A 57,671-nucleotide genomic window follows, 5' to 3' on the forward strand; every position below is an offset into this window, starting at 1 on the left:
TGGCTGCACAGTTGACCGCCGAAGGCGCGGGCTGCCCGCCCGAGAGGGGTGGGGGGAGCGGGGATGGCAGCGGCGAGTGCGCCCCCCAGGCGCTTTCGCCGCTGGCCCGGCAGGTGGTGGTGAACGCGGTGAAGCTGTTCGGCCATCCCGCCCTGACCTGGCTGTGCCTGTGGGCGTTCGGGGTGCGTGGGCACTGGCTGGGCATGGGCGTGCTGTTCGCGGCCATGCCCACGGCGGCGGTGGCCTACGTGGTGGCGGAAAGCTACGGCGCGGGCGCGCGCGACACCTCCCGGGCCATCGTGGTGAGCACCATGCTTTCCGCGCTGACCCTGTTCGGCACGGTGGTGCTGTTGCGGCATCTGGAAATTCTGTAGCGGCGGCCCGCAAGGCACGGCGCAAAAAGAAGCGCGCCGCGCACCCCGATCGGGTGCGCGGCGCGCATGTTGCCTTGGCTCTGCCCGGCGCGGGCGCCGGTGGATTGCGGGGCGATGCCCCTCGGTTGCGGTGGTCTCCTGCCTTTCCTCTTTTCCTTCCTTTGCATGTAAGCACGGTCCGCCTGTCGGGCAAGGGGGCCGGAAGCTAGACGAAGCGGTCGACGAGTATCCCCGTCATCTCGTCCCGGGCGCGCACCACGGCGGCGTTGGCCTCGAAGGCGCGCTGGTCGGTGATCATGTTCACCGTCTCGCGGGCAAGGTCCGTGTTGCTGCCCTCGATGAGACCCGGCTCCACGGACACGGAACCGTCCTCGTTCTCGATGCGGCGCAGGTCCTGCCGCAGGGGGCCCGGCGTGCTGCTTTCGCGGATTTCCGCCACCTGCACGCCCTGATCCTGCGGGCCGGACTGCAGGCGCACGTCCGACGCGCGGAATTCGTCCGTGTTCATGTTCGCCACGTTGTTGGCCGTGACGGCCATGGACGTTCCGAAGGCGTCGAGCGCGCTCAGCGAGGTTCCGAATCCGTCGATCATGGCGTGTCTCCCGCATGGGCGCGCGACGGCATGGGCGCGCGACGGCATGGGCGCGCGACGGCATGGGCGCGCGGTCGCGGTCTGCCCCACATTCCCCCTGAAAAAGATGATAAGGCCTATGGCGTCGCCTGTCACGGGGGGAGGGAGGGCAGGGGAGGGGAAGGCGTTGCGCGGCCGCCTAGCCCTTGCGCACCTCGCGCTCGATGCTGGCGAAGGCGTTGTGGCAGTGGATGGACTCGAAGCTTTCCACCTCCACCCGGAACCAGGCCACGTGCGGATGGCCTTCCAGGCGCTGGGCCGCCGCGCGCACCACGTCTTCCACAAACGTCGGATGGGCGAAGGCGTCCTCGGTGACGAACTTTTCGTCCTCGCGCTTGAGCAGGGTATACACCGGCGACGAGCCCGCCGCCTCGGCCAGGTCGATGAACTCTTCCATCCAGCTGAACCCGGTCATGCGGATGGCCATGCGCACCACGGCGCGCTGGCTGTGCGCCCCTTCGTCGCTGATGGCCTTGGAACAGGGGCACACGGTCATCACCGGCACTTCCAGTTCCAGCAGGAACGAGGGCTTGCCGTCGCCCAGCTCGCCCGTCAGGCGGCATTCGTACCACACCAGGCCCGAACTGCCCGTGGAGGGCGCGCCCTTGCGCACGAAGTAGGGAAAGCGGAACAGCGCATACGCCTTGCGGGCTTGCAGCCGCGCCTTCACGTCTTCGAGCAGGCGTTTCATGGAGTTGTAGTCCAGGTCCTCGGACCAGTTCTCCAGCGCTTCGACGAAGCGACTCATGTGGGTGCCCTTGAATTCGGCGGGCAGATCCACGCCGATATCCACGGTGGCCACGGTATGCTGGCTGCCCTGGGCGCGGTCGCGGACCACCAGGGGCAGCTTCAGGTTCTTCACGCCCACGCGGTCGATGGGCATGGCCACCTGCGCCGGGCTGTTCTGTACGTCTTCCATGTGATGCCTGAAAAATCCTTAGGTGAGGTCTTGTCCGGTCGTGGTAAGCGAAAGCTTGCCGTGCTTCACGCCCTTGGTGGAGATGAGCCGCTGCGACAGCGCGCGCACGTCCGCGCCGGGGCCCTTCAGCACCAGCACTTCAAGGCAGTTGTGGTGGTCCAGGTGCACGTGCAGCGAGGTGATGATGATGCCGTGGTGGTCGTGCTGGATTTCGGTCAGCCGCTGGGCCAGATCGCTCTTGTGATGGTCGTACACGAGGGTCAGGGTGCCCGCGATTTCTCGGTCCGTGTCTTCCCATTCCTGCTGGACCAGGGTGTTGCGGATCAGGTCGCGGATGGCTTCCGACCGGGTCTGGTAGCAGCGGTCGTCGCACAGGGCATCGAACTTTTCGAGCAGGTCGGAATCGAGGGAGACGCCGAAGCGGATGGTGCGGCCCATAACGGCTCCTGTGGTTGCGGTGGCGGTGTCCTGCGGTGAACGGGCGCTCTGGAGGCGGGGATATCCGAAAAATGTCTTTCAGAGGGCACCCTCTAGGTGTGCGGGGGGCGCATCTCCCAGAGATATACGGTGACACGTTCGGCCTGGCGGTACAGCGCGTCCACCTGCATGGTGCGGGCGCAGCGCGTGGTCCAGCCACGGGCCTCCAGGGTTTCCCGGAAGGTAGCGTACACGTTTCTGCCCGGTTCCGCCACCCAGACCACCCCGCCGCGTGCCACGGAATAGTCCAGAAAATCGCTGACGGGTGTCACGAATCGCCGCTCGTACATGATGTCGCCCGCCCAGACCATGTCCAGCGAACGGGCGGCCACGGCGGGCACGCGCCAGTCCATCACCGTCCACAGGGGCTGCGCCACGCCGTTGCGCGCGGCGTTCAGCCGGGCGAAGCGCAGGGCCGCTTCCTCGTAGTCCATGCCGATGACCCGCGCTCCCAGCCACTGCCCGATGATGGCCGTAAGCCCCAGCCCGCAGCCCAGGTCCAGGCAGCGGCGGCCTTGCAGCGCGGCGCGGTTTTCGGCCAGCCATTCCGCCAGGCCAAGGCTTGCGGGCCACAGCTCGGTCCAGTAGGGCAGCCGCTCGTCGTCCACGAAGGCGGCGCGGGCGGCGTCCGCCGTGCCCCCGCTGCCCGCCACGGGGTTGGGGGCGTCGCAGGCGGCCAGTTCCTCCCACAGCGATTCAAGGTCCGCGTGGCGCTCCAACGTCCAGGCGCGGCCGCAGGCATGCACTTCGACCACGGGCGCGTAGGCGTCGGGGCGGCAGGGGGCGGCGGATGCCGCGTCGGACGGAGGAGATGGCGGGGCTGACATGGCTGTTCCTGAAGGGATGGTTGGCTGGCCGGGTGCATAGCAGGGACGCACATCTCCGTCCAGCGTCGGTATGGAGCGCGGAGGGGCGTGATGCCGCGTCAGGCTGCGCCGTCCCCTTCCGTCGTGTGCCAAAGAGTACATTCCGGTCGCGGTCGGTATGGAGCGCGGAAGGGCGTGATGCCGCGTCAGGCTGCGCCGTCCCCTTCCGTCGTGTACCAAAGAGTACACTCCGGTCGCGGCCAGCGTGCCTTCCTTGCCTGACGCCCCTCCGCGCTCCATACCGTCAGTGCGCGGGCGTGGGGTGGGCGGGAGCCGGTCAGATGAGAACGCAAGGGCATTGTCGCGTCTCTTCCGAGCCGCTCGTTGACCGGCGCGGGCCGTGGCCCTATGTTGCGGACGCACACCACAACCCCGCGCGGACGCGCGGACGGGAGCCACATGCACGATGCCCCGCTGGCGGGCCTGCACCGCCTTGTCTGGACGGCCCTGATGGCCGCGCTCATCGCCGTGGGGGCCATGGTCATGCTGCCCGTGGGGCCGGTGCCGGTGACCTTGCAGACCCTGTTCGTGGCCCTGGCCGGGCTGGTGCTTGGCCCTGCGCGTGGGGCCGGGGCCATGCTGCTGTACGTACTGGCCGGGGTGATGGGGTTGCCGGTGTTTTCCGGCGGCAAGGCCGGGTTCGCCCACTTGCTGGGACCCACCGGGGGCTATCTGTTCGGGTTCGCCTGCATGGCCTGCATCGCCGGGTTCGGCGGATTGCACGGGCGGGACGCGCGTCCCGGCCTGCCGCATGTCGCGCTGGCCCTGTGCTGCTGCCTTGCCGGTCTGGCCGTGGCCTATCTGGCGGGCGCGGCCCGGCTGATGCAAGTGCTGGACATCGACGTGGCGCGCGCCGTGGCCGTGGGCGTCCTGCCCTTTCTGCCTGGCGACGTTGTGAAGGTCGTGCTGGCCGTGGCCGCCTGGCGGTTCCTGGCCGCGCGGAGGCTGCTGCCCCGATGATCGTCGCCAGAGGATTGCGCTACACCCATCCCGGCACCCCGGCCGGGGCAAAGCCCGCGCTGGCCGGGGCGGAATTTTCCGTGCCTCCCGGCGCGTTGCTGTGCCTGTGTGGGGTCAACGGCAGCGGCAAGTCCACCCTGTTGCAACTGCTGGCCGGACTGCTGCGGGCGGAAGGCGGCACGCTGGACGTGGCCGGGCGCCATTGCCCCGGCGCGGAGGCCGCCCTGCGCCGCCATGCCGCGCTGGTGTTGCAGGATGCCGACATGCAGATGCTGGGGGCCACGGTGGCGGAAGATTTGCTGCTTACCGCGCCGCCCGCGCACACCGCCGAAGGCGCGGCCGCCCTTGCCGCCGCGCGCGATGCGGCGGGCAGGTTCGGGCTGCTCGCGCACTGGGACAGTCCGGTGCATACCCTGTCCTACGGCCAGAAGCGCAAGCTGTGCCTTGCCGCCGCGCTGCTTGCCGCGCCGGGTCTGCTCTTGCTGGACGAGCCGTTCAGCGGGCTGGACCACCCGGCCGCGCTGGAACTGCGCGACATCCTGGCCCGCAACCGGGCCGCAGGGCTGACCCAGGTGGTCTCGGTGCACGAGCTTGAGCCGGTGGTGGACATGGCCGACCTGATGCTGGTGCTGGACGGGGGACGGCAGGCGCTGTTCGGCCCGCCTGCCGACGTGCTGGACCGGGTGCGCGCCCATGGCATCCGCCCGCCCTGCTCGTGGGCGGCGCGGCGCGAGATCGTTCCCTACGAATGAAGGTGCGGTCCCGCTTGCCGGGGCCTGGGCGCTGCATCAGACCCGCGCGGGCGTTTCCCGCGCGGTGTTGCGACATGCGTGGATATCTGCCCCGAACTCGCGGCCTTGCCGTCGTCGCCGGGAGGAGGCACTGCCCGGCGGCTAGCCGTGCTCGTGCTCGTGGGCGTCGCCGCCGTCGTGGGCATGCCCCAGGTCGTGGCTGTGCGCCTCGTGGGTGTGGACGTGCTCGTGTTCGTGCCCGTCGTGCCCGTGATCATGCCCTGCGGCACCGTGCCCGTGCTCGTGTCCGTGGGCATGGGTATGGACGTGGCGGTGCTCGTGGGCGTGGGTAGTGCCGTCGGCATGGGTGTGCTCGTGCACGTGGGCATGCTCGTGGACGTGCTCATGGTCGTGGCGATGTTCGCCGCCCTTGCCGTGGGCATGCGCGTGGCGGTGTTCGCGCGGTTCGCTGCCGGTGCCGCAATTGCAGGTCTTGCACATGGTGCGCCTCCTCTGAACGGGGTTGGGCTGGCTGTGGATGTGCCCGACGCGCTGGGGGCGGGCTGGGCCAGGCCGGGAAAGGACCTGGGCATGCATCCGGCGGAGCGGGATTGATCCCTTTCTGGCGGATGTTGCTGTGTGTACTGTCATGCCTGTTTGCCGTCGCGTCAAGATGCCGCCCTGCGGGCGCGGCAACGGCGGGGCGGCGGCTGCGGGGTATGCCGGGCCGCACCGCGCCGGGCACGGTAGTTCCACTCCTACCGGCGGCGGCCGGTGCCCAGCGCCACGCCCACCATGACCACGGCGGCGGCCAGCATCTGGGTGGCGTTCAGGGTTTCGCCCAGCCACAGCCAGCCGAACCCCACGGCGGCCACGGGCACCAGGTTGATGAACGCGCCCACGCTGCTGGCGGGCAAATGGCTGGTGGCCCAGTTGAACAGGCCGAACGCGCCCAGCGACGAACCCGCACCCAGATAGAGCACGGCCAGCACGACGTCGGCGGGCCACTGGCCCATGCCGGTGAGCGTGGCGTACGCGCCCGGCGCGAAGAACAGCGCCCCGGCCACGGTCTGCAACGCCGTGAGAGTCCACGGGTTCCAGCGGAAGGAACCGTGCCCACCGTGTGCGGACAGCCTGCGCACCAGCACCATGTTGCCCGCCGCGCAGGCCATGGCCAGCAGTTCCAGCAGGTTGCCCAGAAGCGGATCGGGCGCGGATTCGGTGCCCGCGCCGCCCGACAGGGTGAGCCAGGCCACCCCCGCGCACGAGAAGACCACGCCCACCCACAGCCGGGGCGAGGGCCGCTCGCCCAGGAAAAGCCACGCGCCCGCGCCCACCAGCAGCGGCACCGAGGCGGAAATGACCCCGGCCTGCGACGCCGTGGTAAGCTGCATGGCGTTGGATTCGCACAGGAAGTACAGGCAGGGCTGCAACAGCACCGTGGGCAGGAGCAGCAACCTGTGCCGCCGGGGCACGCCGCTCCAGAAGCCGCGCCGCTCCATCGCGCCGGACGGGGCCACGGCCACGGTGCGGGACGGGAACAGCCGGGCGGTGAACGGCGCCAGCAGCGCCATGGCCACCATCATGCGCGCCCACATCAGCGGCATGGGGCCAAGGGCCTGCACGGCCACCTTCATGGCCGGAAAGGACAGGCCCCACAGGATTACCGCGCCCAGGGCCGCCAGCGCGGGCAGCAGCAGGGACGTGCGGGCTGGGGCATTGCAGGAACGGTTCGCGGTGTCGACGTGGGTGATGTCGTCGTCGGTGATGTCGGCGGCATCGGGCACACAGGGGGCGGAATCGGACATGAAAGGCGTCTCCATGGTTATGGTGTGCGCCGGGTGTACCGTGTTGCGGCGCGGCCCGTCTTGCACGGAGTTTTTGCAGGAAATTGCGGTGGGGTACGGGAAGGCGAATGGGATGGGGGGGGCGCGCGCGGCGGTGCGGAGTCTGGCCTTCCGTCCGCGTGGGCGGCGGCGCGGCGCGCGTCAGCGCGACAGGTACTGCCCCGGCGTGGCCCCCACGTAGCGGCGGAAGGTGTTGGCGAAGTGGCTCTGGTCCACGAAGCCGGTTTCCTGCGCGGCGTCGGCCATGGTCCAGCCCCGGCGCAGCAGCAGCTTGGCGCGGTCCACGCGCAACTGGGTGTGGTAGGCGTGCGGGGTCATGCCCGTGGCGTCGCGGAACACCCGCAGCATGTGGAACCGGCTGAGGCCCGTGGCCTCGGCCAGGTCTTCCAGCGAGACCTTGTGCGCCAGCCGTTCGGCAAGGTAGCCGCGCACCCGGCGCACGGCGGCGTTGCCGTCGCGGGTGGTGACGGTTTCCGGCCGCACCCCGCCGTGGCGGGCCAGCACCAGCGAGTAGGCCCCCACCATGGCCGACTGGCGGGCCAGCAGTTCCGCGCCGTCGGCCACCAGGTCGCTGAGGCGCAGAAAGGCGCGCAGCACGTCGGCGTCGGGCACGATGAGCCTGCGGAAGTCGGGCGGGCCCGCGTCGCGTCCGCCCAGTTCCACGGCCACGCGGTGCAGCCAGTGCGGGGCTGCGTAGAACATGCGGTAGGTGGCGGGCACGCCGCGTTCCGGTTCGCCGCTGTGCACCTCGCCGGGGTTGAACAGGCATATCTGCCCGCCCACCACCACCGAACTGCGCCGGGAGCGGCCATGGCAGTAGCTGGCCCCATCCTCCATCAGGCCCACGGCGTACTGGTCGTGGGTGTGCTTGGGGAAGGTGTGCGCGCTGTGGAGCACCCGGTTGGTTTCCAGGCCGTCCAGGTCGTCGCTACGCCAGTAGCGCACGTTTTCGAGGGGTTGTCGCATGCCGAGGTCCGTGGTCGTGCGGGGTTGTCGTGGGGCCGGTGGGCGTTTCGGGCTGCCCTTGGCAACCGGGAAAGGTGAAAGTCGTGCCTGTAGGTGGAATCTGCCCGGTTTCGCCAGTGGGGTATTGCAGGAAATTGCGGTTGGGGTGGCGTGGGGTGGGGGTGGCTTGTTTAGCGCGGACACGCTGCGGGCGGAATCCGCCTTTTGGGGTCGGGCTGCGTTGGCGCGCGATTTTCGCTGCTCACGTACGCCAGTACGCTCCGCGCGAAAATCGCGCGCCGCCTTGCCCGGCCACCAAAAATCGTAATTCCTTGCATCGCGTCCGCACCAGCCCCCCGCGCCGGAAAGACCGGCGCGGGATAGAAGGAAGAAAGGCAACCATGCGGAAGCTTCGGAAACAGAGGGTGAGTTGCGCTAGGGAACGGGAACTTCCCAACAGTGTACCCGCGCTCACGCAAGCCTGTTCTGGAGGGTCGCGCCGCATTTCTTTTAGGGGCCATTTTCTAAGTTAGGGTTTTCGTTCGTTGGCGAAGTTTGACCGCGTTGCGCACGATGCCCGTAAAGCTCGCAAGCTCGCTTAACGGGCACGCTTCGCGCCCTCCGGGTCGGACGCCAACGGGCGAAAGGACAATTTAGAAATGGCCCCTTACCGGTACGCCTTCTCGAAGATCGCAATCACCGCATCCTCGCGCAGGTCCACCGGGGTAACGGCGAACAGGCCGCCCATGGTTTCGCGGGCGTTGCGGGCAAGGGCGGGTATCTCCTCGCGCGTCACCCCGTAGTCGGACATCTTCAGGCCATCCAGCCCCACGGCGGCGATGAGCTTGCGCAGCGCCGTGACAAAGGCCAACCCCTGTTCGCGCAGTTCCATGCCCTCGATGTCCTCGCCCATGGTCACGGCCAGGTCGGCGCAGCGCTTGGGCTGGAAACGGGCCATCACCTCGAAGTAGGGCAGGGACAGCATCACCAGCCCCGCCCCGTGCGGCAGGGCCGGGTGGTGGGCCGACAGGGCGTGTTCCAGCGAGTGGTGCGAGATGCACGACGACAGGGACTCGCACAGCCCCGCCGCCGTGGACGCCCACGCCAGCATGGTGCGCACCTGCACCGAACTGCCGTCTTGCACGGCCTGCGGCAGGAACTGGGAAATCAGGCTGACCGCCTCCAGCGCCAGCAGGTCGCTGGAGGGCTGGCGCGCCGTGGAAAGATACGCCTCCGCCGCGTGGAAGAAGGCGTCCATGCCGGTCATGGCCGTCACCGCCGGGGGCACGCTGACCATCAGCATGGGGTCCACGATGGACAGCGCGGGGTAGGTGGAATCGTCGCCCCAGCCAATCTTTTCGTTGGTCTCCTCGCGGGTGATCACCGTCCACGGGTCGGCCTCGGTGCCGGTGCCCGCCGTGGTGGGAATGGCCACCACCGGCAGGGCCGGGCGTTCCGGCCGCTTGCGCCCGCCGGTGCCGCTCTGGATGTAGTCCCAGTATGAACCGGGGTTGGCGGCGGCCAGGGCGATGGACTTGGCGGAATCTATGGTGCTGCCCCCGCCAAGGCCCAGCACGAAGTCGCAGCCCTCGGCACGGACCAGGGCCGCACCCTCGTCCACATGGGCCAGCACGGGGTTGGGCTGGATTTTTTCAAAGACCACCGTGGCGCAGCCGTTCTGCGCAAGCAGGGCCAGCACCTTGTCCAGATGCCCGGTGCGGCGCATGGAGCCGCCCGCGCTGACGACGACCAGCGCCTTGCGGCCCGGCAGGCGGGTGCGCCCAAGCTCGGCCAGCCTGCCCGCGCCGAAAATGATGCGGGTGGGCATGTGGAAGGTGAAGTCGAGCATGGCGGTCTCCTTGGGCTGTGCGCGGTGGGCGCGGTGGTGGGACGTCCTGACGTTGGTCTGATATCAGCCAGATGCCTATCGGACACCGGGCGGCCTGCGGCCAGGGCGCTGGCACGGCAAGGCGAGGGGCCGAAAAACGCCCGCGCGCCGGTTCCTTGTCGGTCCCGCAGGTATCCTTTCGGAGACGGGGACGACCGGCGCGCGGGATGGATGCGTCGTCGCGGCGCAGGCTACTTTTCCAGAAACGCCGTGTACGCAAGGCGCGTGGCGTACAGGTCGGCCACGCTGGACAGCTCGAACGGGCTGTGCATGGACAGCACGGCCGGGCCGAAGTCGATGATGTCCATGCCGTAGGCGGCCAGGTACATGGCCACGGTGCCGCCGCCCCCGCCGTCCACGCGGCCCAGTTCCGCCATCTGCCACGGAATCTTGCGGCCGTTCAGCACGCCGCGCAGCCAGCCCACGTATTCCGGGTGGGCGTCGTTGGCCTCGTACTTGCCCCGGTGCCCGGTGAACTTGCAGAAGCACGGGCCGTGGCCGATGATGGCGGCGTTGAGCTTTTCGTGCAGTTCCTGCCAGTCGGGGTCGATGGCGGCGTGCACGTCGGCGGACAGGGCGCGGGTGGCCAGCATCACGTCGCTGAAGCGGGCGGCGGGCTGCCACGCGGCGATGAGGTCTTCGATGCAGTATTCGAAGAAGCGCGACTTGGCCCCGGTGGAGCCTTCCGAGCCGATCTCCTCCTTGTCCCAGAACAGCACGCACTGCGGCTGCTGCGGGTTTTCCGCCGCCAGCAGGGCCTCCAGCGCGGCGAATACGCAGATGCGGTCGTCCTGCCCGTAGCCGCCCACCAGCGAGCCGTCCAGGCCCACGTAGCGGGCGGGACCGGCGGGCACGGCCTGCAGTTCGGCGGAGTACAGGTCTTCCTCGCGGATGCCGTACTTTTCGTGCAGCAGGGCCAGCATGCGCGCCTTGATCGGGTCCTTGGGGGCGTCCTTCTTGGCGGAGGCGTCGTTGCCGTTGGCGGCTTCGGGCGCGGAGGCTGCTGCATCGGCAGCGGCAGCATCGGCGGCTTCTTCGGTCGCGGGCTTCGGCATGGGCCGGTGCCCCAGCACGATGTTCAGCTTCTCGCCCTCGAAGGCATCGGCGATGGTCTGCCCGGCCTGCTTCTGGGCCAGATGGGGCAGCAGGTCGGCGATGGTGAACACCGGTTCCGCCGGGTCCTCGCCCAGGGTGATGCGCACCGATTCGCCGTTCTCCTTCACCACCACGCCATGCAGGGCCAGCGGGCGGGCCAGCCACTGGTACTTGCGGATGCCGCCGTAATAGTGGGTCTTGGCCTGGCCGATGCCCGCCTGCTCTTGCAACGGGCGCTGCTTCAGGTCCAGGCGGGGGGTGTCCGCATGCGCTCCGATGAGCCGCATGCCCTGCGACAGCGGGGCGCGACCCTTGCGGGCGATGAACACGGTCTTGCCCTTGAACACCCGGTAGACCTTGTCGTGGGCGAAGTTTTCGGTGTAGCCCGCCGCGCGCAACCGCGCGACCACGTAGTCCACGGTTTCGCGCTCGGTCTTGCAGCGGGACAGGAAGTCCACGTAGCGGTCGGCCAGTTCGCGCATGGCGGCCTGGTGTTCGTCGCTGGCGTATGCTTCCCAGCAACTGGTGGTTTCGAAGTCCAGTTTGTCCATTGGGGGTCCTTTCGGGGAAATGCCCGTATGCGGTGCGGCGCGGGGCCGCGAAGGTTTGCGGGTGGAGCGTTGTGTTGCGCAACGCGGCGAAGGACTAGGTAATATCTCTTGCGGCGGGGGGCAACAGTGGGGTGGCCTGTCGGCGGGGGTGAATGGGGTATGGGAGCGGGAGCAGAGGGGGAAGGAAGGGATATGTCGTACGCGGTTGCACCCGGCTTCTACGGAGACAGTCGCGCTCTGTTGACCACGCCTGATTTCGTTATGCCTCCGGCGGGCAGGGGGTGTTGTAACGAACACCCCCTGCCCCCCCGCGTTCCAGGGGGGCTTCGCCTCAGCTCTGCTATCTTCATCCGTAAGACTCGCGCTTTGCGCTCGCCTAACGGCTGAAGTCCTGGACCCCCAACGTATCCCGCACCGCATTCTTCGCCGGTCAGCTTCCCTTCGGCGCAAGCGCCTTCGGGTGATCTGCCCGGCGGAACGCGCATGTGCATGGGACTCTCGGCGGCATGGCTAAGGTCGGGTGCCTTTACCCATGCCCTCGTTGCGACGCATGTGCCGCCGTTAAAGCCCGGCGTCACACGCTTCTACGCACGCCACTTTTCCTTTGGACCCAGCCCCACGATTAAAACATCTCCCATCCACGATGGCGGAAGTCACAACTTCACGGGGTGCGCCGCAGATGCCGTGCAGGCTTTTGCGTTCCCACCATCCTTAACCCCATATCCGCGCACGTCCCTCGCGCGTCAAGCAACCGCCACTATGGCGGAGGCAACCTGCATGCGGCGATACGCGTCCGCAGCCGAAAATCGCCGCCGGAGGCTTTGCGACGGCGGAAGCTCCGGCGTTGCGGATGCGCGCCGCCGTGCCCGTGGGGCCGGGGCACCCATGTGGGGGGGCAATGGAAACGTAATGTGCGTAGAAGCGTGTGACGCCGGGCTTTGACGGCGGCACATGCGTCGCGGCGAGCGCCGGGGGACCAGGGGGCGGAGCCCCCGGAGCGCGGGGATGCAAGGGGCCATCGCTTAATGGCCCCTTGCCCGCCGGAGGCATAACGAAATCGGGCGTGGTCAACAGGGCTGACGTGCCTTCGTAGAAGCCGTGTCCCACAGGACTATCCGCTATTCGGCCCCGTCGGAGGCATAACGAAATCGAGCGTGTTCAAAAGGGCTGTCGTGCCTTCGTAGAAGCCGTGCCCACTAGGGCTGGACTCTCTTAGCCCAGCGCAGCCCCCCTTACACCTCCGCCCCTTCCTCCCGCCTCGACCTCAGCAACCCCTCGAAATACTCCACCGTCTTTCGTAACCCCTCTTCCATGCTCACCCTGGGCTCCCAGCCCAGCTTTTCCTTTGCCTGCGTGATGTCCGGGCGGCGGCGGCGCGGGTCGTCCTGGGGCAGCGGGCGAAAGTCGATGGTGGAGCGCGAGTTGACGAACTCGATGATGATCTCGGCCAGGTTCAGGATGGTGCGTTCCTCGGGGTTGCCGAGGTTCACCGGCAGATGGATCTCGTCCGGGGCGTGCATCAGCGCGGTCAGGCCGTCCACCATGTCGTCCACGTAGCAGAACGAGCGGGTCTGGCTGCCGTCGCCGTAGATGGTGATGGGCTTGTCCTGCAGGGCCTGCAGGATGAAGTTGCTGACCACCCGGCCGTCGTTGGGGTGCATGCGCGGGCCGAAGGTGTTGAAGATGCGCGCGATGCGGATGGGCACCCCGTGCTGGCGGTGGTAGTCGCTGAACAGGGTTTCGGCGCAGCGCTTGCCTTCGTCGTAGCATGAGCGCGGGCCGATGGGGTTCACCCGGCCCCAGTAGTCTTCGGTCTGGGGGTGGGTTTCCGGGTCGCCGTAGACCTCGCTGGTGGACGCCTGCAGGATGCGCGCCTTCACCCGCTTGGCCAGCCCCAGCATGTTGATGGAGCCGTGCACGCAGGTCTTGGTCGTCTGCACCGGGTCGAACTGGTAGTGGATGGGCGACGCCGGGCAGGCCAGGTTGTAGATTTCGTCCACTTCCACGTAGAGCGGAAAGGTGATGTCGTGGCGCAGCAGCTCGAAGCGCGGGTGGTCCTGCATTTCCTGCACGTGGTCGCGCGAGCCGGTGAAGAAGTTGTCCACGCACAGCACTTCCGCGCCACGGTCCAGCAGGCGGCGGCACAGGTGCGAGCCGATGAACCCCGCGCCCCCGGTGACTAGGATGCGCTTGCGGGCCAGTTCCTTGAATTCTCCGTTTTGCATGGCGACTCCTGTGTCGGCGGGATGGGCGCAGGTTGTCGTGGGTTGGGCCGCGCTAGCCGCGCCTGGTGCGCGACGCGCGTTTGCCGGGCCGCGCCGCATCCGATGCGCCCGGCAAGCCAAGGGCCTGCGCCAGCGCGGCGGCCACGAGGGGGAATTCCGTATCGTCCAGGGTGCGCGGGTCCAGCCGGAAGGTGTCGTCCTCCAGTCGGCCGACCAGTGGCGGATTGGTGTCCAGCAGCCGTTCCTTCAGCGTGGTGGCGGAACAGCCCGCCGGGGCAACGCTGACCAGCGTGGTGGGCAGGTCGCGCTCCGGAAAGGAGCCGCCCCCCACCCGCGACACGCCGGGGGCAAGGCCGATGGCGGCCGCATCGCCCAGCGCGGCACGCAGCCGCGCTGCCAGCTTGCGCGCCCGCCGGGCCAGTTCATCGGCCGGGGCGGTCATCATGCGCAGGGTGGGCACCTTGCGGCGGGCCAGTTCCGGGTCCAGGTACAGGCGCAGGGTGGCTTCCAGCGCGGCCAGGGTCATCTTGTCGATGCGCAGGGCGCGGTTGAGCGGGTTGCGCTTGATGCGCGCGATGATCTCGCGCCGCCCCACGATAAGCCCGGCCTGCGGGCCGCCCAGCACCTTGTCGCCCGAAAAGCTGACCACGTCGGCCCCGTCGGCCACTACCTCGCGCACCGTGGGTTCGCCGGGCAGGCCCCAGGGGGTGAAATCCAGAAAGCTGCCGCTGCCAAGGTCTTCGATCACCGGCAGGTTGCGCGCCCGGCCCAGCGCCACCAGTTCCGCCAGCGGGACTTCCTTGTGGAAGCCGGTGATGCGGTAGTTGGAGGTATGCACCTTCAGCAGGGCCACGGTGTGCTCGTTGATGGCGTTCTCGTAGTCGCGCAGGTGGGTGCGGTTCGTGGCGCCCACTTCGCGCAGCACAGCGCCGCTTTTCTCCATGACCTCGGGGATGCGGAAGCTGCCGCCGATCTCCACCAGTTGCCCGCGCGAAACCACCACCTCGCCGCCCTTGCACAGGGTGTCCAGCACCAGCAGCACGGCGGCGGCGTTGTTGTTGACCACAAGGCCCGCCTCTGCCCCGGTGACCTTGCACAGCAGTTCTTCCACGTGGGAATAGCGGCTGCCGCGTTCGCCGGTGGCCAGGTCGAATTCCAGGTTGGAGTAGTGGGCGCAGGCCTCCGCCACGGCGGCGGTGGCTTCTTCCGCCAGCAGGGAGCGGCCGAGGTTGGTGTGGATGACCACGCCCGTGGCGTTGAGCACGCGGCGGAAATGGGGGCGCGCGGCGCGGAGGATGTGGGCGGTAAGGGCGGGCAGCAACGCCTGCGTGGAAAGGGCGTTGGCGTCGGTGATGTCTCCGGCCCGGATGGCCTCGCGGCAGCGGTCGAGAAAGGCGTTGATCAGGTCGCGCAACAGCGGGCGCGGCAGCGCGGCCAGGTCGGCCTGGTAGGGCCGTGCGGTCTGTTCGGATGCGGCGGGCGTTCCTGGCCCGGCCTGTTCCGGGTGTGCCAGGGCGGTGAGCAGGACGTCCATGGAGGGCAGGGACCGGAACAGGTTCGACACGAGGGGCTCCTTGCTGGCGGTACGGCGGATGCGGGCCGGTCAGATGCCGGAAGGCGGCGGGGTGGACACTGTTTCCGGTGGGGCATCCCCGTCTGCCGGTGATGCCCCGGACGCATCGCACGCGCCGCCAGCACCCCGCGATTCCAGGCAATCGGGCCGGAGTGTAAAAAACTCGCCGAGCAAATACAAGGAGCCGCACAGCAGCGCTGGGCCTTGCGGAGCAAGGGCGGCTGCCTCGTGAAGGGCGGCGGGCAGATCGCGCACGGCGCGGGCCGTGGGGCCGATCAGGGCGGCCAGGTCCTCGCCGCGCGCGGCCCGGGCGTTGTTCTGGATGGTGGGCGCCAGCACCGGCGCATCCCCGGCCAGGCGGCGCACCTCGTCGGCCACGGCGGCCAGATCCTTGTCCGCCAGGCACGAGAAGATCACCACGGCGGGGCGCACGCACTGGTCGGCCAGGGCCGCGCGCAGGGCGGCCAGCCCGTGGGCGTTGTGCGCGCCGTCTATGACGAGACGGGCGGGCAGGGGGGGCAGATCGGCAGGGGCTGCCGGGGAAGGGGCATGCGCCGCCGAAACTTCAGGCGCGGCTGTCGCGTTGGTGTCCGTGGCGTGCGTTTCCACCCATTGCAGGCGGCCGGGAATCCATGCCTCGGCCAGTCCGCGGCGCACGGCGTCCTCGCGTGTTTGCCACGCGTTGGCCTCGGCCAGGGTGGTCCATGCGGCAAGCGCCAGCATGGCGTTACCCCGCTGGTGCGGCCCGGCCAGCCCCAGTTCCGCTGCGGCGGGCAGTTTCACCACGTCCTCCGCCGCGCGCAGGGGTGCGCCGCAAGCGTCGGCGGCCGCGCGCAATTCGTCCATGGCGTCCGCAGGCTGCTGCGCGGCGACGGCGGGCACACCGGGCCGCAGCGCCCCGGCCTTGTCGGCGGCGATGGCGGCGATGGTGGGGCCGAGTATGTTTTGATGATCCAGTCCGATGGGCGTCACGCATACCACGTCTGCGGCCACGGCGGTGGTGGCGTCGTGCGCGCCGCCAAGGCCAGCCTCCATCACGGCAAGCTGCACGTCGGCCTCGCGGAAGGCCAGCAGGGCAAGTACCGTAAGGAGCTCGAAATAGGTCAGCCCCTCGCCGCCCGCCGCCATGACCCGGTTGGTGAGGTCGGGCCACAGTTTGGGGGGCAGCATGGCCCCGTTGATGCGGATGCGTTCGCGCGGGGTGACGAAGTGCGGCGAGGTGTACAGCCCCGTGCGCAGCCCGTGCGCCGTGCCGATGGCCGCGAGGAACGTGGACGTGGAACCCTTGCCGTTGGTGCCCACCACTTGGGCCACGGTGAACGGCGGCGCGGTGAGGGACAGCGCGTCGAGCACTCGCTCCATGCGGCCAAGCCCAAGGTCCATGTGGAACATGCCCAGCTTGTCCAGGTGGGCTTGTACGTCGTCGTAGGTGGCGAAAGGAGATGCAGAAGAAGCGTGTGTCATGGTGAGCGAACCTGTATAAGGGGCGGAGCCGCGCCCGGCATCCGGGCATGCGGAAGGGGCGCATCCCTTTGGGTAGGACGCACGGCGGGGCGCGTCAAGCGGGGGCGCGGATTGCACGCGCAAGACACGGGGCGCAGAAGTGGGCTCCCCCCCCCCCCGGCGGGAAGTGCGGATTCGGAAGCCGGTGGCCTGCATGGCCGGATTGCCCAGACGCCTTGCGCGCGGGACGTCAGGAAGGCAGTGGGTGTTCCGGTGCGCCGACGATGCGCCGGACAGACGGCATGCTCCCGCCGTGGCGGCCTTGCGGTCCGTGCCCTGGCCGTTGCCACCGTTACCCCTCCGTTACCCTTGACCGGCGGCACTGGCTCGGCTAGAAAAATCCCCTCTCGTCACGCGCCCGTAGCTCAGGTGGATAGAGCAGGAGCCTTCTAAGCTCTTGGCCGGGGGTTCGAATCCTCCCGGGCGCGCCAAAATGAAATCAAGTGGTTGGATGATAGAAAGAGCATGCTCGGCAAGGGTTGGAAAAACTTTTCCAACCCTATTTCCAACCTTGGGGATGTGAATAGAAATATCCTGGTGGCAGTCCAGGTGAAAGCAGAGGGCGCGGAGCTTGTTCCGCGCCCTCTGCTTTTTGCGTGCGCGGACGTCTATCGTCGTCGGAGTGGCTCTTTGGAGCAAGGTAGCCCACCAAAATAGCCAGAGGCTTGTCGCCTTCACTGCAAGCTCTCGAATTTTGGTCCTTGCGGAAGGGGGGGCTGAATCTCTCCCCCGTCACTCATCCCTCTCTCTACACGCCCGAATGCGGGCAAGGGGGTGGGTTCGTCCCCGTGGTATGTCGTGGGGAATGCCATCTTTATGATGGCAGCCTCTGTCGTCGGCTTCCGCCACCATGCCAAGTATGTCCACGAACGTCAGTCTGTGCACATGTGTCATGGCGCTGTTGTATTCTTGTGGATGGGAATTGGGAGTGAGCACGGTTAATGTATCGTTGTTATCTGTAGAAATTGTGAGTATTTTTGTTTTTCTAATTTTAAATGCTTGAAAATATTATATAATTTCTTATAAAGAAGGGAGACAGTGAAGAAGTTGTATTAATCTTCAAATGCGTGTGCCAGCGCACAGACGAAGTGGATGACTCTTGCAACTATGATGGTCCAGCCTCTCGCGATGTCGCGAGAAAAGAATTCACCAGGAGGACATCATGCGCACACCTACAAAACAAGAGTTGTCCGCAAACATTCAGAAAAGGGTCAAGGCATTCAGGCAGCAAGCAGCCGGAAACAGGGCTCCGCCGAAACCCCTGCCGTTGCCTGTGGGGGAGTGCCCTCAGGTCACCCCCGCAGGCAAATTCTCTGACGCGTCAAGGCAGATCGACATCGACAGCGCGTTGAGAGATTTGCTGCGTGTTGCCAGGGGTGAAGCTGTCGTTGTTGAGACTGCGAGGGCGGGCGGCACGTTTAAGGCCAGCGAGGATAAGTTTGCGAGGAGGTGGCAGCGGCGGCTTGGCGCAGCCAAGATCGCCTGGGGCAAGCTGACCGAAGATGAACTGGTCCAGTCCGAAGGGCATGCCCTGACACTGGTTGGCTTGATACAGGAAAGATACTCCGTCACGCGTGGCGAGGCGGTGGAGCAGGTCAAAAGCTTCTTCGCCAGAACCAGTTGGATCTAAGTATTCGATGCCTGTCGTTTTGCCAGGGGGCGCGGCAGGCATCGTCGGCGTGCTCCCTTGGCATGGAAATGGCCATGCACCATCCGGGAGCATTAAAAATGCAAACGACGGAGACCCACATGTACATGCAATGCCGCAATTATCTCCTCGCGGCGGCCATCGCGCTGACCATGGCTGCGCCTGTCGGCGCGATGGCCGCCGAGGCCGTATCCCAGAATGTCACCGACGCCCGGCAAGAGGCCCAGATCTGGACAACGTATGCCCTCAGCCCGTACCTGCGCGCCAGCACCATAAACGTGGCGGTGCAGGACGGCAAAGCCACGCTGACCGGGTACGTTGCAGAAGACGTCAACAAGGAGTTGGCACGGGAAATCGCCATGGGCGTTACCGGCATCCGAGAGGTGGACAACCGGATAATCGTTCAGTCGGACTACTCTCCGCCCGAGTCGAATTCGACGCGTGGCTACGGTGACGTGATTGACGACGCCAACATCACGACCTCGATCAAGTCGAAGCTGCTGTGGAGCAGGCACGCGGATGGTTTGGCAACCAGCGTGGTAACGGAGCGGGGCAAGGTGACGCTGCGTGGTGATGCCGATAACATGACCGCCAAGAACCTTGCCGGTCGCCTGGCCGTGAACACGCCGGGTGTCGTGTCCGTGGACAATCAGCTGGTGGTCGGCAATGCCAAGCCGACAGCGGTTGACGTTGCCAAGGACACTGCGGCTGAGGCCGGAAGCGACATCGCCGACAGTTGGATCACGACGAAGGTGAAGTCCACCTTCCTGTACTCCAGCAATGTTGCCGGTTCCAACATCACGGTGAACACCAGCAAGGGCGTCGTCACGCTCAGCGGCAAGCTGAGCAGCGGCGCGGAACGTGCCCTTGCCGTCGAACTCGCGCAGAACGTGCGCGGGGTCAAGGGCGTCAAGTCGAAGGGCCTTACGTTCTGATGGCAGGGGTTTGGTCGAAGGTCACCGCGTGGCATGAACATGATGCGCGGTGATCTTTTTCGTGATGCGACCCCACCTTTTCGCCCTCCGGCAGGGGGCTGTGGTTGTCCGTTTTTTTGATGCTGCCCGGGCGAGGATGCCCGTGACGCGCAGGGGGGCTGGCCGGACGGGCTGTCTCCGCGTTTGATGATAGTCGTTTGGTTCAAGTGAACAGGTGCGCGCAAGCGTCGGCCTGCGTCTTGTAGCATTTGCAGGACGCCGCCTCCAGCCCGGTGCGGTTCAGGACGCGGATGTGGCCGCGCGTGTAGTGGATGAGTGCTTTGGTCTGTAACGCCCCGGCAGCAACAGTGATCCCGCTTCTGCGCACCCCCAGCATATCGGCAAGCGCTTCGTGCGTGAGGTAGAAATTGTCGGCGTGCGCACGGTCCTGCGCCAGCAGCAGCCAATAAGCCAGCCGCTGTTCTATGGGATGGAACCGTGTACACAGCGCAGTTTTTGACAAATCATCTATTGTCGCCGCGAGGCGCATCTGGAGAACATGAAGCAGGCGAGAGCTGGCGTGCAGGGCACGGAGAAAGTGCATGGTGCTCATCTTCAGGGCGCTGCCCGCACCGGACACGATGGATTTCATGGAGGAAGAGTGAATTCCCAGGATCAGTGACGTGCCCAGCATTCCTTCGTTGCCGATCAGGCCGACAGTCATGCGCTGGTGTTCGCCCTGTGTCGCAATCAGCGATATGAATCCGGCAAGGGGGAAGTATACGTGCTGGTAGCACTGGAATGGTTCATGGAGAACGGTCCCCGGAACCATGTCGACTGTCTCGCAACTCGTAATGATTCCGTTGCGTTCGTTGTGTGTCAGGCTCTCGACCAGGCAGTTGACGCCTGGATGGGGAAGGGCGGCGGACATGCTCGTATCCTTTGGCACAAGGCAGCCAAGGAGCGGCACGAGAATGGTGCCAGCAATCTCGATGCCCCAACATGAATGGTCATCGGGCGGTTGTCTGTGCGCCACGGCACGGTGGACGACGGCTACCGGTGCCGCAAGGGACGTCGTCTGCCACCTGTTTGTCTGTCAGCCCCTGCGCGGAGCCGTAATGTACGGAAGAAGGCGGTCGGTTTCCTTCTTCACGACAGCATAGCACTCACAACTCAATTCCTCGAGCTTTGGTCTGTCAAGGACTGTTATTCGTCCGCGACTGTATTCTATGACGCCAAGTTTTTGCAGTTTTCCGGCTGCCTCGGTAACGCCTTCGCGACGGACACCAAGCATGTTTGCGATGAGTTCCTGCGTCATGGTCAGCTGGTTGCTTGGAAGCCTGTCAAGAGAAAGAAGAAGCCATCTGCACAGTTGCTGATCTATCGAGTGGTGCCGGTTGCATACGGCGGTCTGGGCCATCTGGGTGATCAGCGACTGGGTGTAGCGCAACATCAACTGCAACATCTCGCCATGGCGGTTGAATTCATCCTTCAGAATTTGCCCCTGCAGCTGGTAGGCGTGTCCTGCGCTTTGCACAATGGCCCTGCTGGGTGTGCTTTCCCCCCCCATGAAAACGGCGACCCCGATGAGCCCCTCGTTCCCGACCACGGAGATTTCCGCCGATGCCCCGCTTTCCATTACGTAAAGCAGGGACACGATGGCGTCGGTTGGGAAGTAGACGTGGCGCATGGCGTCGCCGGATTCATACAGCACCTTGCCGAGCGGCATCGGCACCAGTTCCAGATGGGGGAACAGACGTTCCTGAACGTTGTGGGGCAGCGCGGCCAGAAGGTGATTCTGGCGGGGTGAGGGTGTCTCCTGCATGCCAGCCTCCTTGATGGAATGGCAGTCTCGCCGGAAAGAATGCGTCAACTGGCGCAACCTATCTGTACGGTAGCGCACATTGCGCCCGTCCGTCAGCCTCTCCGTTTCCTCCTCACCACGCACGGGTCAGTGCAAAATGAAGAGCCCTATGTGCGCCATCGAACGGAAGGTATCCGAGAAGGGGCTACATTGGATGTGCTGGGAATTGCCCTTAACGCCAACGGGAACCGGGTGCATCGGGATGCTTGAACTTGTCGCATTCGTGCTCGTTGCCGTGTGGCTGATGGGGCTGGGGGCCTCATCTCCCATGGCCGGATTCATCAATTTTCTTCTGGCCGTGGGGGTGGTTGTGGTCGTTGTCCGGATCATCCAGCGCAGGCGGTTGTAATCCCGGCGTGCATGCAGAGTGCATGGTGGCGCGGGGTGTTCGTCCGGGAGACTCAATTTTCGGACGGACAGCTCAGAACCCGAAACAGTTGCAGGAGCGCAATATGGAAAACTTGCTTTGGTTTCTCGTCATCGGTCTGGTTGCGGGTTGGCTCGCGGGCGCCCTGATGAAGGGGGGCGGGTTCGGTCTCGTGGGTGATCTCATTGTCGGCATTATCGGTGCGGTGATTGGTGGTGTTCTGTTCGGCGCGGCAGGCGTGGGCGGGGGAGGGCTGTTGGGGGCAATCCTCATGGCTACCGTTGGCGCGGTCATTCTGATCCTCTGCCTGCGCCTGCTCAAACGTGCATGAGCGACGTACACCGAACCAGACCCTGAAGTGGTCGTGGGTGCGGGAACATGCATCGATGCCTGCTTCCCTGCATCACGACAAGAGCGACATGGTTTGGCGGAATGCGGCTGTTGTCGCGAAAAACCTGCATCATTTTCACACAGGAGTATTTCCATGAAGTCTCCCAAAATCATGGCGCTGTTTCTCGCAATCGTCATGGCCCTTGCACTCGGTTGCGCATCGACATCGACATCGGAAGGAACAGGCGAATACATTGACGATACCGCCATTACCGCCAAGGTACAGACGGCCATTCTTCAGGAGCCTTCCCTGACGTCTGCCGAGATCAATGTCGAAACCTTCAAGGGCGTGGTGCAACTGAGCGGCTTTGTCGGATCCCGGGCCGAGATCAACACCGCCGTTCAGGTGGCGCGCAAGGTCAAGGGGGTGAAGTCCGTACGCAACGACATGCTTGTCAAGGGGCAGCAGTAACGGGGTGATCCGGCCTGTTAGTCCTGTCCGTTTGCCGTGCCCTCCGCGCTGCTAACGCCATGGTTGGGTTCATGTTTTTGCCTTGTGCCCGCAGTGTCCGCCTTTGCGGAAGGAGACTCAGGAATGGAGGAGGAAACCAATACCGCACGCAGTGCCCTTGCCCGCGCCTGGATACGTTGGTGTGGGAGAGAACAGGTGTTGCCGCAAGGCGACGAAGAGCTGCCGCTTCGCTCGGAACTGCTCAGCGCCGACCAGATGGAACAACGCGGTAAAATCCTGGCGGAGATGCACACCCTGCGACCAGGCCGCTCGCGCGAGCGCCTGCTGGGCAGGCTGGCCGCGAACGAACGCCTTTTGCTCGATGTGCATGCCCTGCTGACGGAAGACATAAAGGCCGCACATCGCATATCGCCCGCCGGGGAATGGCTGCTCGACAACTTCTACGTGATCGAGGAGCAGATACGCACGGCCAGCCGCCACCTGCCCAAGGGGTACAGCCGTGAATTGCCGTACCTTGCCACCGGACCTTCGGCCGGGCTTCCCCGGGTGTACGACATGGCGTTGGAGACAATTTCGCATGGCGACGGAAGGGTCGACCCGGAAATCATCCACCGCTTCGTAACCGCCTATCAGTCGGTTACCCCTCTGAAGCTGGGCGAACTCTGGGCGATTCCCATCATGCTGCGCCTGGCGTTGATAGAGAACCTGAGGCGCGTTGCCGCACACATTGCCGTGCACAGGTCCGAACGGGCACATGCCGACCATTGGGCCGACCTGCTGACGAGGACTGCCGCCAGAGAGCCCCGCAGTCTTATCCTGACCATCGCCGACATGGCCCGCTCTTCTCCGCCCATGACGAGTTCCTTCGTGGCCGAGCTGACCCGCCGGTTGCAGGGGCAGGGGCATGCGCTGGCCCTGCCGCTTACGTGGATCGAGCAGCAGTTGTCGGAATCGGGGCTGACCATCGAGCAGATGGTGCGTTACGAAAACCAGCAGCAGGCGGCCGATCAGGTAACGATGAGCAACAGCATCGGCAGCCTGCGGACCCTTGGCGCACAGAACTGGCGCGAATTCATCGAATCGATGAGCATTGTCGAGCGGATACTGGGAGAAGACCCTGCCGGTGTCTACGACAGCATGGATTTCGCCACTCGTGACCGGTACCGCCATGTTGTGGAAAAGGCGGCCAGGCGCAGTCGGCTTTCGGAAGGAGAGGTGGCCCGGAAGGCGGTGGAACTGGCAGGCGAAGTGGCAGCCCGGAGCGGCTGCGATGACCGCGCCGCGCATGTGGGGTTCCATCTGGTCGATGCGGGGACGGCCCGGTTTGAAAGGGCGGTGGGCATGCGCCTGTCGCCCGCGGTGCTGCTGCGAAGGGCAGGGCGCAGGATTCCCTTGCTGGCCTATGCTGGCGGTACCGTGGTCATGACGGCATTTTTTGCGGTGTGTCTGGTGGGCAAAGCGCGTGCAGACGGGCTGGACGGCTGGGGGCTGGGGCTGTTCGCCGTGCTCGCAGCACTGTGCGCCAGCCATCTGGCGGTGGCCCTGTCGAACTGGCTGGCCACCCTGTTGGCCACGCCGCGCCCGTTGCCCCGCATGGATTTTTCAAAGGGAATACCGTCAAGCGCGCGGACGCTGGTCGTCGTGCCGACCATGCTGACCAGCGCGGACGGCATCGACGCCCTTGCCAAGGCGCTTGAAGTCCGCTTTCTGGCCAACAACCACGCGCACCTGCACTTCGCCCTGCTTACCGACGTGCGCGATGCCCCCGAAGAGGCGACGCCGGAGGACGAACCTCTGGTGATGCTTGCCCGCCAACACATAGAGGCATTGAACGCGCGATACCCCGGTGCCGATGGCGATGTGTTCTTCCTGTTCCACCGTCCCCGGCGGTGGAACCCGCAGGACAGGGTTTGGATGGGGTATGAACGCAAGCGGGGCAAGCTGGCCGACCTGAACGCCTTTCTGCGAAAAGGGGATACGGGCGGGTTTGCGCTCGTGGTCGGTGAAACGGCACCGCTGTCCGGCGTGCAGTATGTCATCACGCTGGATACCGACACGCAACTGCCGCGCGAAGCGGCTTGGCGGCTCATCGGGGCCATGGCGCACCCGCTCAACCGGCCCTGCTACGACGGGCATCGCCAGCGCGTCACTGCCGGGTACGGCATTCTTCAGCCACGGGTCACCGCCAGCCTGTCGGGCGCCAACCGGTCGCGGTACGGGCGCATGTGCGCAAGCGAGATCGGCATCGACCCGTATACCCGCGCCGTTTCGGACGTGTATCAGGATCTGTTCGGCGAAGGCTCGTTCATCGGCAAGGGCATCTATGATGTCGACGCCTTCGAGCAGGCCCTGGGAGGGCGCTTTCCCGACAACCGGATACTCAGCCACGACCTGCTGGAGGGGTGCTACGCCCGCGCGGGACTGATGAGCGACGTGCAGGTGTACGAGGACTACCCCTCGCGCTACGGTGCGGACGTGAACCGCAGGCACCGCTGGATTCGGGGTGACTGGCAGATTGCCCGCTGGCTGTTTCCGGGCATCCCCGGCCCCGATGCGCGCATGTGCAGGAACCCGCTTTCGGCGTTGTCGCGCTGGAAGATCCTCGACAACCTGCGGCGCAGTCTCATGGCAGCGGCGTTGACGCTTCTGCTGGTGTCGGGCTGGACCATGCTGCCTTCGGCATGGTTCTGGACGCTGGCCGCGACGGGCATCATCCTGTTGCCTTCCCTGCTGTCCCTTGTCGCGAATGCGGTTCGCAAACCCGACGACGTCACGCCGAGACAGCACCTTGCAGCCGTTGTCCGTTCGGTCCCCCGGTATTTTTCGCAGGCATTGTTCACTTTGGCATGCCTGCCGTACGAGGCGTTCTTCAGTCTGGATGCCGTGCTGCGAACGGAATGGCGAATGCTGGTCTCGCGCAGGCATCTGCTGCAATGGAATCCGTCAGGTGAGCCGGAGCAGGGCGGCCGCACGGGGCTCGTCGGTTCGTACCGGACCATGTGGTTTGCACCTGCCGCTGCGGCTGCCGTCAGTGCCGCCCTCATGGTGGCAGGTCCCGCCGGTTTTCCGAGGTTGGCCGTTGCCGCGCCGGTCCTGTGCCTGTGGCTTGCCGCACCGGCCATCGTGTGGTGGCTTGATCGTCCGCTTGTCCGTCTGCAGGAACGCCTGACGGCGGCGCAGACCATCTTTCTCCGCAAGGTCGGGCGCAAGACATGGGCCTTTTTCGAGACCTTCGTGGGCCCTGCGGATAACTGGCTGCCGCCGGACAACTATCAGGAACACCCCGTGGAAGCGGTGGCGCACCGCACCTCGCCCACCAACATGGGCCTTGCATTGCTGGCCAACCTTGCCGCCCATGATTTCGGCATAATCTCGGTCGGGCGGTTCGTGCAGCGCACGACAGACACGCTGCACACCATGAACCGGCTGGAGCGCCACCATGGGCATTTCTTCAACTGGTACGACACGCAGACCCTGAGCCCGTTGCCGCCCCGCTACATCTCTTCGGTCGACAGCGGCAATCTTGCCGGGCACCTGCTGACACTGCGGGCAGGATTGCTTGGCCTCGCCGACCAAAGGATACTGGACGCCCGAGTGCTCGACGGGCTTGCAGATGCCATGGGCATCGCGCTGGAGCTCGCCACGGGCGTCGCCCCGAATGCTGCAACCGCAGCCGCTCCCAAGGGGGCCGTGCCGGTCCTGCTCGCGCAGCTTCGCCGGGACATGGAAGCCGCGGTCAGCGCCCGACCGAATACCCTCGCTGCCCTCAGGCGCAGCCTCGAACGGCTGGCTTCGTCGGCCATGGCCGTTGACGTAGACATGGAGCCTGCCGCCGGGGGGGCGGAAAACCCGCTGGCATGGTGGATTCGTGCCTTTCACGGCCAGTGTCGGGACGCGCTGGATGAATTGGCCCTGCTCGCACCATGGGCGGAGCTGGTGCCCTCGCTGTATGCCTTCGGGGACTTTTCGTGCCTTGATGAGGTGCCGACGCTGCGGGAACTGGCAGGGCTGGAGGTCGCGCTTCAGCCCCTGTTTACCCGGCATTCCGACCTGGAACAGGGTGCTGGGGTTGACGAGCTTCAGCGCCTTGTGGCGACAGCCAGCGGGCACGCCCGTGCGCGCATCGCGGCCATCGACGAATTGGCCTTGCAATGCGGCGTTATGGCCCGAATGGAGTACGGGCTGCTGTACGACGAATCGCTGCATCTGCTGGCCATCGGCTACAATGTGGATGAGCGACGGCGCGATACCAGTTGCTACGACCTGCTGGCATCGGAGGCGCGGCTCGCCAGCTTCGTGGCCATCGCGCAGGGGCAGTTGCCGCAGGAAAACTGGTTTGCCCTCGGACGCCTGCTTACCCTCGCCGGTGGGGAGCCGATTCTCCTTTCATGGAGCGGCTCGATGTTCGAATACCTGATGCCGATGCTGGTAATGCCGAGCTATGCGAACACGCTGCTCGACCAGACCTGCGCGGCCGCCGTGGCGCGGCAGGTGGAATACGGAAGGATGCGCGCCGTGCCGTGGGGTATTTCGGAATGCGGCTACAACGCCATAGACGTGCACCGCAACTACCAGTATCGGGCCTTCGGTGTGCCGGGGCTGGGCCTGAAGCGGGGGCTTGCCGAAGATCTGGTCATTGCACCGTACGCCACGGCGCTGGCATTGATGGTGGCCCCCGGCGATGCGTGCCGGAATATGGAACGCCTTTCGGCGGAGGGGTTTGAAGCTCGCTACGGCTTCTACGAGGCCATCGACTACACCCCCTCGCGTCTGCCTCGCGGGCAGGCACATTCCGTGGTCCGTTCCTTCATGGCCCATCATCAGGGCATGAGTTTTCTGGCCTTGTCGCACGTGCTGCTGGACCGCCCGATGCAGAAGCGCTTCGAGTCCGATTCCATATTTCAGGCAACCCTGCTGCTGCTTCAGGAGCGCATTCCCACCGCCACGGCAAGCTACGCGCACACGACGGAACTGTCGGAGTTGCACACGGCTTCCGGCATACAGGAAATGCCGCTTCGCGTTTTCTCCAGCCCCGATACCCCGCAGCCTGAAGTGCAGTTGCTGTCCAACGGAAGGTATCACGTCATGGTGACTAACGCGGGCGGTGGCTACAGCCGCTGGAACGACCTTGCCGTCACCCGGTGGCGGGAGGACGGCACCTGCGACAACAGGGGCACCTTCTGCTACCTGCGCGACCTGGCCAGCGGCGAGTTCTGGTCCGTGGCCCACCAGCCAACCCTCAGACGCGCGGAGCGCTACGAGGCCGTTTTTTCCGAAGGGCGCGCGGAATTCCATCGCAGTGACCTTGGCTACGACATCCACACTGAAATAGCCGTCTCGCCCGAAGACGACATCGAACTGCGTCGCGTGCGCGTCACCAACCGTTCACGGGTGCGTCGAAAGCTGGAAGTGACCAGCTACGCGGAAGTGGTGCTGGCTCCGCCTGCCGCCGACGCGCTGCACCCGGCGTTCAGCAACCTTTTCGTGCAGACGGAAATACTCCGGCGGCAGCAGGGCATCCTGTGCACCCGACGCCTACGGGCCGAGGGCGAGCATGTTCCATGGCTGCTGCATGTGATGGCCGTGCGCGGGGTGGATGCGGAGACGGTCTCCTACGAGACGGACCGCATGCGGTTCATCGGCCGGGGGAACACCCTTGCCGCACCGCGGGCCGTCAGCGGCAAGGGCGCGCCGGACGTCCTCTCTGACAGCGAAGGATCGGTCCTCGATCCCGTGGTGGCCATTCGCTGCCGGATCACGCTGGAACCGGGGCAGGCGGCAACCGTGGACATGGTGACGGGTATCGGGGAAACCCGCGATGCGGCCGTGGTCCTTGTGGAGAAGTACCACGACAGGCGCCTTGCGGACCGTGTTTTCGATCTCACGTGGACGCACGGGCAGGTGCTGTTGCGCCAGTTGGGGGCCTCCGAAGCCGATGCGCAACTCTACGGGCGGCTTGCCGGTTCCATCCTGCATGCCAACCCCGCACTGCGGGCCGACGAGGACATTCTGGCCCGTAACAGCAGGGGGCAGTCGGGCCTGTGGGGCTATGCCATTTCCGGCGACCTGCCCATCGTGCTGCTGAAGATCGAGGACCCGGCCAACATCGAACTGGTGCGCCAGATGGTGCAGGCTCATGCCTACTGGCGTCTGAAGGGGCTGGCGGTCGATCTGGTGATCTGGAATGAGGACCACGCCGGGTACAGGCAAGAGTTGAGCGACCAGATCATGGGACTCATCGCCGCCGGTATCGAGCCGGGCGTCACCGATCGCCCCGGCGGCATCTTTGTCCGGTCGGCAGACAGGATTGCGGAGGAGGACCGCATTCTTATCCAGTCGGTGGCCCGCGTCATCATCTCGGACGGCATGGGAACACTGGAAGAGCAGATGGATGGACGCGACGGTGTGGCCATGACGGTGCCCGCGCTCGTCGCCACGCGTACCCATCGTCCGGAACAGGTGGCGGAAGCGCCGCTCCCGCGTGACGACCTGATCTTCTACAACGGCCTTGGTGGCTTTACACCCGACGGTCGGGAATACGTCATCACCACCGCCCCCGGGCAACTGACGCCCACGCCGTGGGTGAACGTGCTGGCCAACCCGCACTTCGGAACCGTGATCTCGGAAAGCGGCCTTGCCTGCACCTGGAGCGAGAACGCCCATGAATTCCGGCTCACCCCGTGGGGCAACGACCCCGTGAGTGATTCGCGGGGAGAGGCGTTCTACCTGCGCGACGAGGAGCGCGGCCACTTCTGGTCGCCCACGCCGCTGCCCCGCCGCGGGGCGACGCCGTACGTCACCCGGCACGGGTTCGGCTACAGCGTGTTCGAGCATGTCGAGCGCGGCATTCGCACCGAGATGTGGGTCTATGTGGCGATGGATGCGGCGGTCAGGTTCACGGTTCTCAAGGTGCGCAACATGTCTGGCCGCACCCGGCGCCTGTCCGCCACCGGGTATGTGGAATGGGTGCTCGGCGATCTGCCGCCCAAGGCCGCCATGCATGTGGCAACGGAAATTGCCCCGGAGAGCGGTGCGCTGTTCGCGCGTAACCCCTACAATACCGAATTCGCCGATCGGACGGCGTTTTTCGACGTGGATGAGGCTTCGCGCACCGTTACCGGCGACCGGGTCGAATTCCTGGGCCGCAACGGTACGCACGAGGCCCCTGCCGCCATGCTGCGCAAGCGGCTTTCCGGCAGGGTGGGCGTGGGGCTTGATCCGTGCGCCGCCATGCAGGTGGGGTTCGAGCTGGCCGCCGGGCAGGAACGGGAGATCGTGTTCCGGCTCGGCGTGGGGCGCACCCCCGACGAGGCTCGGCAACTGGTAACCCGCTTTCGCGGCCTCTCGGCCGCGCGAGCCGCGCTGGACACCGTGTGGGAATATTGGGCGCGCACGCTTGGCGCCATACACGTGGAGACACCAGACCAATCACTGAACGTGCTGGCCAATGGCTGGCTGCTGTACCAGACGCTGGCCTGCCGCCTGTGGGCGCGAGCCGCCACCTATCAATCCGGCGGGGCCTTCGGCTTTCGCGACCAGTTGCAGGACGTCATGGCGCTTGTGCATTCGCAGCCGCAACTGGTGCGCGACCATCTGCTGCTGTGTGCCGCGCACCAGTTCGTGGAGGGTGATGTCCTGCATTGGTGGCACCCCCCCATGGACCGTGGCGTGCGCACCCACTGTTCGGACGATTACCTCTGGCTGCCGCTTGCGACGTGCCGCTATGTGCAGGCCACCGGGGACACGGGCGTTCTGGATGAGTCGGTGCACTTTCTTCAGGGCCGCCCCGTGAAGGCGGACGAGGATTCCTATTACGACCTGCCTCGGTACTCCGATGAGGCGGCCAGCCTGTATGAACATTGCGTCCGGGCCATCATGCACGGCCTTGCGTTCGGCAGGCGCGGCCTGCCGCTCATCGGCTCCGGCGACTGGAACGACGGCATGGACCGCGTGGGCGAACAAGGCAAGGGCGAAAGCGTGTGGCTCGGTTTCTTCCTGCACGAGGTGCTGACGCGCTTTGCAGAGGTTGCCGCAGCGCGAGGCGACGTCCCCTTTGCCGGGCGTTGCCTGAACGAGGCAGATACACTGCGCGCCAATATCGAACGGCACGGCTGGGATGGCGGGTGGTACCGTCGCGCCTATTTCGACGATGGCACGCCGCTGGGGTCGGCGGGTAATGCCGAAGGCAGGATAGATTCCATCGCGCAGAGCTGGGCCGTCCTTTCCGGGGCGGCGGACCGGGAGCGGGCGCGCATGGCCATGGATGCCGTGGATGAGCACCTTGTGCGGCGCGCGCAGGGGCTGGTCCAGCTTCTGGATCCGCCGTTCGATACATCCGCGCAGAACCCCGGCTACATCAAGGGCTACGCCCCCGGTGTGCGCGAAAACGGGGGGCAGTACACGCACGCCGCCATCTGGGCGGCCATGGCCTTTGCCCGCATGGGGGACGGCCGCCGCGCGTGGGAGCTTTTCACCATCATCAACCCGGTGAACCATGCCCTGTCCGGGGATGCCGCAGCCGTCTACAAGGTGGAACCCTACGTGGTTGCCGCGGATGTCTATGCGGCCCCACCGCACGTGGGGCGCGGCGGCTGGACGTGGTACACGGGCTCCGCAGCGTGGATGTACCGGCTGATCGTGGAATCGTTGCTGGGCATTAGTCTGGAAAACGGCAGGTTGCGGGTTTCGCCCTGTCTGCCCGAAGGATGGGCCGGTTTCACCCTGCATTATCGATATCACGGGTCGGTGTACCATTTGGAGGTTCTGCGATCTCCGGAAGGGGGGGACGGCGTGCGCCTGCGCGTGGATGGCGCCGACCAGGAAGGAAACAGCATCCTTCTCGTTGATGACGGGGCCGAGCATCGCGTTGAGGTTCGTGTATCGGCTGGCCATGTGTGAAGGCGGAGTTACTCCATCATGCTGACGGTCGTTGGTTGTGTCGCCCGACGAGAGCGGAGAGCCTTCATGATATCTCGTTGGGTTCCCACTTCCATGCATTCAAGGGCGCGCGGCCCTTCGTTTCGTCTTGCCAACGCGCCCCACTGCATACACCTTGGGTAGTGAACCTTTGTCGGCAGGATCAGCGAAGCCGTAGGGCGGTTGACCATTCTCCGCGAGCAGGCGGGGTCACTCCGGCTGCGGCGTATCAACCGTACCCACACCATACGCGGGTCGTTTGCCGCAGAAGAGGACCAACTCAGCGAAGCGCAGATTACCGCCATTCTCGACGGGAAACGGGTCATTGCTCCTCCTCGTGAAGTTCAGGAGGTGCGCAATGCCGTTGCTGCGTACGAGCGTTTTGATGACTGGAACCCTGTCGTCGAAAAGGATCTGCTGGAAGCGCACGGCATCCTGATGTCCGGCCTGATCGACGAGGCAGGCAGCTACAGCCGGGGTGGCGTCGGCGTGTTGGAAGGCTCCCACGTTATCCACCTGGCACATCCGGCGGACCGCTTGCCCGCGCTTATGGGCGATCTGTTTCACTGGCTGGCGACCAGCGATGCCCACCCGTTGGTTGCAAGTTCCCTGTTCCACTACGAATTCGAATTCATCCATCCCTTCGCCGACGGGAATGGCCGCATGGGGCGGTTGTGGCAGAGCCTCATTCTGACCCGTTGGAACGGGCTGTTCGCCGATCTCCCGGTGGAGAACCTGATCTTCGCGCACCAGTCCGAATACTATGAGGTGTTGCAGGAAAGTACGCGGCAGACGGACAGTGCCCCCTTTATCGAGTTCATGCTCTCGATGATTTTCGATGCCGTGAGCGCGTCCGTTGCTCCAGATGCCCCCCAAGTCACCCCTCAAGTCACCCCCCAAGTCGGGCAACTATTGCAGGCCATACATGGCGAAATGCCCCGTGAGGCGTTGCAGGATGCACTTGGTCTGCAAGACCGCAAGTCTTTCCGGGAGCGCTATCTCAAACCAGCCCTGGCGGATGGGTTCATCGAGATGACCGTTCCCGACGAGCCCAATAGCCGCTTGCAGCGGTATCGACTGACGGACAAGGGGCACCATTGGCTGCAACTCCGTCGTGAAGGGTAGGTTCCAGGCAAGGTTGTTGGCGGTTCCACGGCAGTGCCCGCAAAGCATGTTTGCGGCATAGGGGGGCCGCAGCCCCCCTGCAGTTTGTCCTAGCTTCCTCTTGTCTCACCCTCTGGCAACGCCAGTTGCGCTTCCTCTTCGCGCTCCTGGCTACCTTCCAGACTTGCCAGAGTGTCGGATACGATGGCCGCCACGAACAGGCCCCCGACAGCAGCCAGGCAGCCGCCCAAAAACACCCAGGCCCTGTTTATTCCCTCGTCCCTGGATTCATGGTCAGTCATCGATGCTCTCCTTGACGACGTTAAGTACCGCGATGGCGATGGCGAGGATTGATCCCCAGTTCATATCTCTATCCTCCTCGGGGTGCGGACCTTCGGGCAGTCCGCGAAGAGGACGCATTCCGCAGGTGGCAGAAGGCACCTCTTCCACGGCCAGAACCGGCACAGGTACATCCAGCGCATACGACCTCCTTGTCGGGGTGTTGAAATAGAAAAACCCCGCCGGAGCGGGGTTGGTGGGATGCGAGCGCAATATCTGATCAGGCTTGCAGAGCGCGTATGGCTGCGTCGGGCGAACGGTCAAAAATCCGCAGCAGCGCGGCGGCTGGGCCTGTGGGTGTTCGTCGGCTTTGCTCCCAGTTCTGCAGCGTCTTGACACTGACACGCAGGAGTGCGGCGAATTCCTGTTGGGAAAGCCCTATTCGTCCCCTGATGTTTTTCACGCGCGCTCCGGTCACCTCGAAAGAAGGAGATGGAAACCCGCGCTCCCCGGCCATATCGACGGCCTCTTTGAGGCTTGTGGTCAGGTTCTCGAACAGCGTCTTGTCCATGGGGTCCCCCTTTTGGTCTTGCTGCGGGATACGCTGATTCTTTTGCTGATCAGCATGCCCATTGCTCTTTGAATATACAGGGTTGATATCGTGAGGTCATCCTGCTGCATCGTTGAAAGAGAACGGGGAGGCGTGGTGCCTCCCCGTTGTTCGTTGCCGGTGTTGTTCATGTTCGCATCATGTCGCGCGCCTTCCGACCAGCGCGCCCTGCAACAGGCCGAATATCGCCGGGGCAAGTTCGGCCATGGTGTTGATCGTCCGGTGCCGTCCCGGCAGGTGCTGCAGGATGTTCACAGCACCGATGCCGATGGCGTAGACCTCGAACCCCAGCCGTTCGGCGTGCCGGATGGCTTCCAGGGCGCATGTCGGCGTGTCGGGATCGCCATCGGTCAGCAGCAGGATGAGCTTGCGAGCCTCACGCAGGGGCAGCATTTCCTGCATCACCCACCACAGGGACTCGGCCAGTGGGGTGGTCCCCACCGCGGACATCAGGAGCCTCGAATGTACCCGCTGCCCGTGTCGCACCAGGCGGCCCACGGTTTTCTGTTCCGTTGACGCCGGGTCATGGCTGGCAGGGAAGGCGGTGATGGCCACGTTGATGCCGATGGTCTCAAGGGCCGAGGCCACGGCATGGCAAGCTGTGCTGGCCAGCCTGATGTTCGGGGTCATGGACCCGGAGCAGTCGAGGAGCAGATGCACTGCGGTGTTGATGCCGACGCGCGTTCCCTTGCGCATGAAGACGCGGGCGTCATCCGTGGCGATGCGGTGGAGCCTGCGCGGGTCGAGTCTTCCGCTCCGTGCCCCGTGGGTCCGGCTGACGGTCGCAGCCTGCAACAGGCCATGAAGCCGCGTCCGCAGGGCCGTTGATGCGCGTTTGGCCTCGGCGATGTCGTCGGGGTGCAGGTCCCAGCTTACCTTGTGGGTGACGGTGGCCACGTTCACAGGCAGTCCATCGCTTGCGGGTGTCTCAAGTTTCAGGGCCTCGCCAAGGATTGCCCCGAATTCCTGCGGAAGCTCGTCCTCTTGGGCATGCAGCAGGTTCCGTATCCGTTCCCATGGTGATGCCGTGGGCTGGTTGCCATTGCCTGGCGCACCATCCGGGCCGCCCCCAGTTTGATTGGCGTCCGGATTCGTACCTGACGCGGGTTGCGGCGTTTCCGTGGCCTTGCCCAGTTCAACGACGATGGCCCGCGCATGGGCAATGGCCTCGGCAGTGGATGCGCACGAGGTGCATACTGCTTCGACAACACAGGCCATGCGGGTAAGCAGGCCCGGATAGAGTTTATCGAGATGTGCCGCGATGGAGTCGCGTTGTTTTCCGATGACCGGGACATCCCATGCCCTGACTGTGAGCAGCAGCCAGTTCAGGAACATCACTGCGGGATCGTCGGTTGTCGCTGTAACCTTGCCGCCGAAGAAGTGTTCGATGAGCCAGTCGAAGTTCCCCCGACAGCCGGGGAACGCCGTGACCAGCCGATCCTCAACTCTCCAGTCTTCGATGATGTTCCAGACATGGTGCTCAAGAGGGGTAAGGTTCGCGGCCTTCAGCACCGCGAAGTCGGTATCCCGCAGGTGGGCGGCTTCGTGGTCCACGTACCCGCGGGCCAGTGCGAGGAAGGTGTCGGGCGCGTCCACCGGCAGTGCGGGGAGATGGATCGCGCAACCGTCCGTGTAGGCCTCCGTGCCCCCGATGGTCACGGTGACGCCGTATTTCCTGCCGAGCACGCTCGCCACCAGCGGCAGCGAGCGCATCACGGCGCGTGTATCCAGCATGTTGTCCTCCAAATGCGAAAAGGCCCCGAAGCGTGGTGCTCCGGGGCCTTTCGTGGCTGGTGTGTATCGGATGATCAGGCGGCGGCGCCGAGCAGCCGCCAGTACGGTTCGAAGCTGGCAGCCACCAGCGCGCCGATCTGCGCGAGGAAAGGGGCATAGTCGCCGCGCACCCCGATGGCGTCGAGGTTCTCGTAGTATGCGGCCCGCTGTTCCACCGGGATGATCACCGTGGGGAACCCGGCCCGCATCAGTTCAAGGTTCATCAGCAGCCGGGCGGTGCGCCCGTTGCCGTCCGTGAACGGGTGGATCACCACGAAGTCGGCATGGACGCGCGCGGCCAGTTCCACGGGGTGCAGGCGCGCCGCTGCATCCGCGTAACAGCGAAAGAAGGCGTCCATGCGTTCCTGCACGTGCAGGGCATCCGGCGGGGTGTGCCCCGCGCCGGAGATGATGACATTGCGGGTCCGGTAGCGGCCCGCGTCATCGGCAATGCCCCTGAGTACGAGTTGGTGCAGATCCTTCAGTGTGCGTTCGTCCAGCCCGCGCCCGTCCTGCACCACCTCTTCGAGAAAGCCGATGGCTTCCCGGTGGTTGATGGCTTCAAGGTGCTCGCGCATGGACTTGCCGCCGATGGTCACCCCGTCTTCCAGCACCACCTTGGTTTCCATGAGGGTCAGCGTGTTGCCTTCGATGGCGTTGGAATGGAAGGTGTACCGCAGCACCATGTCCGCCCGCAGCTCAGCCACCATGTCGGGCGGCAGCGGACGATGCCGGTCGAGCCGCTCCTTGAGGGCGTCGAGTTGGGCGAAGTCGATGGGCGGTGTGGGCGATGGCGTTGTCATGGTGTGCTCACGGGTAACATGCAATCACGTCAACAGTCTCGATAGGTAAACGGGTTGGCATGGCCTGTCCAGCCACCTGCCACAGGCCGCAATTGGGCAGCACGGGTTGCATGACTGGCCGTTTTTGCGTTGCAATAATCATCCATGCGAGCGCCAGGTTTGGCACGGGCGACGTGGTCGCCAGGCTTGTTGTGGGTGCCGCCACGGTTGCCGCAAGTGTCCACAATCTTGATAAAACGCGCCGCCTGCATGGAGAAACGGCGGGGACAAGGGGGGCTGGGCTTTTGCGGTGCAGCCTTCCGGCGTTAATCAGCGGGGGATTTCGCCAGCTTTCCGATGGCGGCGTTGATCCTCGCGATCAGGTCGTCCCCGACATTGCGGCTGAACATCAGGTAGCGGTACTGATGCGGCGGCACGTCCCGCAGGACGGCATGGTTTGTCTCGTATCCGAAGGTGTCGGCGGCATGGTCGCTGTCGGGCTTGCGCGCAAGAAATCCGTTGATGCGCCCGGCAGCCAGCATTCTGTAGAGTTGTTCCGTCACCCCCGAGACCCTGTGGACGTGCGCGGAGTGCGCCTTCAGGATAGTGTCGGCTTGTTGCCCGTACGAGTATCCTTCGATGGCGCCTATGCGAATGCCGGGTTGCGCAAGGATGTGCGCCAGCCTGGCCTGCGTCCTGTCCGGCAGGAATGACGGCGTGGCGTAGATAAGGAGCAGGGGGCCGTCGTCGTACATGGCATCGCTGAACTTGAACGTTGCGGCTCGGCTCGGCGTCTTGAAAAAACCGAGGGCTGCCGCTGTTTGTGTGGCCGCTTCCAACTCTTGCAGTATCCTGGGGACGGGCATTGGCCTGAACTCGTGGTCGATGTCCGCCAGACGCAGGATATCCTTGGCCGCATCCACGAGCAGGCCTGCCGCCGTGCCGTCGGACAGGGTGTGCGAATAGGGTGGACGTTCCACATAGAAAATGATGAGCGGACCGCCGATTGCCGGGCTGACGGCGACCACAAACAGCAGCGCTGCGACGAAGGCGGCGATTGCGAGGCGCGATGTCGCCGTCCATGCGCGGCGCGTGCATGGCGCAGCTGTTTGGGCGATGCGCGATGGCAGGGCGCGTTTTGCGGCGAGCGGCGGTTTGGACCGGACGTGGGGGCGGAGAGTGTCTGGCAGGCGTGGCATGGGCGGCCTTGCTTTCCGGAGGTGATGTTCCCGGGGCTTATTCGTGAATGATGCAAGGCGGCGTGGATTCTTTCAAGTACTTTTCCGGCGTGGCCCGTGCGTTGCTCCGCCCTGCAGGGGGATGATAAAATGTTTGGCAGGCGTGTTGTTTCACGTCGCCATGGATATGGCCCGCGTGCAGGCAGTGACGCGTCTGTGTTATTCGGGGCCCGGTGTGCGCGATGGGCGTTGCCTCGGTGCCCCGGTGACAGGGCCGCCGGAGGGACCGTTCCGGGCGCAACGGTCCGGGGACCCGGCGTCTGCGCAGGCGGGCAGTGCGTGATGTCCTGGTCAGCGGGCAGCTTTGCGGCTGCACGAAAACGGCAGGTCTTGCATTTCGCAATCCGGGGGCTTCATTACTGTTTTTCGCCTGTCCGGCCGTAATCTGCCGCGCAGTCCAATGGAATGCGGCGTGCGTGGCCGTACGTCGCGCAGGATATATTATGAAACATTCGCGCAAGAGATTGACAGGTGCGCATAACAATGTATGTCTGCAAGTGAGTTGTGCAACCTGACAATAACTGACCGAGGTTCATATGGACGACATGTTCAAGGAAGCTCTGGAGCTGGTGAAGGCGCAGGCAACTGTCCGCGCGATGACTGCTGATGAAATGACCAGCATGGTAAGCGCTCTTGCCAAGAGCCTGCAGGCCCTGTCGCAGCCCGTGGCGGAGTCCGCAGGGGCAGCCTCTGTCGACGCTGTGAAGGCGGATTCTGCAAAGTCCATCAGGGAGGCAGCCGTCACCTGTCTTGAATGCGGCAAGGTGTTCAAGATCATCACGGCCAAACATCTGGCCCTGCACGGTCTGGATGCCGATGCCTACCGCGAGAAGTGGGGGCTGAAGAAGGGCACCCCGCTTGCCTGCAAGGCGCTTGTGCGGGCTCGCCGCAAGAAGATGAAGGAGATGCAGCTCTGGGAGCGCCGACGTTCCGCCGCAGGCGCAAAGACCCAGGCGGCGGCTGCCGCGTCCGTGGCCCCTGCTGCCAAACCCGCGAAGGCTGCCAAGGGCAAGGGCGGCCCGAAGAAGGCTTGACGCGCGGGGCAGTTGCCCTGCGATTGTAAAAGGGGGCGCCAGCCCCCTTTTCGTTCGGTTATTCCAGCCCGCAGAATCGCTCGACGACCGCATTCAGGGTGACAATGTCCGCGGGCTTGGCGATGTAGGCATCCATGCCCGCGCCCAGAAAGCGTTCCCTGTCGCCCTCCATGGCATAGGCTGTCAGCGCCACGATGGGAATGCCCGCCTTGTCCGTCCCGGCTCCGCCGTCGCGGATGCGCCCGGTTGTTTCCAGGCCGTCCATGACCGGCATCTGGATGTCCATGAGCACCATGTCGTACGCTCCCTCGGCCAGTGCCGACAGCCCGGCGCGGCCATCGCCCGCCACGACGACGGCGTGTCCGGCCTTCTCCAGCATGCGCCGCAGGGCCATCTGGGTGGTCGGGTCGTCTTCCACCAGCAGAATCCGGCGGGGAGGGCGAGCGTCCCGCATGGTGTCGGACGTCACTCCCGCCTCGTCCCGCTCGTCCCGCGCGTCCGGCCCGTCTGGCCCGCCTGGCCCGTCCACTCCCTCCGGCCAGTCTGCTCCGCCTGGTCCATCCAGAACACCTGGCCCGCCCGGTCCATCAGCTGTTGCCGACTCGTTCGGCACATCCCCCGCCTCGCCGGGGGCGGCCAACACGGTGAAGGGCAGGCTGACGCACGCCGTGGTGCCCGCGCCTTCCTCGCTTTCGATGGTGATTTCCCCGCCCATCAGGTGCACCAGCCGCTTGCAGATGGAAAGCCCCAGCCCGGCGCCCTGGTGCGAACGGCGCATCCCGTTGCTGACCTGAGTGAAAGGATCGAACAGTTCGTCCAGCTTGTCTTCCGGAATGCCGCATCCGGTGTCCGCAATGGTGAACAGCACCCGGCAGGCGGGGCCGTGCAGCGGGGGCAGGCGGTGGGCCGCCAGGGTGATGCCGCCGTTTCTGGTGAACTTGAAGGAATTGCCCAACAGATTGGTGAGCACCTGTTGCACCCGCACGGTATCGCCTTGCAATGTCTCGGGAATGGCCGGGTCCATGCGGACGTCGATCTGTATTCCCGTTTGCAGCGAGATGGGCAGGAACAGTTCCACCACTTGCTGCACCGATGCCGCGGGCTGGAAGGGAACGTGGCGCAATTCCAGCTTGCCCGCTTCGATGCGCGACAGATCCAGCATGTCGGCAAGCAGCCGCGTCAGCCGCTTGCCGGACTGGATGGCGATGTCCGCATAGCCCGCCTGCTCTGCATCCAGGTGGGCGGTACGCATGAGTTGGAGCATGCCCAGGATGCCGTTGAGCGGGGTGCGTATCTCGTGGCTCATGTTGGCCAGGAATTCGCTTTTGGCCTTGCTGGCGGCTTCTGCCCGCAGCTTGGCGTTAAGCAGTTCGATCTCCGCCGTCTTGCGTTCGGTGATGTCCTGGAACGTGCCGAGGATGAGCTGTTCCCCGTGCTCCTCCACGCGGCCCACCGCGCGCAGGTGTGTCCATTTGCGGGTGCCCCGGCTGGTGATGATCTCGCACTCCAGTTCCACGGGGGTGCCTTCGCGGGCCACGGTGTGCAGCATCTCCGACACCCCGGGCCGGTATTCCGGCGCGAAGAACGCAATGCCCTCGGCAAGACCCGGCTTGTAGTCCGGCGGCACTTCAAGGATGCGGTTGATCTCGTCGGTCCAGACCAGCGTGTCGGACCGGGTGCCCGCCTTCCACCCGCCCACGCGGGCGATGCGCTGGGTTTCCAGCAGAAACATTTCGCGTTCGCGCAGGGTGTCTTCAGCCCGGCGGCGTTCGGTGATGTCCTCCGCGATGATCAGCCCGTACAGAAGGCCGCCGGCGGGGGCGAAGACGCACTTGAGAATGCAGCTGACCAGCGTGGCCTTGTTGCCCGTCACCGAGGTGTAGTTGCCCTCGTACAGGCCGATGCCGCCTTTGAAGGCGGTGCGCACGGCACGGAGCATGTCCGGGTCGCGCAGGTCGTGCAGCATGTCCAGTCCCAGCACCTTGTGGCGCGGCGCGCCCACGATTTCCTGGAACGTGGCGTTGAGGTCGATGATGCGGCCTTTGCCGTCGAAATGGGCGATGCCCACGGGCGACTGGTCGAACAGGATGCGGTAGCGTTGCTCGCTGTGGCGGATGTCCGCCTTGGCCTGGCGCAGGCGGATGACGTGGAAGAACAGGAAGAACGTCAGGGCCAGGATGACCACCAGTGACGCCGCGGCCACCCGCAGTTCGCGCTGGTAGACCACCCACGGCGAGGAAGGCGTGTTGATGATGCGGCTGCCCGGCGGCAGTTGGCTTTCCGCGATGCCGAAGCGCGCCAGCACGTCGTGGTCGAAGATGTACCTGTTGGCCGCATCGCCCCCGACCACGGGAATGTCGCCGGGAGGGGCGCCGTGCATGATGCGCAGGGCCAGTTGCGCCGCAATGCGCCCCTGCTCGAAATGCGAAATGACCTTGCCGCCCGCCAGTCCTTTGCCCAGGCCGTGTTCCCATAGGTGGAACACCGGCACCCCGGCATGACGCAGGATGAAGGCCAGGCTTTCCTCGAACTGTCTGGGCGAGCCCGCCGCGTCTTCGTAGGCCGAAAGCAGCAGGAGGGCGTCGCCGGGAGGCAGGGCGGCGATGCGGCGGCCCAGGTCGTCCCAGGTCAGGTCGGTCAGCGTCAGTTCTCCGCTGGGGGCCTGGGCGTTGCGGGCGGCCAGTTCGCGAAAGGTGAGCGCGTCCGCCCGGCCGGACAGCGTGGCGTCCGAGATGGCATGGATGGTGCCGCGCGGGCGCAACTGGCGGATCAGGTCCAGCGTTTCCTGCATGGAAACGGCCTCGATGACCCCGGTAAAGGCGGCGTTGCCGTTAAGGCCCTGGGCCAGCGCCACGTTGTTGACCCCGCAGAAGACCACCGGGGAGGTGGGGAACAGAGCGTCCCGGTATTCCAGGGCAAGGTTCAGCGCGTTGTCGTCCGACGTGATGATGACATCGTACGGGGCCACGCGTGACAGCTTGTAGCGCAGATGCTCAAGAAAATGGGCCTGGTTGCGCGGGTCGTTGAAGCGCTTGCTGTCCATGAACTCCACGTCCAGGACCACGCCCGCCGGGTCCAGTTCCGAGCGGATGCCGTCGATCTGCTGGAAGAAGGTGGGGAATGCCGGGTGGTAGGAACTGATCAGCAAGGCCCGCTGCGGCGCGGCATGGCCCCGGGTGGGGCATGCCGCCAGCAGCAACGCGCAGGTCGCCACAAGAATCAGGGCGTGCGGCAGGCGCAAGGTGCGGCGTGCGGCGGGGGGGCACGGCGTTGCAATGCCTGCGGGGCGGGGGAAGAGGGAGGGACAGGCGGTGCGGGTGCTCATGGCGGTGTCCGGTTTGCTGCGTCGTGGCGGCATGCCATGCGCCGCGCGTTGCCCGTTGGCAGAGGCGCAAGATCGCTGGCGTGAGGACATGAGGCAGACCCGGAGTCGGGTATGCGCCCGAATCACCAGTGTAGTCTATATTTGCACCGTGTGCAGTCCCTGATTTTTTCAGGGGGCGGCATGCCCATGGGAAAGGGCGCCGCAATGGGAAGCAGGCGTGGACGTGCTGGCGCAAACGGGGGGGCGGCATGCGCCGCAGGGGGAGGAGTGGGGTGCCTCTGGCTACTGCCCTTGCTTGACGGCCAGCGGTGCACCGTCCTGCCCGGCGTAGAAGACGATGATCTCGGCCGGTTCGTCGCCGGGGTTGAAGCCCTGGTGGGGGGTGTTCACCACCTCCACGATGGGGTCGCCCGCCGCGAGGCGCAGTTCCTTGCCGTCCGCCGTGGTTACCACCAGTTGCCCGCGCGTGAGCACCCCGGCGTTGATCACCGGGTGGTGGTGCATGGGCAGGCGCGCCCCGGCCGGAATGGTGATGCGCAGGATGGTGACCTGCGGCTGGCCCTGCGGATAGGCGGGCAGCAGCGCGCCGTCCCAGCTGCGTTCCGACCGGACGAGTTGAACGGAACTGACGGTCTGGCTGTCGGCTTGGGGGGAGGGCTGTGCGTAAGTCTGGGTGCTGCCTTGCGTGCTCGCCGGGGCGGGATGCTGCCCGGCATGCCCGTTATCGTGCCGGGCAGCGCAGCCCCCGGCCAGCAGCAGGGCGGCAAGGCCGACGGGGCCAAGGATGGATGCAAGGGGGGTGCGCATGATGCTCCCGGATGTGCGTTGAGGTGCGGATTCATGGCATGAACCGGCGGGGGGCCGTCGCCGCTCACGGTTCTCTATATCGCCGGGTCGGCCCCGGTGAGCGTCAGGCCGAGGTTGCAACCGCCTTGAGGTGTTTCTGCCGCTTGCGGTCATACATCAATGTGTCGCACCGCTTCAGCAGCGCGTCAACGCTTTCGCCGTCGCGCGAGCAGGCCAGCCCGTAGCTGAACGCCACGCGGTATGGTCTGCCGGAGGCCGCATCCTGCTCCGCCAGTCTGCTTTCAAGGGTGCAGAGCCCCTCGTAGAGGGCGCCGGGGTCGTTGTCGAACTGGACCACGGCGAATTCGTCGCCGCCAAAGCGCATGACGCTGAACCCTTCGCCGAAGGTTTCCCGCAGCCCTTCCGCAAGCGCCAGCAGCGCCATGTCCCCGGCCGCGTGCCCGTACCTGTCGTTGATGGATTTCAGGCCGTCCATGTCCAGCAGGGCCACGCACATCTTCAGTTCCCGCATGCGCCGGGCCTTTGCGATGGCGTTGCGGTACGCTGTCCTGTTGGCCAGTTTGGTCAGTTCGTCGCGCTCGGACGAATTGATGAACACGGCCACCAACAGGATGATGCACGAGATGGCCCAACTGCTCCATATCGTCAGAAAGGTGAAGTATTGCAGCTGAATGGCCGCAGTTGCGGCAGGCAGGGCCAACGCCAGGGCGAACAGGGCCGTTTCTTCCCGTCTCAGCCGGTTGCGCTGGCGAATCAGAAAGCCCGCCGCCAGGGCCTGATAGCCGTAGAAAACGGCAGGCGACAGGGGGAACCACGGCCCGCGCGAGTAGGTGTTGTCGGGCGCGATGGAGAACAGCAGCCCCGCGTTGTAGCTGAATATGGCCAGCCCCGCGTTGCATGCAAGGGGAAGCGCCCAGAGCAGGGCGGAGGATGCGGCAAGGCGCACGCCGGTCCAATGGTGCAGGAAGGTCCACGTCAGAAAGGCGGGCACGGGCACCAGCAGAAAGCCGATGCTGTTCACCAGCTTGCCGAAGGGAACAAGCTGCGCGTCGTCACGGATCGCGCCGTTGAAGTTGGTGTCCAGCGCCACGCTGCATGCTTCAAGCACCAGCAGCACGAAGACGCACACCATGACGGAAACAAGGTGCCGGTGCGCGGCAATGCTCTTGTCCAGCTTGATGACCGCCACGACAATGGCGGGAAGCAATGCGAGACACATGAGGATGTCGACGTGAATCGTGGACAGATACGTCATGGAGTGTGTGCCTGCTGGAGCGTGCGTGTCCACATGCTTCCACCGTTGCAACGCACGATAGCCGTGGTGCGGAACGCTGTTGGCGGAAGCGGGCCTGTGTCGCTGGCGTGTTGTTTCCGCCATTGCATTCCCGACACTAGAGCGCACCGGGGCCGTTCCGTCAAGGGGCCGGGATGACGGGAAATGCGCGGTGCGGGGATGCGCTTTCCTACACCCGCACCTTCTTTTCGTACAGGTCGGGCAGGTCGTTTTCCAGCAGCACGGCGTCGCCGGGGCCGATGTTGGCGGCCAGCCAGGCGCGGGCGGCGGCGAAGTCCGCGCATTCCACCACCAGTTGGTCCGGCCCGGCGGCAGAGCGGAAGGCATCCACCAGGGTGGGGATGCGGGCCGGGGCCACGGCCAGCAGCACGTCGGCGCAGGCCGCGGCGCGCGCGCCAAGCTCGGCGTGGGCGCTGTCGTGCAGGGTGCCCAGTTCCACCATGCCGGGGGTCACCAGCACGCCGCGCCGCCCGGACTTGCGGTACAGGTCCAGCAGGTTCAGGGCGGAGGCGAAGCCGGAGGGGTTGGAATTGTAGGCGTCGTCGATGAGCACGGATCCGTCGGGCTGGGGCTTCACCTCCAGCCGGTGGGCGATCTGCGGCAGGCTGCGCAGCGCGCTGACCACCCGCTGCGGCTCCACGCCCACCCCGCACGCGGCGGCGAAGGCCAGGGCCACGTTGTCCACGTGGTGCATGCCGTGGATGGGCGCGCGCACCGCATATTCCTGCCCTTGGTACAGCAGGCGGGCGTGGATGCCGGAAAGGTCCTGCCCGGCTTCCAGCACGCGCACGGAAGGTTCCGCCGTGCCCGCCACATCCGTTCCCGCGCCCCCGTCCGCACCCGCGCACAGCAGCACCGCGCCCGCGTTGGCAGCAGCGAAGTCGCGCGCATGGCCGTGCTCCAGCAGGGCGGCGGGCAGCACCACCCGGCCCCCTCGGGCCACGGTGGCGTGCGCCAGCTCGAACTTGGCCCGCACCACGGTGGCCAGGTCCTTGAAGCGCTCGTAGTGGGCCGGGCCCACATTGGTGATGATGGCGAAATCGGGCGGGGCCAGCCTGCACAGCCGAGCGATGGAGCCGACGCCGTAGGCCCCCATTTCCGCGATGAAGAAGCGGTGCGCGTCGGTCAGTTTTTCCCGGATGATACGCGAAATGCCCATGGGCGTGTTGATGCTGCCCGGCGTCATCAGCGTGGGGTGGTAGCAGCCCAGCACGTGGGCCAGGATGTGCTTCACGCTGGTCTTGCCGTACGAGCCGGTGACCGCGATGACCGTGGGCGCGAGGCGCAGCAGCTTTTCGTGCGCCTGGTTCCAGAAACCCTGCTGAATGCGCGCCTCCACCGGGGCCAGGGAAGCGTTGGCCGCCACCAGCGTCAGCGGCAGCCCCTGCACCCCCAGAATCCAGAACGGCAGCAGGGCTGCGGGTTCGGCGGGGCACAGGGCCAGGGCCACGGCGTACAGCGCCGTCAGCCCCAGCGCCACGGACAGGATGCGCTTGACCCGCGCGGTGAGCACCAGCTTCTTCTTGGCGGCCTTCAGGGGGTTGTCTTCCACGGCGGCCACGGCCAGCAGGGCAAGGCTGGCGGCCCATTTGGCGTACGCCCCCCATTCCGTGGCATCCGGCGCGGCCAGCGCCGCGCCCCAGCAGGCCAGCAGGGGCAGAGTGGCGCGCTTGTCGAAGGCGCGGGCGGCGGCCATCCAGCGCAAGAAGCGCGGGCCGTCGTATTCCTCCTGCTGGAAGATGTGCAGGTAGGTCAGGCCGCGCCGCGCGGCGAACACGAGAAACGCCGCGCCCAGGAACAGAGAGCTAGCCACCGAAGATTCCCTCGCAGAAGGTGTCCAGGGCGTACACGGCCTGATGGCCGCCCGCCGTGAGGATGTCCAGATGCCCGAAGCGCGGCAGCACCTGCAGGTGCGCGTGCGGCAGCAGCCGGGCGAAGTCCTGCCCCATGGAGGGCGGGGTTTCCGTGTCGTTTTCGCCGTACAGCAGGTGCACGGGGCAGGCCACTCGGGCGGCCACGCCGGACAGGTTCTCGTTGACCACGCTGACGAACACCGGCCGCAGCGGCCCGGCGTTGGCGTAGTCCGCGCTGCCGAAAAAGCGGCGCACGCGTTCCGCGCCAAAGCCCAGCCAGTTGAGGTGCTTCAGCGTCTTGAATGCGGCGATGCGGCACCCGCGCGTGAACTTTTCCACGGGCGTGCGGCGGCGGGGAAGCCCGGCGGCGGCCATCAGGAACAGGCCGTCCACCAGGTCCGGGTGGCGGGCCGCAAGTTGCAGGCCCACCCGGCAGCCGAAGGAATGCCCCACCCACACCCGCTTGCCGCGCGGCAGGGTGCGCAGCCACGCGGCGGCGTGGTCGGCATAGTCCTGCGTGCCCCAGGTGGCGGGCGGCATGGCGGAGCGGCCGAAGCCGGGCATGTCCAGCAGGTAGTTGTCGCGCCCGTGGGTGCAGGTGTTGGCCAGCGGCAGCAGGTTGGCGTGGGTGTGCATCCAGCCGTGCGCCCATATGATTTGCGGGGCAATGGGCGGTGCGGGGGGCGTGCCGCCGCCGGTCGCCGGTTTCTGGCGGGCGGGCGCGGCATTGGGCAGATGCACCACGTGCATGTGGGGACCCGCCGGGCCTGGTGCGGCGGCGGAAGGCGCGGCGGTGTGCGGGGCGGAATCCATTCTGGCCTCGGAGTGGTGTGTTCGGCGCTGCGGCCGTCGCCCGCGTACGGCAATGGCCGCGAAAATGGGCGGGGTGAGCGGCGTGGCGCGCCCCGTGGTGTACACCGGGGGCGCGCTACGGGGCAAGGGGCGGCCTGATGCGTGCCGGAACGGGCGTCGGGCGCGGCGGGTGGCATGTGGCCTGGCGCGCCGCTGTGCGTTGAAAACCATGTCGGCAGGGCAAACGAAACGCGCGCCGCCCGGTGGGGACGGCGCGCGCTGCGTGCGGGAAAAGGAGGGCAAGAGGAGAAGGCTTGTGGGCAACCAGTTGGGCAGGATGTCCGACCTCTTCGGGGCGCTGCGCCAACGGGGACGCTGACGTTCTGGCTACCGGCGGGGGAACAGCCGGGCCGCCTCGGGGGTGGGATCCTCCGGGCAGGCGGTATGCCGGGCCATGGCCCGCGCCTCGTCGATCATCAGCGAGAGCAGCCGGGTGAAGCGCACCGGGGTTTGTGCCGCTTCCCACAGGAAGAAGGCGAACGAGCCCGGGATGGGGTTCACCTCGTTCAGCCATACCTCGTCGCGGGCGGCGTCATACATGAAGTCCATGCGCGGCGCGCCGGTGCCGCCAAAGGCCGCATAGGTGCGCACGGCAAAGTCGCGGATGCGGCCTTCCAGGCTTTCGGGCAGGTCGGGGTTGATCTCGCGCGTCAGCGAAAGCATGCCCGCGCTGCCGGAATCGCCCGCGCTCTTGGCTCCACCGCCCGCTTTGCCGCCGGTCTTTCCGCCGGACGAAAGGTACTTCTGGCGAAAGTCCAGCAGTTCGCTGTCGCGCTTGGGCCGCTCGATGGCCGAGGTGGCGTGGCCCTCGCCATCGCGCCGCACCGAAATGTTGTATTCCACGCAGCCGTCCAGGTACGGCTCCACGATGGCCACGGTGTCGTTCTGGAACAGGCCGGGCAGCACCGCCTCGATCTCTTCGATGGAATCCACCTTGGCCACGCCGATGCTGCTGCCCAGGTGCGCGGGCTTCAGGCAGCCGGGCAGGGTGATGCCCGCCAGCGCGGCTTCTATCTCGGCGCGCGGGGGCAGCAGGCCGCCCACGGGCTTGCGCAGCACCGCGCAAGGCAGCATGGGAATGCCCGCGCCGCAAAGGGCCTGCTTGGTGGCCGCCTTGTCCATGAAGATGGCGGAGGCCAGCACGCGCATGCCGGTGTAGGGAACGCCCACGGCCTCGAACAGACCCTGCATGTCGCCGTCTTCGCCGTAGGGGCCATGGAAGGCGGGGATGGCCACGTCGAAGGGAATGCGTTTGGGCTTGCCGAACAGCTTGGAGGTCTGCTCCACCAGCATGCCACCCTTGCCGGGGGCGATTTCCAGCGAGACGGCGGGCAGGCCGTCGGCGTCGCGGGCGGGGATGTAGGTGGCGCGGTCCAGCAGTTTTTCGCCGGTGCGCCAGACGCCGCAACGGTCCACGTAGACGGGCACGGGCTCGTAGAGGGATGCGTCCAGCGCCTGAATGACCTGCAGGCCGGTGACGATGCTGACGTCATGTTCGGGCGAACGCCCGCCGAAAAAGACCGCGACGCGGATTTTGCCGTTGGACATGATGGCTTCCTGTATGGTTTGCGGGCGCGGCGCGGGGCCGGGCGGCCCGCCATATGGGTAATGACGGTGGTGACCGTGATGCGGCGGCGATGCGGCGCGCCGGGCCTTGCGGGGCGCAAAACGTGCGCACTGCGGGGCGGCAGCCTGTGGCACCCTTGCCCCATGCCGCAGTAGGTGTCAATCGGCGCGCTTGCGCACGGGCGGCGGGGCGTGGCGGAACCATTGCGCGCGTACGAATGGTGCGCCGCCGTCATGTTGTAGCGCCGGGACGTCCCCTTCACAAGGGGATGACGCGGCCTGGTCGGCAGGCAAGCGCTTGACGGGGCGGCACGTGGCGTGCCGGGCAGCTTGCCGCTGCGGGGCGGCTGTGCCATGAACAGGGCGACGGGCGCGTTGCAGGGCGCGCCCATTTCGGCCTGCGGGCCACCATCCGGGGTTGCGCCACGGGATGGACGACATGCGCAGAACATCGGCCACCAGCTCCGGAGCGGCTTCATGCCGTGTTTCCGGCCACGCGGCAGGCGAAGCCTGCACCGAACACCGCATCATCACCAGTTGCACCCGCGACTGCCCCAACGGCTGCGGCCTGGTAGCCACCGTGCGCGATGGCCGCCTGGTGCGGCTGGCGGGTGACCCGGACCATCCGCTGACGCGCGGCAGGGCCTGTGCCAAGGCGCAGCGCTACGTGAAGCGGGTGTACAGCCCGGAACGCATCACCCACCCGCTGCTGCGCGACCACCGCCACCTGCCGTGGCGGCGCGCCACCTGGGACGAGGCGCTGGACCGCATCGCCGCGCGCATGACCGCCATCCGCGACGAATCCGGCACGGAAGCCATCCTGTACTACCAGGGCTACGGCGAGCGCACCGCGCTGAAGCTGCTGCACCGCTACTTCTTCAACCTGTTCGGCGGGGTGACCACCCTGCGCGGCTCGCTGTGCGGCGGGGCGGGGCAGGGCGCGCAGAACCTCGACTTCGGCCAGCGCGTCTCGCACGACCCGCTGGACCACTGCAACAGCAACTCGCTCATCCTGTGGGGCCGCAACCCGGCATCCACCCAGATCAGCCTGCTGCCCATCCTGCGCGACATACGCAAGGGGCGCAAGGGGCGCAAGGGGCGCAAGCGGGGTGGCACGGTGGTGCTGGTGGACCCGGCCCGCAACCGTTCGGCCCCGCTGGCCGACCGGCACATCGCCCCGCGCCCGGGCGCGGACGCCTTCCTGGCCATGGCCGTGGCCAAGCTCATTGTGCGCGCCGGGGGCGCGGACCGCGCGTTCATGGAACGCCACGCAGAGGGCGCGGCGGAATACCTGCGCATCCTTGACCGGTACACCGTGGACGACCTGTGCGCCCGCTGCGGCGTGCCCATGGCCGACGCGGAATTTCTGGCGGACATGATGCAGCGCCAGCGCCCCACGTCCATCCTGTTGGGCTGGGGCATGCACCGGCACGAGGCGGCGCACCTGTCCATCCGCGCCGTGGACGCGCTGGGGGCCATCAGCGGCAACATCGGCGTGCCGGGCGGCGGCGTGAGCCAGGGCTTCGAGGAATATGGCCCCTACGACCAGCAGTACTGGGGGGACGGGTTGAACCCGCCCCGGCGCACCCTGCTGCTGCCGGAAATAGGCCGCGAAATACTGGACGCGCGCGACCCGGAAATCCGCATGATCATGGTCACGGCTGGCAACCCGGCCTGCATGGCGGCGGACGGCGGGGCCGTTGCCCGGGCCTTCCGCAAGGCGGAGTTCGTGGTCTATTCCGGCCACTTCATGGACGACACGGCGGACCTGGCCCATGTCTTTCTGCCCGCCACCACCTTTCTGGAAGAAGACGACGTCATGGCCAGCTACGGCCACAACTACGTGGGGCCGGTGAACAAGGCCATCGAACCGGTGGGCGAGTGCCGCTCGGAATTCATGATGTTTCACGACCTCGCGGCGCGCTTTCCCTTTGCGGAACGGTTCCGGCGCGGCGTGGACGCATGGCTGCATGACCTGTGCGCGCCCATGCGGGAACAGGGCTGCACGCTGGAGCGGCTGCGCAAGGGAGCCTACCGGCTGGACGCGCCCATGGTGCCCTACGCGGACAAGACCTTTCCCACGCCGTCCGGCAAGTTTCGGTTCATGACCGACTTCGACCCCGCCGGGCTGGGCGCGGTGGAGCCGGACTATCCCTACCGCCTGCTGACCATCGCCCCGCACGGGTACATCTGCTCCGAACGCACCATGGCCGAGCACGACGCCCTGGCCGAGGTGGTGCTGGCCACGGAAGAGGCCGCCCGACTGGGCCTGTCCGACGGTGCGGTGGTGCGGGTGGAAAGCCGCGTGGGCGCGGTGAAGGCCCTCCTGCGCACAGAAGACGGCCAGCGTCCGGACATCCTGGTGGCCGAGCGGGGTGGCTGGAACAAGGCCGGGCACGGGCTGAACCTGCTTACCCTCGCCCTGTCCAGCCTGGTGGGCCGAGGCACGCCGTACTACGAGACCCGCGTGCGGGTGACGCCGTGGCCCGACGACGGGCTGACCGGCCTGCGCGTGCTGGTGGTGCAACCGGGCAACGACGCCCCCGGCGGCAACTTCAGCAAGGAGCTGGTCCGCTGCGGCGCGGCGCTGACCACCCTGCGTCCCGGGCACGGGGGTATGCTGCCTTGCCCCGACGAGGCTCTGGCCGGGTACGATGCGCTAGTGGTCCTGGGCGGGCCGCAGCACTGCTGGGACGATGTGGATTCCCCCTATTTTCCGCACCTGATGGACCTGCTGCGCGCCTTTGACGCGGCGGGCAGGCCGGTGGCGGGCATCTGTCTGGGGGCGCAACTGCTGGCGCGGGCCCACGGCGGCAGGCCGTGGACCATGGACGGGCTGGAGTTCGGCTTCGTGGCGTTCATGCCCACCGACGCGGGCCTGACCGATCCCGTGTTGTCGGGCGCGCTGCCCCTGCCGCGCCTGATGTCCTTCCACGAAGACTCCTTCGACCTGCCCGGGGGGGCCACCCTGCTGGTGCGGGGCGAACAGTGTTGCAACCAGTGCTTTCGCGTGGGCAATGCGTCCTACGGCTTCCAGTTCCATCTCGAGGCGGATTCCGCCATCGTGGCGGATTGGGTGGGCATGTTCCGCAAGGGGCGGTCGGGGAGCCTGGACGAGTACGCCGCCTGCCGGGAAACGTTCGGCGACGCGTATTTCGACGACCTCGCGCGCGACATGCCCCTGTTGCTGGAACGCTCGGAAACGTTCTGCCGCAAGGTTGCGGCGGCGTGGCTTGCCCTTGCCCGGCGGGGGGAAGGCTGATCCCGCGCCAGTCCCTGTGCCAGTCCCTGTGCGGTTCCGGCGGGTCATCCGCCCTGCGCGTATGCGTACGCACCTTTTGTCTCGTCATTACAAGTCCGGCCAAGTCCGGCCAAGCCCGGCCAAGCCTGGCCAAGCCCCGGCCAATCGCCGGGGCTTTTCGCGCTGTTGCACGGGTATGGCATTGCACACGGGAGGGGTGAGACGCACGCGCGACAATAATGGACACAATGCCCTCTTTGTTACATGGTGCAAACTGGCGGCGGCAGCGGATGCGGACCCTGTTTTCGTCTTCCACCGAGCCACGGGGGTATGCCATGCGTAACCATCTGCGTTTTCTTCTGTTGCTGCTTCTGGGGGCGTGCGTGTTCGCGGGGCGCGTAGCTTTTCCCGGTGTGGCCCAGGCGCGGGACACGGTGACGCGGGTCTGCGTGGTGCAGAGCTACAACGCCGAATATATCTGGAGTCAGCACATCAACGCCGGCATCCGCAATGCCCTGAAGGGCGCGGGAGTCGTCATCGACGTGTTCTACCTGGACGCCAAGCGCAATCCCTCGCCCGACAAACTGCGCGCGGCTGCGCAGGACATCGCCGCCCGCATCGGGAAGCTGGCCCCCAGGCTGGTCATCACCGTGGATGACGTGGCGCAGAAGTATCTGGCCGTTCCGTACCTGGTGGGCAAGGGCGGCCCGCAGGTGGTGTTCTGCGGGGTCAATGCGCCGCTGGAAACCTACGGATATCCGGCGTCCGACGTGACCGGGGTGCGCGAGCGCTGGCATTTTCGCGACGGTTTCGACCTGCTGCACAAGATCGACCCGCGCGTGAAGACCGTGGCGGTATTGCTGGATGATTCGGAATCGGCGGGCTACGTGCTGGCCGACATGCGCGCCGACCTGGCCCGCAACGGCCCCTTTGCCCTGCAACTGTCCGACGTGGCCATGGTGCGCACCTTTCAGGAATGGAAGCGCGCGGTGCTTTCCGCGCAGGAACGTGCCGACGCGGTGGCCCTGGGGCTGTATCATTCGTTGGTGGACGAGGCCACCGGCGCAGTAGTGCCCGTGGAAACCGTGCGCGACTGGAACCTTTCCGTGTTGCGCAAACCCACGCTGGGCTTCAGCGACGCCACCCGCGACCATGGGCATCTTTGCGGCATCCTGGAATCGGGACACGAGCAGGGGCTGCTGGCGGGGCGCATGGCCCGCCACCTGGTGCTGCGCGGGGGCAAGGCCGGTGACCTGCCCGTGACCATCAACCAGCAGGGGCTGGTGTTCGTCAACCTGAAGACGGCGGAACGCCTGGGGCTGGTCATTCCCTACGAGATCATCAAGGCGGCGGAGATGGTCATCCAATGAGCGTGTTCACCGAGCGGGCCTGGCGCTGGGCCATGCTGAACAGGTTCAGCGCCTCGGCGCTGACGGCGGTGTTCGTCGGGGTGGTGGTCATTTCCGTGGTGTCCTACCGCCACACCCGCGCCACGGCCGAGGACATGGCCGTGACGCAGATGGTGCAGGCGCTGGAACTGCTGGACCGCGATGTTTCCGGCCGGGTGCGGGACATGGCGCGCCGCACCTTTCTGGTGAGCCAGGAAGAGGTATTGCCGCTGGCGCTGGAGGGCTCGTACCTGGGGCGCTCGGCCCGGCTGGCGGCGCAGCGCAAGCTGGATGCGTTCGTGCAGGCGGGCGGGTTCAGCCACCTGACGCTCATCAACAGCTCGGGGGTGATGGTGCTGACCACCGTGCCGGTGGCGGAAGACCGGCGCGACGTTTCCCATCGTGCAGCGTTTCAGACGGCCATGCAGGGACGCGCGGCGCTGGAACTGGTGCCGGTGTCCGTCACCACGGGCGGCGCGGTGGTGGTGACGACCGAGCCGGTGCGCGACACGGAGGGCAATGTGACCGGCGTGGTGGCGGCCATCACGGAAATGGACGCCTTTTCGCGCGACATCCTGGACAGCGTGCACCTGGGTTCCCGGGGGGGCGCGTACATCCTGAGCGGCGAGGGGCGGCTGGTGGCCCGGCCCGGCTGGTCCGGCGCGGACGCCTTTTCGCCCGACGCGCTCCTGATGGACATGCTGCACTCCGGCGATGGCTCGGAGTTGGACATCCACCGCGTCCCGCGTGCGGGGCGGGAACGCCTGATGCTGTTCCGGCGCAACGAGGTCACGGGCTGGTACCTGGTGGTCGAGGCGGACGAAGAAGATTTGCTGGCCCCGGCGCGCAGGCTGGCCGCCGTGAGCGGCGGCATATCGCTGGTCACGCTGGCCTGCGTGGCGCTGGCGCTGGGCGCGTTGCAGCGGGCCATGGCCCGGCTGCGCCGGTCAGAAGCCAGGTTTTCCAGCCTGTTCCGGCTCTCGCCGGACAGCGTGCTGCTGGTTGCGCCGGACACCGACATGGTGGAGGATGTCAACGACACGGCCGCCGCGGCGTTCGGCCTGCCGCGACAGGCCATGGTGGGCCGCACCGTGCTCGACCTGGGCATCTTTGTCGGCGAGAGCGCGCGGCGCGGGGCATGGGCGCGGCTGGAGACGGAAGGGGTTGTACGCAACGCGGAAGTGGCGGGGCGCACCCCCGACGGCCGGGAGGTCATCCATTCCCTGTCGGGGCAGGCCATGGACATCGGCGGCAGGCCGCTGTTCATGCTGGTGCTGCGCGACGTGACGGAACTGAAGAAGATGCAGGAGGTCATGATCCAGACCGAGAAGATGATATCGGTGGGGGGCATCGCGGCGGGCATCGCCCACGAGATCAACAACCCCCTGGGGGCCATCATGCAGGCCTCGCAGAACATGCGGCAGCGCATGAACACCATCCTGCCCGCCAACATCGCGGCGGCGGAAGAGGCGGGGTTGGATCTGGATGCGCTGCAACGCTACCTGAAGGTCCGCAAGGTGGACCGGTTCATCGAGGACATCCGCTCGGCGGCCATCCGCGCATCCAGCATCATCCGGCATATGCTGGACTTCAGCCGCAGCAGCGCCGCGCGCAGCACGGCCAGCGACCTGCGGGGCCTGGCGGCCCGCGCCGTGAACCTGGCCGCCAGCGACTACGACCTGAAGAAGAATTACGATTTCAGAAAAATACGTATCGACATCCAGTTCTCGGATGACCTGCCCCCCGTGTCCTGCGTGGAGACGGAGGTGGAGCAGGTGCTGCTGAACCTGCTGCGCAACGCGGCGCAGGCCCTGGCGGGCATGAATCCGCCGCCGGATGAGCCGCGCATCATCCTGCGCGCCTTCCCGCACGGGGACTGGCTGCGCCTTGAGGTGGAAGACAACGGCCCCGGCATGGAGCCCGAGGTGCAGCGGCGCATCTTCGAGCCGTTCTACACCACCAAGCCGCCGGGAGTGGGCACGGGGCTCGGGCTGTCGGTGTCGTACTTCATCATCACCAAGGGGCACGAGGGGCGCATGACGGTGGAATCGCGCTCCGGCGAGGGCAGCGTGTTCCGCATCGACCTTCCCGTGAGCGGCCGCCCCGTGTCGGGGGGGAGACCGCCGCACGAAGGAATGGACGCGGACGGGAATCCCGCCTCCGGCGGGGACGGAGCCGCAGCCTGATCCGGCGTGCGCCGCCATTGCCCGCAGTCTTTTTCGCCCATGACGCACAAGGCCCCCGGCTGACGCCGGGGGCCTTTCCGCAGGGCCGTGCAGGGTGGCCCGCGGACAGGAGGATGCATCAAGGAACGGATGCATCATGGGTGCTCCGGGGGCGACGCCGGGGTGCAGCCCACGTCGCCCGCCGAAGGGCGGCCGCTGTGCGCGGCCGCCGGAGCTGCCGTGCGCGTTTGGCCAAAAGCCCGCTACATCTTCAATCCCAGGGCCTTGGCCACGCCCGCGCCGTAGGCCGGGTCGGCCTTGGCGCAATTGGCCACATGGCGGCGCTTGATGTCTTCCGGCGCGTCGCCCATGGCCCGCGCGGTGTTCTGGAACAGGGCGTCCTGCTGCTGCGGGGTCATCAGGCGGAACAGGCGGCCCGGCTGATCGTAGTAGTCGGCGTCGTCCTCGCGGAAGTTCCAGTGCGCCGCGTCGCCCTTGATGGCCAGCGGCGGCTCGGCGAAGTCGGGCTGTTCCTGCCATTCGCCGTAGCTGTTGGGTTCGTAGGCCAGGGTGCTGCCGTGGTTGCCGTCAACCCGCATGGCTCCGTCGCGGTGGTAGCTGTGCACCGGGCAGCGCGCGGCGTTGACCGGGATCAGGTGGTGGTTCACGCCCAGCCGGTAGCGGTGCGCGTCGCCGTAGGAGAACAGGCGGCCCTGCAACATCTTGTCGGGCGAAAAGCCGATGCCCGGCACCACGTTGGCGGGGTTGAAAGCGGCCTGCTCCACCTCGGCGAAGTAGTTTTCGGGGTTGCGATGCAACTCCAGCACGCCCACCTCGATGAGCGGATAGTCCTTGTGGAACCACACCTTGGTCAGGTCGAAGGGGTGGTAGGGGCAGGTGTCCGCGTCCTTTTCGGGCATGACCTGCACGTACATGGTCCACTTGGGAAAGTCGCCGCGCTCGATGCTGTCGTACAGGTCGCGCTGGTGGCTTTCGCGGTCCTTGGCCACGAGGGCCTCGGCCTCGGCGTCGGTGAGGTTCTTGATGCCCTGCTGGGTGCGCAGGTGGAACTTCACCCAATAGCGCTCGTTCTTGGGGCTGATGAAGCTGAAGGTGTGACTGCCGAAGCCGTGCATGTGCCGGTAAGTGGCGGGAATGCCCCGGTCGCTCATGACCACGGTGACCTGATGCAGCGCCTCGGGCAGCGATGACCAGAAGTCCCAGTTGTTCTTGGCGCTGCGCATGTTGGTGCGCGGGTCGCGCTTCACGGCGTGGTTCAGGTCGGGGAATTTCAGGGGGTCGCGCAGGAAGAATACCGGGGTGTTGTTGCCCACCAGGTCCCAGTTGCCCTGTTCGGTGTAGAACTTGATGGCGAAGCCCCGGATGTCGCGTTCCGCGTCGGCCGCGCCGCGCTCGCCCGCCACGGTGGAAAAGCGCACGAACAGATCGGTCTTCTTGCCGATTTTCGAGAAGAGCTTCGCCTTGGTGTACTTGGTGATGTCATGGGTCACGGTGAGGGTGCCGTACGCGCCGGAACCCTTGGCGTGCATGCGCCGCTCGGGAATAACCTCGCGGTCGAAGTGGGCCAGTTTTTCCAGAAACCATACGTCCTGCAACAGCATGGGGCCGCGCGGCCCGGCGGTCATGGCGTTCTGGTTGTCGGGTACCGGAGCTCCTGCATTGGTGGTGAGCTTGTGCTTCGTCATGGGTTCCTCCTGTTGGGGGCCTGTTGGAAGCCAGTCGGGTGAGACGGGCGTTATAGCAAGTGATAAAAATACTTTTGTAATAATTATTATCCATACACGGAAAGAGCTGTCAACGAAAATGAACAGGCCCGGCGGGGCCGGGCCTGATGTTTTGCGGTATCTTTCCGAAAATATTGTTTTTTACATTTGTTCTGCGGGCGGGGGTCAGCCTGGATGAGGCTCCGTGCCGCGGGCAGGGGTGGGACACGTGTTGGCCTGGGGCGCGGGTTGGGCCTTTTGGGCCGCATCCCGGCAGGAAGGGCACAGCCCGAACATGTCGAATCGATGCGTGTCCACTGCAAACCCGGTTTCGGCGGCCATGCGCGCCACAAGTTCGTCCAGCCCTTGCAGGGCATAATCCGCGATGGCCCCGCAACGGGTGCAGATAAGGTGGGGGTGCGGTTCCGGGTGTCTGCCGTCGTAACGGCTGCCCAGTTCGCCAAAGCCCAGTTCCAGCACCTCGCCGTCTTCCTTCAGCAGGGCGATGGTCTTGTACACTGTGGCCAGGCTGGTGGTGGGAAAGTCCGGCAGGATGACCTGGTGCAACTGTTCCACCGTGGGGTGGCCGTCGTGCTCCACCAGGGCGCGGATGATGGCCACCCGCTGGGGGGTAAGCCGGTGGCCATTGTCGCGCAGGCGTTCCAGCAGGGTGGCGAGGCGGGTGCGGGTGTCCATGGGGCTCCGGGGCCGGGCCGGGTTCTGGCGGCTGTGGTCGCGGGGGGCGTGCGGCCGTGAGTGGTGGATGCGAAACGAGAAAGCGCTTGTTTCCGGATAAAAAATATTGCGCGGGCAGGTGGCTGTCAACGCGGGGCCCGGGCCGCCCCGCTACTGGCCGCCGTGTCCGTCAACCCGCGCGGTTGCGCTCTTGCTGGCGGATGGCGCGTCGCCCTGGCTCAATTGGCCCGACTGGCCCGACTGGCCCGACTGGCCCGACTGGCCCGATTGGCCCGGCCGGTCCGGCTGGCTTGGCTGGCGCGGCGTGCCGGGCACCCAGCCCAGCGGCAGGGCGGCCTTTTCCTCCTCGCCAGCGCCGCGCGTCTTCAGCACCGAGATCAGCATGGATCCGGCGATGATGCCGAAGGTGACCAGCAGCGCCGCCCCGGTGGAGATGATCTTGGCGTCGAAGGCGGCGTTGACGATCATCTTGCCGCCGATGAACACCAGCACCAGCGACAGGCCGTACTTCAGGTACCGGAAGCGGTGGATGACGCCCGCCAGCGCGAAGTACAGCGCCCGCAGCCCCAGGATGGCGAACACGTTCGAGGTGTAGACGATGAACGGGTCGGTGGACACGGCGAAGATGGCGGGTATGGAGTCCAGCGCGAAGACCAGGTCGGAGAATTCGATGATCACCAGCACCACCAGCAGCGGGGTGGCGTGCAGCAGGCCATTCTTGCGCACCACGAAGTGCCCGCCCTCGTAACCTTCGGTCAGCCGGAGGTGGCGGCGGAACAGCCGCACCACCCGGTTGCCGGAAAGGTCCGGCTCGCTGTCGGCGGCCAGCAGCATCTTGATGCCG

Annotated in this window: 42 protein-coding genes and 1 tRNA gene (2 of these 43 cut by a window edge); 15 read left to right on the forward strand and 28 right to left on the reverse strand. The window is 66.2% G+C overall.

What is annotated here, in order from left to right:
* On the forward strand, window positions 1–374 hold the 3' portion of the coding sequence (locus tag RVX_RS04040; protein WP_116304832.1) for an AEC family transporter. 649 nt of this gene lie to the left of the window's left edge; the window shows 374 of its 1,023 coding nt (coding positions 650–1,023); its start codon lies beyond the left edge, outside the window; its stop codon occupies window positions 372–374.
* A 205-nt stretch (window positions 375–579) separates the two neighbouring features.
* Here RVX_RS04040 and RVX_RS04045 read toward each other — a convergent pair whose 3' ends face one another.
* From RVX_RS04045 to RVX_RS04060, 4 genes are all read right to left on the reverse strand, one after another.
* Window positions 580–966: a flagellar basal body rod protein FlgC gene (locus RVX_RS04045; protein ID WP_116304833.1), complete on the reverse strand. Its 387-nt coding sequence runs from the start codon at window positions 964–966 to the stop codon at window positions 580–582.
* Between the two features lie 178 nt (window positions 967–1,144).
* Complete coding sequence (gene folE2, locus RVX_RS04050; protein ID WP_116304834.1) at window positions 1,145–1,924, reverse strand: GTP cyclohydrolase FolE2; 780 nt, start codon at window positions 1,922–1,924, stop codon at window positions 1,145–1,147.
* Window positions 1,925–1,942: 18 nt separating this feature from the next.
* Window positions 1,943–2,362 (reverse strand): nickel-responsive transcriptional regulator NikR, encoded by a 420-nt coding sequence (gene nikR / locus RVX_RS04055; protein ID WP_116304835.1) that lies wholly within the window; start codon window positions 2,360–2,362, stop codon window positions 1,943–1,945.
* A 92-nt stretch (window positions 2,363–2,454) separates the two neighbouring features.
* Entirely contained in the window at window positions 2,455–3,228 is a 774-nt protein-coding gene (locus RVX_RS04060) for a class I SAM-dependent methyltransferase (RefSeq protein ID WP_116304836.1), read from the reverse strand.
* A gap of 438 nt (window positions 3,229–3,666) precedes the next feature.
* Between RVX_RS04060 and RVX_RS04065 the strand changes: the two genes are divergently transcribed.
* The gene (locus RVX_RS04065) at window positions 3,667–4,227 is read left to right on the forward strand and encodes a biotin transporter BioY (protein WP_116304837.1); all 561 of its coding nucleotides are present in this window, start codon (window positions 3,667–3,669) and stop codon (window positions 4,225–4,227) included.
* Window positions 4,224–4,979 carry an ATP-binding cassette domain-containing protein gene (locus RVX_RS04070; RefSeq protein WP_116304838.1) on the forward strand — a complete coding sequence of 252 codons (756 nt, stop codon included), beginning with the start codon at window positions 4,224–4,226 and terminating at the stop codon, window positions 4,977–4,979. The genes RVX_RS04065 and RVX_RS04070 overlap by 4 nt, the downstream gene beginning before the upstream one ends.
* A 141-nt stretch (window positions 4,980–5,120) precedes the next feature.
* On the opposite strand, the gene RVX_RS04075 is transcribed toward RVX_RS04070, so the two are convergent.
* From RVX_RS04075 to RVX_RS04110, 8 genes are all read right to left on the reverse strand, one after another.
* Window positions 5,121–5,459, reverse strand: coding sequence for a hypothetical protein (locus tag RVX_RS04075; RefSeq protein ID WP_147307505.1), 339 nt, complete (start codon window positions 5,457–5,459; stop codon window positions 5,121–5,123).
* Between the two features lie 257 nt (window positions 5,460–5,716).
* Window positions 5,717–6,766 (reverse strand): DMT family transporter, encoded by a 1,050-nt coding sequence (locus tag RVX_RS04080; RefSeq protein WP_116304840.1) that lies wholly within the window; start codon window positions 6,764–6,766, stop codon window positions 5,717–5,719.
* 180 nt (window positions 6,767–6,946) lie between these two features.
* The gene (locus RVX_RS04085) at window positions 6,947–7,771 is read right to left on the reverse strand and encodes an AraC family transcriptional regulator (protein WP_116304841.1); all 825 of its coding nucleotides are present in this window, start codon (window positions 7,769–7,771) and stop codon (window positions 6,947–6,949) included.
* Window positions 7,772–8,417: 646 nt separating this feature from the next.
* The gene (locus RVX_RS04090) at window positions 8,418–9,599 is read right to left on the reverse strand and encodes an iron-containing alcohol dehydrogenase (RefSeq protein WP_116304842.1); all 1,182 of its coding nucleotides are present in this window, start codon (window positions 9,597–9,599) and stop codon (window positions 8,418–8,420) included.
* A gap of 230 nt (window positions 9,600–9,829) precedes the next feature.
* Window positions 9,830–11,284, reverse strand: a complete 1,455-nt coding sequence (locus tag RVX_RS04095; RefSeq protein WP_116304843.1) for an aminopeptidase — start codon at window positions 11,282–11,284, stop codon at window positions 9,830–9,832.
* Between the two features lie 1,232 nt (window positions 11,285–12,516).
* Window positions 12,517–13,509: a UDP-glucuronic acid decarboxylase family protein gene (locus RVX_RS04100; protein ID WP_116304844.1), complete on the reverse strand. Its 993-nt coding sequence runs from the start codon at window positions 13,507–13,509 to the stop codon at window positions 12,517–12,519.
* Window positions 13,510–13,561: 52 nt separating this feature from the next.
* Window positions 13,562–15,073 (reverse strand): L-seryl-tRNA(Sec) selenium transferase, encoded by a 1,512-nt coding sequence (gene selA / locus RVX_RS04105; protein ID WP_116304845.1) that lies wholly within the window; start codon window positions 15,071–15,073, stop codon window positions 13,562–13,564.
* A 39-nt stretch (window positions 15,074–15,112) separates the two neighbouring features.
* Window positions 15,113–16,546 (reverse strand): bifunctional folylpolyglutamate synthase/dihydrofolate synthase, encoded by a 1,434-nt coding sequence (locus RVX_RS04110; RefSeq protein ID WP_116304846.1) that lies wholly within the window; start codon window positions 16,544–16,546, stop codon window positions 15,113–15,115.
* A 393-nt stretch (window positions 16,547–16,939) separates the two neighbouring features.
* Between RVX_RS04110 and RVX_RS04115 the strand changes: the two genes are divergently transcribed.
* From RVX_RS04115 to RVX_RS04125, 3 genes are all read left to right on the forward strand, one after another.
* A tRNA-Arg gene (locus tag RVX_RS04115) sits at window positions 16,940–17,016 on the forward strand.
* A gap of 731 nt (window positions 17,017–17,747) precedes the next feature.
* Complete coding sequence (locus RVX_RS04120; protein ID WP_147307506.1) at window positions 17,748–18,215, forward strand: CsbD family protein; 468 nt, start codon at window positions 17,748–17,750, stop codon at window positions 18,213–18,215.
* A 119-nt stretch (window positions 18,216–18,334) separates the two neighbouring features.
* Window positions 18,335–19,168 carry a BON domain-containing protein gene (locus RVX_RS04125; protein WP_116304848.1) on the forward strand — a complete coding sequence of 278 codons (834 nt, stop codon included), beginning with the start codon at window positions 18,335–18,337 and terminating at the stop codon, window positions 19,166–19,168.
* A 202-nt stretch (window positions 19,169–19,370) separates the two neighbouring features.
* Here the strand turns inward: RVX_RS04125 and RVX_RS04130 are convergent, their stop codons facing one another.
* The gene (locus RVX_RS04130; protein ID WP_116304849.1) at window positions 19,371–20,078 is read right to left on the reverse strand and encodes a Crp/Fnr family transcriptional regulator; all 708 of its coding nucleotides are present in this window, start codon (window positions 20,076–20,078) and stop codon (window positions 19,371–19,373) included.
* 165 nt (window positions 20,079–20,243) lie between these two features.
* Window positions 20,244–20,972, reverse strand: a complete 729-nt coding sequence (locus RVX_RS04135; protein WP_116304850.1) for a Crp/Fnr family transcriptional regulator — start codon at window positions 20,970–20,972, stop codon at window positions 20,244–20,246.
* Window positions 20,973–21,213: 241 nt separating this feature from the next.
* Between RVX_RS04135 and RVX_RS04140 the strand changes: the two genes are divergently transcribed.
* From RVX_RS04140 to RVX_RS04160, 5 genes are all read left to right on the forward strand, one after another.
* On the forward strand, window positions 21,214–21,360 hold the full coding sequence (locus RVX_RS04140; RefSeq protein WP_116306324.1) for a lmo0937 family membrane protein: 147 nt from the start codon (window positions 21,214–21,216) through the stop codon (window positions 21,358–21,360).
* A gap of 103 nt (window positions 21,361–21,463) precedes the next feature.
* Window positions 21,464–21,709, forward strand: a complete 246-nt coding sequence (locus tag RVX_RS04145; RefSeq protein ID WP_116304851.1) for a GlsB/YeaQ/YmgE family stress response membrane protein — start codon at window positions 21,464–21,466, stop codon at window positions 21,707–21,709.
* A 153-nt stretch (window positions 21,710–21,862) separates the two neighbouring features.
* Window positions 21,863–22,180 (forward strand): BON domain-containing protein, encoded by a 318-nt coding sequence (locus RVX_RS04150; RefSeq protein WP_116304852.1) that lies wholly within the window; start codon window positions 21,863–21,865, stop codon window positions 22,178–22,180.
* Window positions 22,181–22,375: 195 nt separating this feature from the next.
* Entirely contained in the window at window positions 22,376–31,078 is an 8,703-nt protein-coding gene (locus RVX_RS04155; RefSeq protein WP_230404355.1) for a GH36-type glycosyl hydrolase domain-containing protein, read from the forward strand.
* A 201-nt stretch (window positions 31,079–31,279) separates the two neighbouring features.
* Window positions 31,280–32,221 carry a Fic family protein gene (locus RVX_RS04160; protein WP_230404357.1) on the forward strand — a complete coding sequence of 314 codons (942 nt, stop codon included), beginning with the start codon at window positions 31,280–31,282 and terminating at the stop codon, window positions 32,219–32,221.
* Window positions 32,222–32,310: 89 nt separating this feature from the next.
* On the opposite strand, the gene RVX_RS04165 is transcribed toward RVX_RS04160, so the two are convergent.
* The 5 genes from RVX_RS04165 to RVX_RS04185 all read right to left on the reverse strand — a co-directional run bounded on the left by RVX_RS04165 (window position 32,311) and on the right by RVX_RS04185 (window position 36,843).
* Entirely contained in the window at window positions 32,311–32,502 is a 192-nt protein-coding gene (locus tag RVX_RS04165; RefSeq protein ID WP_116304855.1) for a hypothetical protein, read from the reverse strand.
* Window positions 32,503–32,759: 257 nt separating this feature from the next.
* The gene (gene nadS / locus RVX_RS04170; RefSeq protein ID WP_116304856.1) at window positions 32,760–33,050 is read right to left on the reverse strand and encodes a NadS family protein; all 291 of its coding nucleotides are present in this window, start codon (window positions 33,048–33,050) and stop codon (window positions 32,760–32,762) included.
* 177 nt (window positions 33,051–33,227) lie between these two features.
* Window positions 33,228–34,823 carry a cobaltochelatase CobT-related protein gene (locus RVX_RS04175; protein WP_116304857.1) on the reverse strand — a complete coding sequence of 532 codons (1,596 nt, stop codon included), beginning with the start codon at window positions 34,821–34,823 and terminating at the stop codon, window positions 33,228–33,230.
* 74 nt (window positions 34,824–34,897) lie between these two features.
* Entirely contained in the window at window positions 34,898–35,665 is a 768-nt protein-coding gene (locus RVX_RS04180; RefSeq protein ID WP_116304858.1) for a Fic family protein, read from the reverse strand.
* A 305-nt stretch (window positions 35,666–35,970) separates the two neighbouring features.
* Window positions 35,971–36,843, reverse strand: a complete 873-nt coding sequence (locus RVX_RS04185) for a substrate-binding periplasmic protein (protein WP_116304859.1) — start codon at window positions 36,841–36,843, stop codon at window positions 35,971–35,973.
* A 575-nt stretch (window positions 36,844–37,418) separates the two neighbouring features.
* Here RVX_RS04185 and RVX_RS04190 point away from each other — a divergent pair.
* Window positions 37,419–37,916: a MucR family transcriptional regulator gene (locus tag RVX_RS04190; protein ID WP_230404359.1), complete on the forward strand. Its 498-nt coding sequence runs from the start codon at window positions 37,419–37,421 to the stop codon at window positions 37,914–37,916.
* A gap of 58 nt (window positions 37,917–37,974) precedes the next feature.
* On the opposite strand, the gene RVX_RS04195 is transcribed toward RVX_RS04190, so the two are convergent.
* The 6 genes from RVX_RS04195 to RVX_RS04220 form a co-directional block, all read right to left on the reverse strand.
* On the reverse strand, window positions 37,975–41,241 hold the full coding sequence (locus tag RVX_RS04195) for an ATP-binding protein (RefSeq protein ID WP_116304860.1): 3,267 nt from the start codon (window positions 41,239–41,241) through the stop codon (window positions 37,975–37,977).
* Window positions 41,242–41,523: 282 nt separating this feature from the next.
* Window positions 41,524–42,048, reverse strand: coding sequence for a cupin domain-containing protein (locus RVX_RS04200; protein WP_116304861.1), 525 nt, complete (start codon window positions 42,046–42,048; stop codon window positions 41,524–41,526).
* Window positions 42,049–42,151: 103 nt separating this feature from the next.
* Entirely contained in the window at window positions 42,152–43,303 is a 1,152-nt protein-coding gene (locus RVX_RS04205; protein WP_116304862.1) for a sensor domain-containing diguanylate cyclase, read from the reverse strand.
* Window positions 43,304–43,511: 208 nt separating this feature from the next.
* A complete protein-coding gene (locus RVX_RS04210) occupies window positions 43,512–45,155 on the reverse strand; it encodes a Mur ligase family protein (RefSeq protein ID WP_116304863.1) in 1,644 nt (547 codons plus the stop codon).
* Window positions 45,148–46,008 (reverse strand): alpha/beta fold hydrolase, encoded by an 861-nt coding sequence (locus tag RVX_RS04215; RefSeq protein WP_230404360.1) that lies wholly within the window; start codon window positions 46,006–46,008, stop codon window positions 45,148–45,150. The genes RVX_RS04210 and RVX_RS04215 overlap by 8 nt, the downstream gene beginning before the upstream one ends.
* A 366-nt stretch (window positions 46,009–46,374) precedes the next feature.
* The gene (locus RVX_RS04220) at window positions 46,375–47,595 is read right to left on the reverse strand and encodes a D-alanine--D-alanine ligase (RefSeq protein WP_116304865.1); all 1,221 of its coding nucleotides are present in this window, start codon (window positions 47,593–47,595) and stop codon (window positions 46,375–46,377) included.
* Between the two features lie 448 nt (window positions 47,596–48,043).
* Here RVX_RS04220 and RVX_RS04225 point away from each other — a divergent pair, with 448 nt between their 5' ends.
* The 3 genes from RVX_RS04225 to RVX_RS04235 all read left to right on the forward strand — a co-directional run bounded on the left by RVX_RS04225 (window position 48,044) and on the right by RVX_RS04235 (window position 54,428).
* Window positions 48,044–50,875, forward strand: a complete 2,832-nt coding sequence (locus RVX_RS04225) for a molybdopterin-dependent oxidoreductase (protein WP_420192413.1) — start codon at window positions 48,044–48,046, stop codon at window positions 50,873–50,875.
* Window positions 50,876–51,189: 314 nt separating this feature from the next.
* Window positions 51,190–52,224 carry an ABC transporter substrate-binding protein gene (locus RVX_RS04230; RefSeq protein WP_230404361.1) on the forward strand — a complete coding sequence of 345 codons (1,035 nt, stop codon included), beginning with the start codon at window positions 51,190–51,192 and terminating at the stop codon, window positions 52,222–52,224.
* Complete coding sequence (locus RVX_RS04235) at window positions 52,221–54,428, forward strand: PAS domain-containing sensor histidine kinase (RefSeq protein ID WP_230404363.1); 2,208 nt, start codon at window positions 52,221–52,223, stop codon at window positions 54,426–54,428. Before RVX_RS04230 ends, RVX_RS04235 begins: the two co-directional genes overlap by 4 nt.
* 242 nt (window positions 54,429–54,670) lie before the next feature.
* Here the strand turns inward: RVX_RS04235 and RVX_RS04240 are convergent, their stop codons facing one another.
* From RVX_RS04240 to RVX_RS04250, 3 genes are all read right to left on the reverse strand, one after another.
* Window positions 54,671–56,113: a catalase gene (locus tag RVX_RS04240; RefSeq protein ID WP_116304866.1), complete on the reverse strand. Its 1,443-nt coding sequence runs from the start codon at window positions 56,111–56,113 to the stop codon at window positions 54,671–54,673.
* 204 nt (window positions 56,114–56,317) lie between these two features.
* Window positions 56,318–56,827: a Fur family transcriptional regulator gene (locus RVX_RS04245; protein ID WP_230404364.1), complete on the reverse strand. Its 510-nt coding sequence runs from the start codon at window positions 56,825–56,827 to the stop codon at window positions 56,318–56,320.
* 150 nt (window positions 56,828–56,977) lie between these two features.
* Window positions 56,978–57,671: the 3' portion of a TerC family protein gene (locus RVX_RS04250; protein WP_230404365.1), read on the reverse strand. 425 nt of this gene lie beyond the right edge of the window; only the last 694 of its 1,119 coding nucleotides appear in the window; the start codon falls outside the window, past its right edge; the stop codon is at window positions 56,978–56,980.

It is taken from the genome of Nitratidesulfovibrio sp. HK-II (assembly GCF_003402415.2).
Classification (GTDB): domain Bacteria; phylum Desulfobacterota; class Desulfovibrionia; order Desulfovibrionales; family Desulfovibrionaceae; genus Cupidesulfovibrio.

Coding starts and splice junctions, on each gene's coding strand:
- RVX_RS04140 (WP_116306324.1), top strand. CDS start 21,214: ATGCTTGAACTTGTCGCATTCGTGCTCGTTGCCGTGTGGCTGATGGGG.
- RVX_RS04225 (WP_420192413.1), top strand. CDS start 48,044: ATGGACGACATGCGCAGAACATCGGCCACCAGCTCCGGAGCGGCTTCA.
- RVX_RS04200 (WP_116304861.1), bottom strand. CDS start 42,048: ATGCGCACCCCCCTTGCATCCATCCTTGGCCCCGTCGGCCTTGCCGCC.
- RVX_RS04130 (WP_116304849.1), bottom strand. CDS start 20,078: ATGTCCGCCGCCCTTCCCCATCCAGGCGTCAACTGCCTGGTCGAGAGC.
- RVX_RS04045 (WP_116304833.1), bottom strand. CDS start 966: ATGATCGACGGATTCGGAACCTCGCTGAGCGCGCTCGACGCCTTCGGA.
- nadS (WP_116304856.1), bottom strand. CDS start 33,050: ATGGACAAGACGCTGTTCGAGAACCTGACCACAAGCCTCAAAGAGGCC.
- RVX_RS04190 (WP_230404359.1), top strand. CDS start 37,419: ATGGACGACATGTTCAAGGAAGCTCTGGAGCTGGTGAAGGCGCAGGCA.
- RVX_RS04215 (WP_230404360.1), bottom strand. CDS start 46,008: ATGGATTCCGCCCCGCACACCGCCGCGCCTTCCGCCGCCGCACCAGGC.
- RVX_RS04095 (WP_116304843.1), bottom strand. CDS start 11,284: ATGGACAAACTGGACTTCGAAACCACCAGTTGCTGGGAAGCATACGCC.
- folE2 (WP_116304834.1), bottom strand. CDS start 1,924: ATGGAAGACGTACAGAACAGCCCGGCGCAGGTGGCCATGCCCATCGAC.
- RVX_RS04125 (WP_116304848.1), top strand. CDS start 18,335: ATGTACATGCAATGCCGCAATTATCTCCTCGCGGCGGCCATCGCGCTG.
- RVX_RS04165 (WP_116304855.1), bottom strand. CDS start 32,502: ATGACTGACCATGAATCCAGGGACGAGGGAATAAACAGGGCCTGGGTG.
- RVX_RS04085 (WP_116304841.1), bottom strand. CDS start 7,771: ATGCGACAACCCCTCGAAAACGTGCGCTACTGGCGTAGCGACGACCTG.
- RVX_RS04185 (WP_116304859.1), bottom strand. CDS start 36,843: ATGCCACGCCTGCCAGACACTCTCCGCCCCCACGTCCGGTCCAAACCG.
- RVX_RS04150 (WP_116304852.1), top strand. CDS start 21,863: ATGAAGTCTCCCAAAATCATGGCGCTGTTTCTCGCAATCGTCATGGCC.
- RVX_RS04175 (WP_116304857.1), bottom strand. CDS start 34,823: ATGCTGGATACACGCGCCGTGATGCGCTCGCTGCCGCTGGTGGCGAGC.
- RVX_RS04195 (WP_116304860.1), bottom strand. CDS start 41,241: ATGAGCACCCGCACCGCCTGTCCCTCCCTCTTCCCCCGCCCCGCAGGC.
- RVX_RS04110 (WP_116304846.1), bottom strand. CDS start 16,546: ATGACACACGCTTCTTCTGCATCTCCTTTCGCCACCTACGACGACGTA.
- RVX_RS04220 (WP_116304865.1), bottom strand. CDS start 47,595: ATGTCCAACGGCAAAATCCGCGTCGCGGTCTTTTTCGGCGGGCGTTCG.
- RVX_RS04205 (WP_116304862.1), bottom strand. CDS start 43,303: ATGACGTATCTGTCCACGATTCACGTCGACATCCTCATGTGTCTCGCA.
- RVX_RS04135 (WP_116304850.1), bottom strand. CDS start 20,972: ATGCAGGAGACACCCTCACCCCGCCAGAATCACCTTCTGGCCGCGCTG.
- RVX_RS04075 (WP_147307505.1), bottom strand. CDS start 5,459: ATGTGCAAGACCTGCAATTGCGGCACCGGCAGCGAACCGCGCGAACAC.
- RVX_RS04235 (WP_230404363.1), top strand. CDS start 52,221: ATGAGCGTGTTCACCGAGCGGGCCTGGCGCTGGGCCATGCTGAACAGG.
- RVX_RS04145 (WP_116304851.1), top strand. CDS start 21,464: ATGGAAAACTTGCTTTGGTTTCTCGTCATCGGTCTGGTTGCGGGTTGG.
- RVX_RS04180 (WP_116304858.1), bottom strand. CDS start 35,665: ATGACAACGCCATCGCCCACACCGCCCATCGACTTCGCCCAACTCGAC.
- RVX_RS04060 (WP_116304836.1), bottom strand. CDS start 3,228: ATGTCAGCCCCGCCATCTCCTCCGTCCGACGCGGCATCCGCCGCCCCC.
- RVX_RS04065 (WP_116304837.1), top strand. CDS start 3,667: ATGCACGATGCCCCGCTGGCGGGCCTGCACCGCCTTGTCTGGACGGCC.
- RVX_RS04240 (WP_116304866.1), bottom strand. CDS start 56,113: ATGACGAAGCACAAGCTCACCACCAATGCAGGAGCTCCGGTACCCGAC.
- RVX_RS04090 (WP_116304842.1), bottom strand. CDS start 9,599: ATGCTCGACTTCACCTTCCACATGCCCACCCGCATCATTTTCGGCGCG.
- nikR (WP_116304835.1), bottom strand. CDS start 2,362: ATGGGCCGCACCATCCGCTTCGGCGTCTCCCTCGATTCCGACCTGCTC.
- RVX_RS04070 (WP_116304838.1), top strand. CDS start 4,224: ATGATCGTCGCCAGAGGATTGCGCTACACCCATCCCGGCACCCCGGCC.
- RVX_RS04230 (WP_230404361.1), top strand. CDS start 51,190: ATGCGTAACCATCTGCGTTTTCTTCTGTTGCTGCTTCTGGGGGCGTGC.
- RVX_RS04100 (WP_116304844.1), bottom strand. CDS start 13,509: ATGCAAAACGGAGAATTCAAGGAACTGGCCCGCAAGCGCATCCTAGTC.
- RVX_RS04245 (WP_230404364.1), bottom strand. CDS start 56,827: ATGGACACCCGCACCCGCCTCGCCACCCTGCTGGAACGCCTGCGCGAC.
- RVX_RS04120 (WP_147307506.1), top strand. CDS start 17,748: ATGCGCACACCTACAAAACAAGAGTTGTCCGCAAACATTCAGAAAAGG.
- RVX_RS04080 (WP_116304840.1), bottom strand. CDS start 6,766: ATGTCCGATTCCGCCCCCTGTGTGCCCGATGCCGCCGACATCACCGAC.